Annotated in this window: 44 protein-coding genes and 3 pseudogenes (1 of these 47 only partly in view); 16 read left to right on the plus strand and 31 right to left on the minus strand. The window is 40.4% G+C overall.

The genetic code is table 11. The features are described from left to right. Window positions 1–93 precede the first annotated feature (93 nt). The 7 genes from H5187_RS01565 to H5187_RS01595 form a co-directional block, all read right to left on the minus strand. Window positions 94–1,605 (minus strand): BCCT family transporter, encoded by a 1,512-nt coding sequence (locus H5187_RS01565; RefSeq protein ID WP_310737458.1) that lies wholly within the window; start codon window positions 1,603–1,605, stop codon window positions 94–96. A 222-nt stretch (window positions 1,606–1,827) separates the two neighbouring features. After that, window positions 1,828–3,441, minus strand: a complete 1,614-nt coding sequence (locus H5187_RS01570) for an ABC-F family ATPase (RefSeq protein ID WP_145233148.1) — start codon at window positions 3,439–3,441, stop codon at window positions 1,828–1,830. A 268-nt stretch (window positions 3,442–3,709) separates the two neighbouring features. Beyond that, window positions 3,710–5,266, minus strand: coding sequence for a SulP family inorganic anion transporter (locus H5187_RS01575; RefSeq protein ID WP_182797484.1), 1,557 nt, complete (start codon window positions 5,264–5,266; stop codon window positions 3,710–3,712). Between the two features lie 123 nt (window positions 5,267–5,389). Next, the gene (locus H5187_RS01580) at window positions 5,390–5,848 is read right to left on the minus strand and encodes an Lrp/AsnC family transcriptional regulator (RefSeq protein WP_016707271.1); all 459 of its coding nucleotides are present in this window, start codon (window positions 5,846–5,848) and stop codon (window positions 5,390–5,392) included. Window positions 5,849–5,937: 89 nt separating this feature from the next. Beyond that, a complete protein-coding gene (locus tag H5187_RS01585; protein ID WP_145233146.1) occupies window positions 5,938–6,579 on the minus strand; it encodes an MBL fold metallo-hydrolase in 642 nt (213 codons plus the stop codon). A gap of 3 nt (window positions 6,580–6,582) precedes the next feature. Next, a complete protein-coding gene (locus H5187_RS01590; RefSeq protein WP_182797485.1) occupies window positions 6,583–8,385 on the minus strand; it encodes a M14 family metallopeptidase in 1,803 nt (600 codons plus the stop codon). A 185-nt stretch (window positions 8,386–8,570) separates the two neighbouring features. Next, entirely contained in the window at window positions 8,571–10,478 is a 1,908-nt protein-coding gene (locus tag H5187_RS01595) for a beta-ketoacyl synthase (protein WP_182794022.1), read from the minus strand. 126 nt (window positions 10,479–10,604) lie between these two features. Here H5187_RS01595 and H5187_RS01600 point away from each other — a divergent pair, with 126 nt between their 5' ends. Next, window positions 10,605–11,615 (plus strand): GlxA family transcriptional regulator, encoded by a 1,011-nt coding sequence (locus H5187_RS01600; RefSeq protein ID WP_182717418.1) that lies wholly within the window; start codon window positions 10,605–10,607, stop codon window positions 11,613–11,615. Between the two features lie 93 nt (window positions 11,616–11,708). Here H5187_RS01600 and H5187_RS01605 read toward each other — a convergent pair whose 3' ends face one another. After that, window positions 11,709–12,527 (minus strand): ABC transporter substrate-binding protein, encoded by an 819-nt coding sequence (locus H5187_RS01605; protein WP_182797486.1) that lies wholly within the window; start codon window positions 12,525–12,527, stop codon window positions 11,709–11,711. Window positions 12,528–12,885: 358 nt separating this feature from the next. Between H5187_RS01605 and H5187_RS01610 the strand changes: the two genes are divergently transcribed. Beyond that, the gene (locus H5187_RS01610) at window positions 12,886–14,118 is read left to right on the plus strand and encodes an EAL domain-containing protein (RefSeq protein WP_182794021.1); all 1,233 of its coding nucleotides are present in this window, start codon (window positions 12,886–12,888) and stop codon (window positions 14,116–14,118) included. A gap of 11 nt (window positions 14,119–14,129) precedes the next feature. Here H5187_RS01610 and H5187_RS01615 read toward each other — a convergent pair whose 3' ends face one another. From H5187_RS01615 to H5187_RS01640, 6 genes are all read right to left on the minus strand, one after another. Next, window positions 14,130–14,642: an MgtC/SapB family protein gene (locus H5187_RS01615; RefSeq protein ID WP_145233140.1), complete on the minus strand. Its 513-nt coding sequence runs from the start codon at window positions 14,640–14,642 to the stop codon at window positions 14,130–14,132. A 14-nt stretch (window positions 14,643–14,656) separates the two neighbouring features. Further along, the gene (gene rimI, locus H5187_RS01620) at window positions 14,657–15,763 is read right to left on the minus strand and encodes a ribosomal protein S18-alanine N-acetyltransferase (RefSeq protein ID WP_149982527.1); all 1,107 of its coding nucleotides are present in this window, start codon (window positions 15,761–15,763) and stop codon (window positions 14,657–14,659) included. Further along, complete coding sequence (locus tag H5187_RS01625; RefSeq protein WP_182767642.1) at window positions 15,763–17,157, minus strand: RimK family protein; 1,395 nt, start codon at window positions 17,155–17,157, stop codon at window positions 15,763–15,765. The genes rimI and H5187_RS01625 overlap by 1 nt, the downstream gene beginning before the upstream one ends. A 257-nt stretch (window positions 17,158–17,414) precedes the next feature. Continuing rightward, window positions 17,415–17,891 carry a GreA/GreB family elongation factor gene (locus H5187_RS01630; RefSeq protein WP_182794020.1) on the minus strand — a complete coding sequence of 159 codons (477 nt, stop codon included), beginning with the start codon at window positions 17,889–17,891 and terminating at the stop codon, window positions 17,415–17,417. Between the two features lie 205 nt (window positions 17,892–18,096). Beyond that, the gene (locus H5187_RS01635; protein WP_182717414.1) at window positions 18,097–18,765 is read right to left on the minus strand and encodes a DUF2987 domain-containing protein; all 669 of its coding nucleotides are present in this window, start codon (window positions 18,763–18,765) and stop codon (window positions 18,097–18,099) included. After that, entirely contained in the window at window positions 18,758–19,564 is an 807-nt protein-coding gene (locus tag H5187_RS01640) for a glucosaminidase domain-containing protein (protein ID WP_182760899.1), read from the minus strand. The genes H5187_RS01635 and H5187_RS01640 overlap by 8 nt, the downstream gene beginning before the upstream one ends. A 176-nt stretch (window positions 19,565–19,740) precedes the next feature. Between H5187_RS01640 and H5187_RS01645 the strand changes: the two genes are divergently transcribed. The 8 genes from H5187_RS01645 (at window position 19,741) to H5187_RS01680 (ending at window position 28,703) form a co-directional block, all read left to right on the plus strand. Then, window positions 19,741–21,030 carry an anti-phage deoxyguanosine triphosphatase gene (locus tag H5187_RS01645; RefSeq protein ID WP_182794019.1) on the plus strand — a complete coding sequence of 430 codons (1,290 nt, stop codon included), beginning with the start codon at window positions 19,741–19,743 and terminating at the stop codon, window positions 21,028–21,030. A 19-nt stretch (window positions 21,031–21,049) separates the two neighbouring features. Further along, window positions 21,050–21,361, plus strand: a complete 312-nt coding sequence (locus H5187_RS01650) for a DUF962 domain-containing protein (protein ID WP_149982533.1) — start codon at window positions 21,050–21,052, stop codon at window positions 21,359–21,361. Between the two features lie 113 nt (window positions 21,362–21,474). Further along, window positions 21,475–23,322 (plus strand): ABC transporter ATP-binding protein, encoded by a 1,848-nt coding sequence (locus H5187_RS01655; protein WP_145233131.1) that lies wholly within the window; start codon window positions 21,475–21,477, stop codon window positions 23,320–23,322. Window positions 23,323–23,898: 576 nt separating this feature from the next. Then, on the plus strand, window positions 23,899–24,999 hold the full coding sequence (gene mnmA, locus H5187_RS01660; RefSeq protein WP_182717411.1) for a tRNA 2-thiouridine(34) synthase MnmA: 1,101 nt from the start codon (window positions 23,899–23,901) through the stop codon (window positions 24,997–24,999). Then, window positions 24,999–25,601 (plus strand): high frequency lysogenization protein HflD, encoded by a 603-nt coding sequence (hflD, locus tag H5187_RS01665; protein ID WP_149982535.1) that lies wholly within the window; start codon window positions 24,999–25,001, stop codon window positions 25,599–25,601. The genes mnmA and hflD overlap by 1 nt, the downstream gene beginning before the upstream one ends. Window positions 25,602–25,633: 32 nt before the next feature. Continuing rightward, window positions 25,634–27,004 carry an adenylosuccinate lyase gene (purB, locus tag H5187_RS01670; RefSeq protein WP_145233128.1) on the plus strand — a complete coding sequence of 457 codons (1,371 nt, stop codon included), beginning with the start codon at window positions 25,634–25,636 and terminating at the stop codon, window positions 27,002–27,004. Between the two features lie 82 nt (window positions 27,005–27,086). Further along, window positions 27,087–28,232, plus strand: a complete 1,146-nt coding sequence (locus tag H5187_RS01675) for a cupin domain-containing protein (protein ID WP_182794018.1) — start codon at window positions 27,087–27,089, stop codon at window positions 28,230–28,232. Window positions 28,233–28,244: 12 nt separating this feature from the next. After that, complete coding sequence (locus H5187_RS01680) at window positions 28,245–28,703, plus strand: GNAT family N-acetyltransferase (protein ID WP_145233126.1); 459 nt, start codon at window positions 28,245–28,247, stop codon at window positions 28,701–28,703. A 177-nt stretch (window positions 28,704–28,880) separates the two neighbouring features. On the opposite strand, the gene H5187_RS01685 is transcribed toward H5187_RS01680, so the two are convergent. From H5187_RS01685 to H5187_RS01700, 4 genes are all read right to left on the minus strand, one after another. After that, window positions 28,881–29,336, minus strand: coding sequence for a DUF4826 family protein (locus tag H5187_RS01685; protein WP_220493027.1), 456 nt, complete (start codon window positions 29,334–29,336; stop codon window positions 28,881–28,883). A gap of 227 nt (window positions 29,337–29,563) precedes the next feature. Next, window positions 29,564–30,355, minus strand: coding sequence for an SDR family oxidoreductase (locus H5187_RS01690; RefSeq protein WP_182794017.1), 792 nt, complete (start codon window positions 30,353–30,355; stop codon window positions 29,564–29,566). A gap of 19 nt (window positions 30,356–30,374) precedes the next feature. Then, window positions 30,375–30,878 carry a DUF962 domain-containing protein gene (locus H5187_RS01695; protein ID WP_145233124.1) on the minus strand — a complete coding sequence of 168 codons (504 nt, stop codon included), beginning with the start codon at window positions 30,876–30,878 and terminating at the stop codon, window positions 30,375–30,377. A gap of 585 nt (window positions 30,879–31,463) precedes the next feature. Continuing rightward, window positions 31,464–32,138, minus strand: coding sequence for a Crp/Fnr family transcriptional regulator (locus H5187_RS01700; protein WP_182739623.1), 675 nt, complete (start codon window positions 32,136–32,138; stop codon window positions 31,464–31,466). A 51-nt stretch (window positions 32,139–32,189) separates the two neighbouring features. Between H5187_RS01700 and H5187_RS01705 the strand changes: the two genes are divergently transcribed. After that, window positions 32,190–33,500, plus strand: coding sequence for an amidohydrolase (locus H5187_RS01705; RefSeq protein WP_182760895.1), 1,311 nt, complete (start codon window positions 32,190–32,192; stop codon window positions 33,498–33,500). Between the two features lie 107 nt (window positions 33,501–33,607). Here H5187_RS01705 and H5187_RS01710 read toward each other — a convergent pair whose 3' ends face one another. Beyond that, a complete protein-coding gene (locus H5187_RS01710) occupies window positions 33,608–35,497 on the minus strand; it encodes a peptidase M61 (protein ID WP_310737072.1) in 1,890 nt (629 codons plus the stop codon). Window positions 35,498–35,884: 387 nt separating this feature from the next. Here H5187_RS01710 and H5187_RS01715 point away from each other — a divergent pair. Beyond that, window positions 35,885–36,513: pseudogene (locus H5187_RS01715) on the plus strand (trimeric intracellular cation channel family protein). On the opposite strand, the pseudogene H5187_RS25005 reads toward H5187_RS01715, so the two are convergent. Next, window positions 36,500–36,735: pseudogene (locus tag H5187_RS25005) on the minus strand (ClbS/DfsB family four-helix bundle protein); the annotation flags it as partial. The pseudogenes H5187_RS01715 and H5187_RS25005 overlap by 14 nt on opposite strands. Between H5187_RS25005 and H5187_RS24515 the strand changes: the two are divergent. Then, window positions 36,732–36,962: pseudogene (locus H5187_RS24515) on the plus strand (EamA family transporter); the annotation flags it as partial. The pseudogenes H5187_RS25005 and H5187_RS24515 sit on opposite strands and share 4 nt — an antisense overlap. Window positions 36,963–37,009: 47 nt before the next feature. On the opposite strand, the gene H5187_RS01725 reads toward H5187_RS24515, so the two are convergent. After that, window positions 37,010–37,429, minus strand: coding sequence for an MAPEG family protein (locus H5187_RS01725; RefSeq protein WP_182717402.1), 420 nt, complete (start codon window positions 37,427–37,429; stop codon window positions 37,010–37,012). Window positions 37,430–37,708: 279 nt separating this feature from the next. On the opposite strand from H5187_RS01725, the gene H5187_RS01730 reads away from it, so the two are divergent. Then, window positions 37,709–38,875: a DUF3103 family protein gene (locus H5187_RS01730; protein WP_182797487.1), complete on the plus strand. Its 1,167-nt coding sequence runs from the start codon at window positions 37,709–37,711 to the stop codon at window positions 38,873–38,875. 300 nt (window positions 38,876–39,175) lie between these two features. On the opposite strand, the gene H5187_RS01735 is transcribed toward H5187_RS01730, so the two are convergent. From H5187_RS01735 to H5187_RS01750, 4 genes are all read right to left on the minus strand, one after another. Then, the gene (locus tag H5187_RS01735; protein WP_182797488.1) at window positions 39,176–40,297 is read right to left on the minus strand and encodes an ABC transporter permease; all 1,122 of its coding nucleotides are present in this window, start codon (window positions 40,295–40,297) and stop codon (window positions 39,176–39,178) included. A gap of 2 nt (window positions 40,298–40,299) precedes the next feature. Beyond that, entirely contained in the window at window positions 40,300–43,089 is a 2,790-nt protein-coding gene (gene rbbA / locus H5187_RS01740) for a ribosome-associated ATPase/putative transporter RbbA (RefSeq protein ID WP_182797489.1), read from the minus strand. Continuing rightward, a complete protein-coding gene (locus tag H5187_RS01745; RefSeq protein WP_182797490.1) occupies window positions 43,089–44,093 on the minus strand; it encodes an HlyD family secretion protein in 1,005 nt (334 codons plus the stop codon). Before H5187_RS01745 ends, rbbA begins: the two co-directional genes overlap by 1 nt. Window positions 44,094–44,448: 355 nt before the next feature. Next, window positions 44,449–45,462, minus strand: a complete 1,014-nt coding sequence (locus H5187_RS01750) for an endonuclease/exonuclease/phosphatase family protein (protein ID WP_182717397.1) — start codon at window positions 45,460–45,462, stop codon at window positions 44,449–44,451. A 234-nt stretch (window positions 45,463–45,696) separates the two neighbouring features. Between H5187_RS01750 and H5187_RS01755 the strand changes: the two genes are divergently transcribed. Further along, complete coding sequence (locus H5187_RS01755) at window positions 45,697–46,959, plus strand: valine--pyruvate transaminase (RefSeq protein WP_182717396.1); 1,263 nt, start codon at window positions 45,697–45,699, stop codon at window positions 46,957–46,959. Between the two features lie 401 nt (window positions 46,960–47,360). After that, complete coding sequence (locus H5187_RS01760) at window positions 47,361–48,560, plus strand: Nramp family divalent metal transporter (RefSeq protein ID WP_013464769.1); 1,200 nt, start codon at window positions 47,361–47,363, stop codon at window positions 48,558–48,560. A 25-nt stretch (window positions 48,561–48,585) separates the two neighbouring features. On the opposite strand, the gene H5187_RS01765 is transcribed toward H5187_RS01760, so the two are convergent. The 6 genes from H5187_RS01765 to recC form a co-directional block, all read right to left on the minus strand. Further along, entirely contained in the window at window positions 48,586–48,990 is a 405-nt protein-coding gene (locus tag H5187_RS01765) for an MAPEG family protein (protein ID WP_145233112.1), read from the minus strand. A gap of 115 nt (window positions 48,991–49,105) precedes the next feature. Continuing rightward, window positions 49,106–49,969 carry a PhzF family phenazine biosynthesis protein gene (locus H5187_RS01770; protein ID WP_182760887.1) on the minus strand — a complete coding sequence of 288 codons (864 nt, stop codon included), beginning with the start codon at window positions 49,967–49,969 and terminating at the stop codon, window positions 49,106–49,108. A 164-nt stretch (window positions 49,970–50,133) separates the two neighbouring features. Beyond that, the gene (gene blaCARB / locus H5187_RS01775) at window positions 50,134–51,000 is read right to left on the minus strand and encodes a CARB/PSE/RTG family carbenicillin-hydrolyzing class A beta-lactamase (protein ID WP_145233110.1); all 867 of its coding nucleotides are present in this window, start codon (window positions 50,998–51,000) and stop codon (window positions 50,134–50,136) included. A gap of 135 nt (window positions 51,001–51,135) precedes the next feature. Beyond that, the gene (gene recD / locus H5187_RS01780; protein ID WP_182717394.1) at window positions 51,136–53,109 is read right to left on the minus strand and encodes an exodeoxyribonuclease V subunit alpha; all 1,974 of its coding nucleotides are present in this window, start codon (window positions 53,107–53,109) and stop codon (window positions 51,136–51,138) included. Further along, window positions 53,106–56,726: an exodeoxyribonuclease V subunit beta gene (gene recB, locus H5187_RS01785; protein WP_182717393.1), complete on the minus strand. Its 3,621-nt coding sequence runs from the start codon at window positions 56,724–56,726 to the stop codon at window positions 53,106–53,108. The genes recD and recB overlap by 4 nt, the downstream gene beginning before the upstream one ends. Then, a protein-coding gene (recC, locus tag H5187_RS01790; RefSeq protein ID WP_182797491.1) for an exodeoxyribonuclease V subunit gamma crosses the window boundary here: on the minus strand, window positions 56,713–57,671 show its 3' end. It continues 2,350 nt past the right edge of the window; the window shows 959 of its 3,309 coding nt (coding positions 2,351–3,309); its start codon lies off the right edge, out of view; the stop codon is at window positions 56,713–56,715. The genes recB and recC overlap by 14 nt, the downstream gene beginning before the upstream one ends.

Below are 57,671 nucleotides of genomic sequence, written 5' to 3' on the forward strand. Positions count from 1 at the left end.
CGAGTATAAAACACTGTAAAAAACTGTAAGTGAATGACAATAAAGTAATTAAACTATAAACTAGCTCGAGCATAGCAACAGTAATAGGTTTAACTACACTTGTAACTCCTTCATAAACTCTTTTACAAATCCTATCAGCTGCAAAATAAAAATAAACAAAAATGGCACTGCACCAATAATTGCAATACTTCGGTTAAGTAATTCATTATTTTGTAATAACAATACCCAGCTACTTAGAGCTAAAGTAAAAGACCACACATACAAACTAAATCGATGACTGCTTTTTGTCCCCGCTAAATTACGGATCACTAAAATTGCAGAATCTGCCGAAGTAGCAACAAAGATCAGTAATAATAATAAGCTCGACCAAATAAGCACACCTCCTTGCCAACCTAACTGCTTAAAAAATACAAATAAGCCTTGTGTATAATCAGTTTTAATAGCGGCCATAATGCCACTACTATGGCCGCTATCCCAAGCAATAGCAGATCCCGAAAAAACACTAAACCAAATTAAAGTGACGAAAGTTGGCACAATTACTACGCCAACAATGTATTGCCAAACTGGCCGACCTTGACTTATTTTAGCTAAAAAAACCCCAACAAAAGGTCCCCACGCTAGCCACCAAAAATAATAATTATACGTCCAACTATTAGCCCAAGCAGGATCATTTAGTTGACTTGATAATTGCCATGTCCCTGTCACTAATAAGTGGCTATAAAATTTAACGCCACTGATCGCCACATCTATAATCGGTTGTAGTGGTACCATCATGATGAGCCAAATAAGTACTCCAAATGCTAAAAAAACATTAAATTGACTGAGTGTTTGAATACCCTTTTTTAATCCTAAGCGCGCAGATAAGCTAAACAACAGCGCTAATAACATAATAATAATCAAACCAACTAACCAAGGCGAGTTAATGCCAAGCTCAAGCTCAATCCCTTTTCGTAGTAATAATGTTGAATTTGCAATCGTGCCAACTACACCAAAAAAAATAGCTAAAATGGCCACTAACTGGATCACGTATTTACACTTTAGCTGCCCTGCGCGACTTAAAAATGAAGTTGTTACACTCAACACCGGAGCACTTATATCTCCCGCTTTGCCACTGTTATGGCTCAAACCACATAAGACTAAGCCAAATACTGCGTAGAGTGCCCATGCATGAGCGCCCCAGTTTACTAACGTAATAGCCAATGCAGCACCTTGTCTATCAGGGTAAAGACTTTGCTTTAATGGCGGTTGCAATACGTGCATGGCAGGCTCTGCTACGCCCCAAAAAATTAAACCCGATCCCATTCCTGCAGCAAATAACATTGACAACCAACCAAAAGTTGAAAACTCGACAGATGTATGCTCTCCACCTATTTTACGTTGTCCGAGTGGGCTAATAGCCAGCACAATAACGCTTATCAATAAAAAATTAACTAACAGAAAAAATGGTCCACCCAACACTGATAATGCATTAATGATCAGTGGTTGAATATGCGCGGTGAGCATATCAGGAAATAATAGAGCCCCGCTAACAAATAGCACACACAAGGTGAGCGCTAGTTTTTCAAGATTCGACACTAATTTAGGAATACGAGCTTTAATTACCACATAGATACCTTAAAAATTATACTAATTAAATCGGTTTTATCAGCGCTAACGTTACGACGCTTTAAAGCTACACCAAAGCAACTTTTTAATTTTACATAATTTAGACACAAAAAAACCGGCCGCAGCCGGTTTTCTGATACTTAATAGCAATTATATTGATTTACAGAGCTCTTGAACTCGCTTGCATGATCATGCATTTAATAAAACTGAGATCAATAAACTTTACTTTGCAGCCAAAAGCTTCGCTTGCTCTTGTTGGCTTGCCATAAATTCGTTAAAGGTGCCGTGGAAATTAACCACTTCTTTGTCACGAATATCAATAATACGAGTTGCCAATGATGAAACAAACTCACGGTCATGGCTGACAAAAATCAGCGTACCTTCAAAGCCTTTTAATGCATTATTAAGCGCTTCAATGGCTTCCATATCCATGTGGTTTGTCGGTTCGTCCATCACCAAAACATTTACGTCTTGCATCATTAATTTGCCAAACAATAGGCGATTTTTCTCACCACCTGAGCAGTTTTTAGCTTTTTTATTCGCATCATCCGCAGTAAACAATAACCGACCTAACATGCCACGCACCATTAAATCGTTATGCTTGGCTGTACGCCACTGTGACATCCAATCAAACAAGGTTAAATCGTTATCAAAGTCTTTACTACTATCTTGCGGACAATAGCCAATCGATGCATTTTCTGACCATTTTACAACACCGTGATTAGCTTCAAGTTCACCCACTAAACAGCGAATAAAGGTTGATTTACCAACACCGTTTTCACCAATAATCGCAAGTTTTGAACCTGCTTCTAAAATCAGCTCGCCGCCTTCAAACAATACTTCACCGTCAAAACCATGGCCAAAGTCTTCTAAGATCAATGCTTGGCGGTGCATCTTTTTACCTTCATCAAAATACAATGACGGCGCCATTCGGCTTGACGACTTCACTTCATCTAAGCTGATTTTATCCATGCGTTTAGCACGTGAACTCGCTTGTTTTGCTTTTGACGCATTAGCACCAAAGCGGTTAACGAAATCTTGTAACTCTTCAATTTCAGATTGCTTTTTAGCATTACCAGCAAGTAATTGATCACGAATAAGTGTTGATGCTTCAATGTATTTTTCGTAGTTACCTGGGTAAATACGCAGCTCACCGTAGTCAATATCAGCCATATGAGTACATACCGCATTAAGAAAATAGCGGTCATGAGAAATAATGATCATGGTACATTTACGCTGGTTAAGTTCGTGCTCTAACCAGCTAATGGTATGAATATCCAAGTTATTGGTTGGCTCATCCAGTAATAAAATATCAGGGTTAGCAAACAAGGCTTGCGCAAGTAAGACGCGCAGCTTCCAGCCAGGGGCTACTTGTGACATTAGACCAAAATGAAATTCTTCTTCAATACCCGCTTTTAATAAAATATCACCCGCGCGGCTTTCTGCACTGTAACCATCCATTTCAGCAAAAACGCTTTCAAGCTCAGCGACTTTCATACCATCTTCTTCACTCATTTCTGGCAGTGAATAAATACGTTCACGTTCTTGCTTTATTTTCCATAATGCAACGTCACCCATGATCACAGTATCAACCACTGAGTATTGCTCAAATGCAAACTGATCTTGGCTTAAGTTACCGACTTTCAGTCCTGGGCCAATTGATACGTTACCTGATGTTGGCACTAATGAGCCATTGAGGATTTTCATGAAGGTTGACTTACCGCATCCATTGGCGCCAATTAAGCCATAACGATTACCGTTACTAAATTTAGCGGAGATATTTTCGAACAAGGGTTCGGCACCAAACTGCATGGTGATATTAGCGGTAGAGATCAAAATGAATTTCCTAAGCAAATACTGACAAGTACACTGTTCGCTGAATAAGGAAAAGTTAATACAGGCAATAAGACGGTATAAAGAGGCCGCGAATTATACAGGCACTAGCTGCACTAGTCGAGCTTAGTCTCAATAATTGACTCACCGAGCACTGGTTTTTATGTGACTTAAATAAATTTTAATGTCATCTGCGGTTTCAGCCAATGATTTGTTCGATAGCAACAAAAAAGCGAAGGCAGTGCCTTCGCTTTTTTATCAAACATCTCGTTTAAGCAAGCTTGTCTGAAGCAACTTTATAAGTTGGATCTTCTATTACATTAACTTCGACTAAGTCGCGCGCTTTATGTAATAACTGTGTACAGTCTGGGCTCAAGTGGCGTAAATGCAACTGCTTACCTGCCTTGGTGTATTTATCAGCTAAAGTATCAATTGCTTCAATGGCACTGTGATCTGCCACTCGGCTGTATTTAAATTCGATGATAACATCTTTAGGGTCATTTTTAACATCAAACAACTCCGCGAACTTTTTCACTGAGCCAAAAAATAATGGGCCGTGTAGTTCGTAGACTTTAGAACCTTCTTCATCAATGTAGTTTGTAGTAAAAATATGTTTAGCATGTTGCCATGCAAATACTAAGGCTGACACAATCACACCCACACATACTGCAATTGCTAAGTCAGTTATCACCGTTACACCCGATACTAATACAATGACAAAAGCATCTGATTTTGGGACGCGTTTCATCATTTTGAAACTCGCCCATTCAAAGGTGCCTAATACCACCATAAACATCACGCCAACCAATGCTGCCAGCGGCACCATTTCAATCAAACTGGCGGCAAAAATAATGAATGCTAGGAGCATTAATGCTGCTGTGATACCAGATAGACGCGAACGACCACCTGAGTTAATGTTGATCATTGATTGACCAATCATCGCGCAGCCTCCCATCGCACCAAAGAAACCACAGGTAACGTTTGCAGCGCCTTGACCAATGCATTCTTTATTGCTGTGACCACGGGTTTCTGTGATTTCATCAATCAGGCTAAGGGTTAATAGTGATTCAATTAAACCAATTGCCGCTAAAATAAGTGCATAAGGTAAAATAATTTTCAGTGTTTCAAAGGTAAATGGCACCATTGGAATGTGAAATTGTGGTAAACCACCAGCAATAGTTGCCGCACTGTCACCGGTCATATCTTTTAAGAAATCAAGTACTGTACGCGCTTCTAAATCAAATCCGATAACAATGGCGGTTACAGTAACAATAGCGACTAATGTTGATGGCACAGCTGTAGTCAACTTTGGCAAAAAGTGAATAATAGCCATCGTTAAAGCGACTAATCCTAGCATGATCATCATCGGCGTGCCTGTCATCCACTGCATGCCACCTTGACCATCGGACACCTTAAATTGACCTAGTTGCGCTAAGAAGATGACAATCGCTAAACCATTTACAAACCCAAGCATCACCGGATGCGGAACCATACGAATAAACTTACCGAGCTTAAACACCCCTGCTAGTATTTGCAGTATCCCCATCAGCAATACAGTCGCGAAGAGATACTCAACCCCATGATCTAGCACTAAACTTACCATAACAACGGCAAGTGCACCGGTTGCACCGGAGATCATACCTGGGCGGCCGCCAAAAATAGCGGTGATCAAGCCAACAATAAATGCTGCATATAAACCAACTAAAGGCTCTACATTTGCAACAAACGCAAATGCAACAGCTTCAGGAACGAGTGCTAGGGCAACCGTTATACCTGATAAGATATCGTTTTTAGCAGAGCTCGGCGCCTTGCTTAATAAGTTAAACATTGAATTCCTCTTCGGGGTGTGGGATCAAAAAAGCGCTGAATTCTAACAAATTAAGCTAAAGTTAACAATTGCAGTAAGAGGAACAAGCTAACGCCTTTATAGCGCTAGCATGATTAGATACGATTAAAGTGGCAGCGATGTACTGCGTTTGACACAAGTCATAGTGACGTTTGAGTGAACTTCTTGAACAAATTCAAGATTCAATAAATTATCACGAACAAACTGTTCATAGCCTTCAATGCCTTTAGAAATGATCCGCAACATAAAGTCCATAGTGCCAGCCATACTGTAACATTCTGTTACTTCATCATAACTTAGGATAAGTCGTTCAAACTCAGCTAAATTTGTACGGCCATGATTTGATAAACGAACATGAGCGTACACTAGCATATCAAAGCCGAGCTTTTTCTCATCCAATAAGGCAACTTTGCCTTTGATGTAACCATCTTGCTCAAGCTTAGCAATACGACGCCAACAAGGTGATTGAGATAAACCGACTTTATCAGCAATATCAGCGGTCGAAAGACTTGCATCTTGCTGTAACAGTGCCAAAATTTGGCGGTCAACATGATTTAGAGACATTTTATTTCTTATTTATTTTACTAAATTGGTTAAATTATACATTGGTTTATAGGTTGAGTCTTGTACTTTTATGCATTTATTATGCGCAACTAACCAAATTTACCACTTATAAATGGATTCGATATGCGCTCAGTCAGCACTTTAGTGTCAGGTCCATGCCCAGATAGAATTCGCGTTTCATCAGGCAGTGTCAAAATTTGATTTTTAATCGAGTCAAGTAACTGCTGGGCATCCCCTTTAGGGAAATCTGTACGCCCTACTGAGCCTTTAAAAATAACATCACCCACTATCACTAACTGATGTGTTGCTTCATAAAATACAATATGCCCAGGCGTGTGGCCCGGACAATGACGAATGTCAAATCGCAATTGACCCAATGTAAACGTATCACCATGACTTAACCAATGCTGAGGATGAAAAGGCGCAATTGGTGCAAAGCCAAACATTTGCGCTTGCATAGGTAATGCATCAAACCAAAACAATTCGTCTTTTTGTGGCCCGACAATATCAACAGAAAAATGCTCAGCAAGTACTTTTGCCGCACCGACATGATCAAGATGACCATGGGTGAGTAAAATACACTGCAAGCTTAACTGATGCTTGGCAAGCTCAGTAATGATTTTATCAGCGTCGCCACCCGGGTCGATAACCGCTGCGTGGCGTGTTTGTTTACAAATAACCACTCGGCAATTTTGTGCAAAAGCGGTCACCGGTACGGTAATTATTTCCATATGTTAATTCTTTATTTGCGGTTTAGTGTCAAATGTCATCAGCACAGGATACTTTAAATAAGCTTGATCATAAAATGGCGTATGCTCATAGAGCCAGTTTAATCGTGCTTGTGCATCTTTAGCAAAAGCGGCATCCTCACGAATTTTTTTATCAAACTCAAGTGCAAGTGCCGGTTTATCTTTGAGCATATGGCGAGCATACGGCGCTAATGCATAGTTTTCCATGTACTCAGTACGTTGAAAAATCGTATTAAACTCACCCCACGCAAAAAATGAATCCGGTGCTTTGGGGTGTAAAAGATGGGCAACTAACTCACCGAAAGGTTGAGCAGTTTCAACTTTATACCAACCGGTCAAAGACTTTTCTGGTACATCAACAAAATCAAAATCTGCGTTTACTCGAAAGCGTCCTTCAAACGGCGCTTTATCAAATTCATGCTTTGTTACTACCGCGACTTTTAAATTAGTTACCAGCTCATCACTGCTCACGTTTTCTACTGTAATACCATGTAATTTGAGTTTTTCGACAATGTCTGGATACGCAGGTGGAATATAAAATGTACTTGGTACGGTGATCACGGTTTTTGCGTCCTTCTGCCAGTAAATAGGCAACGCATCATAGTGCTGTTTTTCGCCTAAATACTTTACTTCCATCTGGCCACTCAAGGCGCTTTTACTGCGCGAATATTTGATCCCTGCAAATGCGATAGTGTTTGGCTCTTTTGCATAACTGCGTTCAACAATAAGCTGGCTTGGCACAAAAGCTCGTTCTTTTTCAACCGCTTCGGTTAATTGATGATGATGTTGCGCCAATGCTGAAATAGCCCCATCTAAAAATACATAGGTGCCAAGTACACGTTGTTTATACGGTTTTAATGAATGATTTTCGACAAGAATTGTGGGTAACGATCTTAAATCCCCCCAACCATTCGAATAACGAGGCGTGGCAACCCAGCCCGCTAAGCCTTTTTTAAACTCGCGCTTATCCATTACAAATACCAGCGGCCCAGGTATATGGCCTTGCTCTTGTAATTTTGTGTCGATGATAGGTTTAAAATAATTATTGAGCGCATCTGACACACTTGGCGATTCACTGGCAAATACGGGGTTGTACCCGTAAGTTACATCGTATTGATAATCTGCACCGTCAGTCACATGCACATCGATATATAAATCTGGGTTAAACTGCTTGATCACCTTTAATACACCACGTACTTCCGGCGTATCTAGTTTGGTGAAATCACGATTTAAATTTAAATTATTAGCATTGGTTCTAAAGCCCATTTCAACTGGCCCACGCTGGTTTATGCGATTAAACTGACTACTACGCTCATGGCCATCAACATTTAAAATAGGAATAAATAAGATGTTCACTTGGCTTAAAATATCTCGACGTTTACCGGTTGCAATATCGCGTAGCAACATAAACATCGCATCTTTACCGTCAATTTCGCCGGCATGAATTCCCGCTTGAATAAAAATAGTCGGCTTGGCGTTTTGCATTAACTGCGAAGGTGTAAATGCACCATCTTCGCTTGCTACCATCATGTTGATCGCACGGCCACTGGCACTATGTGCAATAGTTTGCACTTGGAATTGGGTAGGGTTTGCTGCAACAAGACGATCTACAAAGGCCATAGTTTGCTGATAATTTGGTGACTTTAGCCCTTCGCTTAGTTCGAAATCAGTGGTTAATGGGCCTTTTTGTTGTATCAGTGCCAAACTTTGACCTTGCCATGGCAACAATGGCGGTAAATGGCTATCTAATGTAACACTGGCACTTAACAATAATAAACTGGCGATCATAGGACTCTCAAACGTTGGCCTCTTTAATAGCTTGAAATTATAACAAGGATAAATGACAGATCGCGTAAACTGCGGTGATTCAACAAAAAAATGCAGCCAATGACAATTTAAAAATTTTATAGGGCTAATTTTCACGCATTAAAAAAGGCGCTATAAAAGCGCCTTGCCACTCAAGAATAATGTGCTTAAAACATATCTTGATAAGGATTCGTTTTACTAAATGCAATGGCTTTATCAAAACCGGGAATATGCATGTCGGTATCAGAAATGACAATTTCATCTTCATCAATCATGCCATCACCAAAGCGATAGATTAGCTCATATTGTCCTAAGTCAGCTTGTTGCTGATAATTAGTCTGAGCAGCTGTAACGGTTTGATTGCTCAATGCATATGCATCCATCACCGCACTACCATGGCGTTTTGCTAACATTTTCATGGTCACCATGGGTGACAAAACAGTGGCGGTGGCATTATTTCCGCCAAAGCCTTTTGAATTAATAAAAGCAATATCCATGTCTTCGCATTGATAATGCTCAGTACGAATATCTAAATACTGGTTATGCACATCCTTGGCCACTTTATCTATGGTGGTAATACCCGGCATAATATTATGTGCAAAGACACCCAGCGCCATCGCTAATTGGTCGCCACTAGCTGGCGCAATTGTGTGCCCTACATACGCTTTTGGTGCTGCTACTTTCCAATTATCAATGGCAAACGTTTGTGCCACCTTATGATAAATTAATGACTCTGTTACGCGGTTTTGCGGTGTGCTTGAACCATGCGCTAAAATAAAGCTACGTTGTTGTAATGCTTCTTTACCTAATAAGCTCGTGGCTAATGCCGCCGACTTCGCCATGGTTATATAATTACCCGGTCCCGGTGATGTAATTGATTTTTTAACGCCATCAGCATTTACAAATACATCCGGCACGCTGCCTAGAATGTCTGCCCCCAACTCCAGTGCTAACGCATCATCCATTAGAATCGCTACTTGTGCGCCTTCACCTAAAGTAAAGCCACAATTTTCGCCAAATGGGCGGCTACTTTTACGATAATCAGGCTCATCATCATTGCTTAAGTTATCCAAGCGTCGTAAACCTTCAATATTCGCCAGCGCACTCATATTACCAAAGCCTTCAACAACTTCAGGGGTAATTGCGCATTCAACACTTGCCACAATAGCAACACGTGTACGCCCTGCTTGTATATCGTTTACTGCAGCGCGCAAGTTATATAAAAATGTTGCACACGCGCCTGAAGTTGAAAACGTAGTGCCTACATTGCCCGTCACATAGGCATTAATAAAATCGGTCGACATTGTATTTAAGCCAAGCGCTAACTGCTTGGTGCTGACGCGATCACCTTGCTGGCGCGCTTTTACTAAACCACCTAAGCCCTTGTCATCCATTTGACCAATAACCGACGCTGAATAAGTGCCAATTTTATCAGGCTCAACACTATTCATAATGTGTTGCCAATCAAGTCCGGTTGATTTAATCGCGTCAGTAGCAGCAAAAATAGTGGCTTGTAAACCACGTGGCTGGTAGCGACTGTTGTACATAATAGATGGATCAAACCCTGTTGGTAGTTGCCCAGCCGATTTAATCGGATTATCGCGAGTAGAATCATGTTTAATATCAAACTGAGCCGCAATGGTTACTTTTACTTTTTTATTTTCAAGCTCTTCTACTTGCCAACTTGTAGGGACCGGCGAAGGTAAATCTCGACGACGTGTTTCAAACACAATGGCGCTTTCATCTGACGCGGTTAACGTCATTTTTTGCTGCCATGGTGTTGCATCGACATCAAAATGCTCTTTTTCAATTTTGCGAATTAACGTACCGGCAATAATTTGCTCACCAAAGCGTGCTTCTATGTCGCTTTGCTCAACAGTATTGCCTTTTAAATCTTGCAGTTGCCCATTCACAAGACTCACTAAATTCATTAACGTGGCGAGGCCTAAAAATGTTTCTTGCCGGGCTTGAGTATCTAAGTTATTTAACACGATACGACGATAACCTTGATGAAAAGAAGTACGGCCTGCGGCGTTAATTCCACCCATGCCGATAATAACGGGTAATGCTGTCATAATTTACCTTGAGAAAACGTGTTATAGGAGAAGCTTGCAGTTTAGATGGATTTAATTATCAACATTGTGCTTAAATAGCCAAATAATGAGCCTATGAGGCCAAATCAAACTGGTCGGAGCAATTAAATGGACAACAACTTGGTACTTAGCCCTTTGCAAATAAGTATTTTGGTATACCAGCACTTATTGATCACCAGTGTCACCTTGCCAATTGAAATGCTCAGAGCCGGTGAGGCGTACGCCAAGGGGCATCTAAACAGCAAAATTTTTCGGCCATTAACGATTAATTTAATCGCTGAGGACAGCGAACCTATCAAAAATCGCAGCGGCTTAGCAATATTACCGGATCACACTTACGGCACAGCACCTTACAGTGACTTGATTATTGTGCCCGGTATTTGGCGCAATCCTCGCCCTGTTGTCAGAGCAAACTCTGGGTTAGTTCAGTGGCTTGCCAGCAGCTGGCAAACGGGTAGCTCAATCATTGGCGTGGGTACTGGCAATTGCTTAGTCGCTGAAGCTAAGTTATTAAATGGTCACCCCGCTACCACTCATTGGCATTATGCAGAACAATTTAAACGCGACTACCCACAAGTACTGCTCAAGCCTGATTTTTTTATCACTCAATCTGAGCGCTTATACAGTGTGGCAAGTCTAAATGCCTTAGCAGATGTGATCGTGCATATTATTAGCCAATACTACGGACAGGCCGCCGCTCAGCATGTTGAGCGCAACTTTTCTCACGAAATTAGGAAACCTTACGAAGATCAGCGCTACCTTGAAGGCGCCGTTGATCGGCATCCAGATGAACTCATCGCGCAAATTCAATTTTGGTTAAAAAACAACTTAACCACAGAACAAAGTTTAACAGAGGTCGCTCAACTATTTAGTTTGAGTTACCGCTCTTTTACCCGCCGTTTTCGCATTGCGACCAACCAAAGCCCCATTGAATATTGGCAGCAATTACGCGTACAAACAGCCAAAGAGCTACTTGCATCATCTAACTTATCAATTCAGGAGGTTGCTTTAGAGGTGGGTTACAATGATCAAGGTCATTTAACCCGCGTGTTTAAGAAAGTGCTCTCGCAAACGCCTAGCGAGTATCGAAAAGTGGTTAGAAGAAAGTTATTTGGTTAATAAGTTGCGGGGGGTTATTTTTAAACAGTTAAACCTTTTAGATAGCAAAATATACAGTGCGGGTTAAACATGAGTATCGACGTTTAACGCGCATCATTTACCATCGCTGTCGATTTGAGTACGCCTTTCAAATACTAACTTCAATGCTGCGTCCATTTCTTTAATAAAGTCATCCTTAAATGGAAATTTTTCTGATGGCGCTTTCAAATAACCAATGTGAGCAGTTCGCTTGAAAATAATTCTGTCTTGCTGAAGTTGACTCAAATCAACAAATGGATGGCTTTGCTTAAGTGCTTTAATACCTGATAAGATGGCCCACTTGTCATTGATATAACAGTCGATTCTATTTTTAGCCAGCTTCAAAATATTTGATAATGTATCTTTGTTTTCCCATATTTTTATTTTGTTTTGCTCCAGGGCAGTGTTCAATGCTTGATCGAATAAGAGATACCCTGCATTGATACCAACATTAATCGGCTTTAATGGATATTCTGTGTTTTCAATCTTGAGTAAGCTTGAGTTTGGATTACAAAAAGCTTGTATTACTTCTTCATGCAGCGGCTCTGAGTAAGGCCAAATAAAACTGCGCCCTTGCACATTTTTATAAGGAGGTAGTAAGGCAAAGTCCTCTCCTCGTCTAAGTGCGTCAACACCGCGCTTCCAAGGTACTGGTTGCAACTCTATAATATATTTTTCACTGATCAAATCGGCAGCTTGACGAACTACATCAACATATAAGCCCACTAACTCACCGTCTTTAAGGTAAGAATATGGGGGATAACTATCATCGACTAATATCACAACACGATAGCTTGGTTTGGCCACTACCGGTATTGTAAAAAAGAAAGCAAACAGCAGTAATGCAATTCTTTTCGGCCCATTCCACTGTATTATTTGCCAACTCAATTCCATTAAACAACACCTAAATAAATAATCACTGGTTATTAGCGTAGTCAGATTCATATTTTTTACAAATCTTACCATCCCCAAATATTATACCTACTCAAACGCTAAAATAACAAAAGCATAAGGCTTACTCTTATTATTACGATAAGCGTACGACAAGGACTATCTAAGTGCCGGACTTTCTAGGCCATTAACGACCGATTTAATCGCGCTGGACTGTAAATCTTTAAACGAGCTAGTCCCTCGATCATAGATAGAGAAAACCGAACTAAGCAGCAAATAAAATCAAACGCTAATTAGACGTTTATATCTATATAAATTATAGTAATAGCATTAAAAGTGCTAAAAATTACATGGAGGCGCCATGACGGCAAATTTTAGCGATGTGCTTTTGGATCAAAAAGATAATTCAACAATCGATGCTAAATTGACAAATTTGCTGGGATTGGTGCGCAAACATTTAAATATGGATGTTGCTTTTATTTCAGAGTTTATTAACGATGAGCGCGTTTTCAAAGTTGTCGATAATCCATCAGCGAATAAAACGGTTAAAGTGGGCAATTCCGATCCTATTAATGAAACATATTGCCATAAAATCAGTGAGAAACAGCTTAGCCCTATTATTACCAATTCAAAAACAAATCCAATTACTCAAATAATGCCAGTAACCGACAAGTTAAACATAGGCGCTTATATTGGTGTGCCTATCAATCTTTCAAATGGTAAATTATATGGTACATTTTGTTGTTACAAATCGCATCATGATGAAAGCTTAAACGAGCGGGACTTGTCTTTTTTAAACATAATCTCTGAAATTGCAACTGGATTAATTGAAAAAAACCTGCATAACACTGCATTGCATGGCCAAACCAAATTAGCAATTGAAGAGGTTATTGCAAGCAACAATATAAGTATTTATTTTCAGCCTATTTTTAATCTATTTAGTAATAAAATTGCGGGCTTTGAATCACTGTCACGCTTTTTTACCAAACCTTATAAAACACCTGATCTCTGGTTTAAAGAGGCAACAGATGTGGGCCTAGGGGAATCTCTGGAAATGCTGGCAATAAAAAACAGCCTCGCCTATATTGCACAATTTAATGACACCACTTATATCGCCATTAATTGTTCACCATCCCATATACTTTCGGGTGCACTTGAATATACTCTGCAAGGAGCCGATTGTTCAAGGTTGGTATTAGAAATAACTGAACATTCACCAATATCAGACTATACAGTAATGCGAGCTGCATTAGCGCCACTGCGAAAAAAAGGGCTACGTTTGGCTATTGATGATGTAGGTGCTGGCTTTTCGTCGTTTCAACATATTTTAGAACTAGAAGCCGACATTATTAAATTAGATATCAGCCTTACTCAAAATATAAATAAAGACAATCGTAAGTTTTTACTGGCCAAGGCACTGTGTGGCTTTGCTAAAGCAATAGACTGTACGATTGTTGCCGAAGGCATTGAAACGCAAGCAGAGCTTAACGCATTAAGAAAATTAAATGTTGATAATGTGCAAGGTTACTTTATTGGCCGCCCTGCTCCTATTGAAGATGCATTGAGCTATCAAAGCATTACTTTATCAACATAAAAACGCCACTCTTAGTGGCGTTCTGACTCGTTAATTTCTTTTCGATAGTATCGTTTGTGATAACTTTTAACTTTAGCGTGTACACCTTTACTTAAGCTTTTAAACTTAGCTTCAAGGACATCTACACCATATAAAATACCCACCACTAAAATGGATAGTTTAATAGCTGCCAATAAATTATCGGTTGCAATCACTACACCAATAGATGCCAAAACCCAGATAGTTGCCGCCGATGTTACCCCAACCACAGCACCATCTTTAGCGAGCATAACTCCAGCACCTAAAAAGCCGATGCCAGTAATAATTTGACCAACCACGCGCGAGTGGTCAATCACATCACCATGGAGCATAAACGCCGTGGCTAAAAACAAATAAGTACCTAATATAATCAGTACTGAGGTTCTTATTCCTACTGGTTTGCCCCGTAACTGGCGTTCCATACCAATCAAAGCGCCACAAAATGCAGCACTGCCTATTGCCGACCACGAATAGGGGGCGATATCTACTAATTCAAAAAAAGTCACTCAAAATCCTAAAATTACTGCATGTGTATAGCCAGTGCCGTACTCAAACGAGAACTACCGAAACTGGCCATTTTTAAAAAATCACTCTTAGCGATGGGTACGTGTTGACAATCAATCGCCAGCTGTTTATCGCTTTCACAAAAAGGGTCATGAACATATAGACAATGCTCATCTAAATGCGTTACACACACCCAATGCGGTGACTTTTTACCATCAAAGCGATACGTACTGATCAATAGCACCACGGCCATTTTGGCTGCTAACCAGCGCTCTATGTGCTCAAGGGTTAAGTCTTGATACTTCACATCTAGTTTGTGATTAATTGCCTCAACCACAAATTGATTATGAACCGTATGTAAAATCGCTTTCTTCTTGTCACTTCTTACGCCATCAACAAACAATGTATCACGTGTATTAATAATCACATCGGCTGTAAAACCGCGTTTATTGGCAGCTAAAGCAAGTCCTAATGGATGACAACCACCATGACCAGAGGTCATAAAAATAGTGGTTGCTTCACGCCAAATATCAAGCTCATTCACTTGTGAAATAATCGCTTTTTTTATTGATGACATTGCCATTAATAATGCCGCTGGCCCGCAAGTAAATTCGGTTGTTTGTTGATACCAAGGCGTTACACGCGAAAACTCAAGCTCATTAGTTTTACGAATGTTTTTTTGCATCCGCAAGGCATCACTATGATCATCATAATAGTCACTGTATTGCCCAAATACCCGATAGCCAAGCTTTTCATAAAGTGCGATTGCAGCTTTATTATTTACCGCCACTTCAAGACGCATAAATAACCGCCCGCGTTCAGCCGTTGCTCTTTCTAGTGCTTTCAAAAGCTGCTGAGCAATGCCTTTGCCTTGTGCATTTGGTGCAACTGCTAGCGAATATAAACGTGCTAAACGAGTGCCTTTATGACACCACACTAAGCCATAGCCGAGTATCTGTTGATCTAACTCTGCAACCATTAAAATACCATGTTTGGCTGCAATCCAGCGCTTCAAGCTACGCGCACTTAATCTATCTTGATTAAAACTTTGCTGCTCTATCTCAAGTAACGCTTTTAAATCGCTATCTGTGGCAGCGCGAACTGCCACACTATGCTCGGTCATTAACTCCGGCCTCGTGCTTCGAGGCGTTGTTTAAATTCTTCCATAATGATCATATAGAGTTCATCACCTAAGTAACCATCTTCTACTTTATGGTCAATACTTGGGTTATCGTTTACTTCAAGCACATATGCACGGCCTTGGTGTTCTTTAACATCCACACCATAGAGCCCTTTGCCTACAGTTTTACATGCTTTTAATGCCGCATCTAAAACTGCTTTTGGCAACTCAAAAGTAGGCAGTGTTTCAAAACCACCAGAGAAAAACCGTTTTGCATCATGATTATAAATTTGCCAATGATTGCGAGCCATTAAATAACGGCATGCATAGATAGCACGACCATTTAGTACCCCTACTCGCCAATCGTATTCTGTGTACATATATTCTTGGGCTAGAACTAAAGCGCTAAATTCAAATAGCTCAGCCAATTTTGCTGCCAGCTCATTGCGATCAGTTACTTTGTAGACACCTTTTGAAAACGACCCTTCCGGCATTTTAAGCACTAGTGGATAAGTAAATGCCTCTTCAAGCTGACTGATGGTTTCATCACTTTGATCAGCTACTACTACGGTTTTTAAGCTCGGTACTTTTTGATAATTAAACGCATCATGCAAATACACTTTATTACAACAGCGTAAAATAGACTCAGCATCATCAATCACCACTAATCCTAGGCTCTGCGCCTTACTTGCCAGACGATAAGTTGGGTGGTCAATTGCAGTTGTTTGACGAATAAATAGCGCATCAAACTGAGCGATATTATCTATTTCGTCAAAGCTTAGCGCTTGAGCATAGATACCATGTTTAGCTGCCGCTTTGATAAAACGGGCTATTGCATCTTTATCGCTTGGTGGTACTTTTTCATTGTGATCAACTAAAATAGCCATATCCCAGCGGTAACGTTTTTGCGTACTACTTATACGCCACTGTGTTTGCGTAAACTCAGTTAATTTAGCAACAAAGTCTTGATGCTGCTGAGCATTAAGCGACGCCAATGAACCTTGCTGTAACAACCCAGCTTCATCTACAAATAAAATAGGCGCTGGGTATTGTTTAAATACCATTTTTGCCGCTTTGTTTTGTAATTCATTTACTGCGTGCCCAAAATATAAGGCATCATCAAGATGACCAACATTAAGCATTAAAGTTTGGCCACAACGTAGCGCATTAATCGTTTTTACACTTGGTAATACCTGATGTTTACGTGCCTCAGCAAGTAATGAGCAATAATAGCCTTTACTCAAGTATTGGCTTGAGTCGCATAGATTAATAATGCGCGTTTTTGGCTCATTATGCTTTGGGTAATCTCGTAAGTAAGTGTTGAAGGTAATTACGTTTTCGAATGAATGAGCAAGTGCCTGCTCGTTGTTATCAACCACAATCAAGGTTTTAAACACGACTTTTCCTAAAATAAGTCAAAATACAAATATAAGAGTGAATGTAAATAGAAACACCCATACTGCTAAGTCATTGTTGTGCTACTGGTGTACTTAACAGGATGGGTGCTTTAGATTCAGCTACTGCTTAATCTACAGGTGATTTATAAAGGGTTTTTCGCTACCTTACCAACGAGTAATTTTTAGCGTTAAGATAAGTAAATTTAATCAACCACAGTAAGGTCTAATAAAGCTGGTTAAAGCTCCTTTCAGCACCACTAACTTATTGAAACAATTTCTAATAACGTGGATTTATTTGCTATTGTAAAACTAAACTCATCACCTTGTTGCTTATCCATCAGTAATTGACCTAATGGTGACAGTGGTGTGAGAACATACACTATGGTGTCTTTTATTTTAATGCTTAAACCACCAGAAAGTGGTCCTAAAAAATACCATTTTAGATTTTCGTCTTCATCGCAGATACAGACCAGCGAACCAATGGTAACTTTACTTGATACAGCGATTTTAAATGCCTTTTCAAACTCGATAATACTCAAATGGCAGTCATTCACACGCTGTGCTTGCCCTTGTGCCAAATAGGCAGCTTCTAGGCCTAATGTATCGTATTTATTTTCAGCAATATTTTCTTCATGAGTGGCGGTGTCATGGGCTGTCTTTGCAGCAGCCTGCGCGGTAGTAAGTTGCCCTTCTAAAGCAAAACGCAGGCATTCAATCACATGGGTTTTATTCATATCTAAGGAATTATTTTAAATCTATAATGACTGTATTTTAACGTGCTTTGGGCTGCATGTAACTCAATTGCCTAAAAACATGGTTATTCATAGGCATTGATTAGTAAATATGGAAGGATATTTTTTAATTACTCTTGATTACTCTTGATTAGTAATAACATAAATCAAGCGCTGTTGTTAACAACGCTTGCTGAACTGTTTTTTACTACTTAGCTATCCATGGCGTTACTTTTAGTAATGGCACCGACACAGCAAATGCTGTTTTATCGTCTTCCCACTGCTCAGTAACTCTGACATGACAAATTGCCCCTTGGCAATCAAAAGCAGGATCGGCAATAGTGACTGGATCTGCAAAAGTCAGCACTACACCTTGTTGTTCAGGCAATAAAAAGCTCATCAGTTTGCTAACAAAAAAACCCGACAGATCCGATAATAATTCATCAAATTCATTATTAAGCTGATACAACTGGTGTTTATTCAAATTACTATTATTAAACTCACGCGCTTCAATTTGCAGTTTTAACTGGCAATCGTGATTTTCGTTCTGAGGCTCGATAACCACCACAGCTTTATTTGTATCAAGTTGTTTATCAAAAGGAAGTAAAAGCTGAGCATGCTCAGTGTAATTAAGTGGAAACTCCTCTCGCTCAGTAATAATGCGCCCGGTTTTAATTAAACATTCATCATTACTAGCAATGTCGGTGATATAAAAATTGACCTGAGCAAATTGAAAATCACCTTTATTGACGACTTTTAAACGATCATAAAAGCCATCATAGGAGACCACAAACTCTTTTGCTTGCACAGTAAATGTTGCTATTAGTACAGCGGCAGCTGCCATAATATGACTGATACTACGTACTGGGTTATTCATCAAAGTAGGCTCTATTTTGGTTGATCATTTGATTTAATTCTTCGATATACGCCTCACCACGCTCAGAGTATGAGGTTAATCCGTAGCTTAGTTTAGTCGCTGAAATTGGCTTTTCTTGTAAACGTAAATCGGCGCGGATACTACGTAAATGTTTATAGGCAGCATGAGTATTAATATTCTTAAAATAAGAAGTCACGGCTGCGCGCACAGATTTAAATGCCGCCACCTCATGATCTGCACCGGTATTACGACGATTAGGCACCATACCGCAGCCCTTGCTATAACACCACTGACCAAAAAAGTTTAAACCTATTCGAGCAAATCGAGACGTTCCCCATGCTGATTCGTTGGCCGCTTGCATCAGCGCTAACTCTTTAGGAATAATATCAACTCGGTTTAATGCCTTACGCAAAGACAAACTATCAATCGTTTCTGGTAATTTATAGCTATTTAAAATCGTTTTAACTTGCTTGGTTTGCGTGCGACTTAATGGTTCATCGTATTGCATCATCATCAATGCAATCTCCAACGTTGCCCGCTGCTGCAGAATTTTTTTATTTTCAGCCTCAACATGCGGCCGAATAAAGTTAAAAAAAGCATGTTTTTTTTCTTTAACATCACTAAAACCATCAAAGTCAGGAAGTTTAACATTATGTAATGGCTTTTCTTTCTTTTTGACTGGTGGCTTGATTGAGGTTGTTTCGTCCTCAATAACTGGATCCGATTTTTCTATAAATGGGTAACTCAATGCCCAAATAAAAAATAGGCTAACGATTAAACGAAAAAGATACTTAAGCATGTATTCTCTCAAAGAAACTAACATTTATGCATGGTATATCCACACGCATCTGACCATTCATTATACCTAAGCCCTTCAATAAAGGCGAATATACCCATTGGAAGGATTTATAATCTAAAAAAATCAGCTACAATTAAGCGCATAGAAACGCTAAAAAAGTTACCGGATACTCATTAATGGAATTAGACTGGCAAAGCCGCATAATAAATCAAAACAAGTTTCGCCCTAATGACAATCGCTCAGCGTGGCAAGTAGACCGCTCCCGGATAATCCATGCAGCTGCATTTAGACGTTTGCAAGCTAAAACTCAGATAATGGGAATTGGCCTAAATGATTTTCATCGTACACGATTAACTCATTCTTTAGAGGTATCGCAAATTGGCAGTGGTTTACTTCGTCATTTAGAGAAACAACACCCTGACTTCACACATTTTCCCGACCCTAGTTTGCTTGAGACGCTTTGTTTGGCGCATGATATAGGCCATCCTCCTTATGGCCATGGCGGTGAAATTGCCCTTAACTACATGATGCGTGAACATGGTGGTTTTGAAGGCAATGCACAAACACTGCGCATTGTTTCAAGACTCGAACCATACAGTGATGGTCATGGTATGAACTTAACGCGCCGTACTTTGCTTGGCTTTATAAAATACCCGGCTTTTATTGATGACTTATGGCACACCATCCCACATCATGATCCGCAACGTGCATTTATAAAAGCTGACGACTGGCGTCCAGCAAAAGGTTTATACAAGGATGATAAAGCGACCTTTGACTGGATTGTAGCGCCTTTATCTGACGCTGATAAACAACGCTTAGGCGATTTTAAGGCCGTCGATCAGTTTAGATCTAAAACCAGTTTTAAATCCCTTGATGCAGCAATTATGGAACTTGCCGACGATATTGCTTATGCCGTACATGACCTTGAAGACGCAATTGCAACAGAGCAAATCACCCTAAAAGAGTGGCAAAATCATGCCTTACCCGCACTTGAGCTTGTGCAATGTGAGTGGCTTGGCGACAGTAACTTAACCGAGCGGCTATTTTTAGGTAGCGAAGCACAACGTAAAGATGTGATTGGGGAATTAGTAAACTTATTTATTACTCAATCATCCATTGTGCACACAGAACTTGAGTTTGAAAATCCAATTTTAAATTACACCGTTGAACTACCCCACTGTTATCAGCATTTACTTGAGACTTTAAAGTCATTTATTTATCAACGACTCATTCGTGCTTCGCATATGCAGCAAATTGAGTTTAAAGGACAAAAGTTAATTATTGAATTATTTGAAGCATTTGCCTGCGAACCATTACGACTTTTACCTGAAACCACAGCAAATGTGTTTCGCCTAGCACAACAACAAAATGGTAATACACACAGAGTAATTTGTGATTATTTAAGTGGCATGACTGACGAGTATGCGTTTAAAACACACCAACGCCTTTTTTCAAGTAATAGCTAGCATTAACAAGATATGTGATATGAAAAGTACACCAGAATTTACTAGCTTTAAAAAGTTTTACCCATACTACTTACAAGAACATAAAAATATTACCTGCAAACGGTTACATTTTTTTGGTAGCTCTTTGGTGCTTATTATCGTTTTGTATGTGCTGTATAGCCAACAATTTATGCTGTTGTGGTTGCTACCCATTATTGGTTATGGTTTTGCCTGGGTTGGTCATTTCTTCTTTGAGAAAAACCGCCCTGCTACGTTCAAATACCCGTTTTATAGCTTATGGGCAGACTGGGTGATGTTTAAAGATATGCTGATTGGCAAAATAAAATGGTAGTCACTGTTGTTTTGTAATAACCGACAAACAAGCAAAAAGATCATTATGCAAACCTGTTTTTGTCGCTTTTCAGTGATATAGTTAACGCCATTTTTGCTATTCAAGATATTAAAATGTATCGATTATTTGAGCGGATGATCAAGCCGTTTCCCGAACAAAAGCCAACCCAGCCTCCTGCGACGCTATTTGCATTTTGTCGTCACTACACTAAAGGTATGGAAGTCTCGCTATTTTTTATGTCGCTAAGCGCTGCATTGCTCGCGATTTTAGAAGTATCACTGTTTAGCTATATGGGCCAGCTTGTTGATTGGCTAAGTATCTACACCCCTGAAACATTATTTGTTGAGCAAAAATCTGAACTCATAAAAATGGCGATAGTGCTACTTGTTGTCCTACCTATCGTGGTGTTTTTTCATTCTGCGATATTGCACCAAGCCTTGTTAGGTAATTACCCGATGTCAATTCGTTGGTTAGCACATCGCTACTTGCTTCGCCAAAGTGTGAGCTTTTACCAAAATGAATTTGCAGGGCGCATCGCCACCAAAGTAATGCAAACATCCCTCGCGGTGCGTGAAACCGTGATGAAACTACTTGATGTATTAATGTACATAGTGGTTTATTTTGGCGCTATGGTGTTTTTAGTAGCCGAAGCCGATTGGCGCTTAATGCTTCCTTTGCTTGTATGGTTAGCTCTGTATATTTTGATCCAAATGTACTATGTACCTAAGCTCAAAAAAGTGGCTAGCTCGCAAGCAGACGCTCGCTCTGAGATGACCGGCCGAATAGTTGACAGTTATACGAATATTTCGACTATTAAATTGTTCTCATATACCCAACGTGAAGAGCAGTACGCAAAAGACAGCATGGATGTATTTTTACAACCTGTGTATAAGCAAATGCGCTTAGTTACCAGTTTAAATTTTGCCATTCAAACGCTTAACTACTTCTTAGTATTTAGTGTTGCGGCATTATCTTTGTATTTATGGACTCTGAGTGCCATTAGTGCCGGCGCAATTGCAATTGCGGTAAGCTTAGCACTGCGTTTAAATGGCATGGCGCAGTGGATCATGTGGGAAATTAGTGGCTTGTTTGAAAACATCGGCACTGTCGCTGATGGTATGAAAACGTTATCAAACCCAATTGAAGTCGATGATCTGCCTGATGCCAGCACATTAAGTGTAACCACAGGTGCAATTGACTTTAATAATGTGCATTTTAACTATGGTAAGGCCGCAAACGAAACGAATCGCGGCGCTGTTATCAATGGCTTAAATCTCAACATCAAAGCCGGAGAGAAAATAGGTCTTGTTGGTCGCTCTGGCGCTGGTAAGTCAACACTCGTTAATTTGTTGCTACGTTTTTACGATATTGATAGCGGTAGTATCAACATCGACGGCCAAGATATCTCAAAAGTGAGTCAAGAAAGCCTGCGTAAGTACATTGCGATGGTTACCCAAGATACTTCTTTACTGCATCGGACAGTCAAAGAAAATATCCTTTATGGCCGCCCAGATGCCAGCGATGAAGAAATGATGAAAGCGGCTAAACAAGCCAAAGCGCTAGAGTTTATTGATGACCTTGAAGATAGCAAAGGCAACAAAGGTTTTGCAGCCCAAGTGGGTGAGCGCGGCGTAAAACTCTCTGGAGGTCAACGCCAACGTATCGCCATTGCTCGGGTGCTGCTGAAAAACGCCCCGATATTAATTTTAGATGAAGCCACCAGCGCGCTCGATTCTGAAGTTGAAGCGGCTATTCAAGCTAGTCTTGATGATTTAATGACCGGTAAAACCGTCATTGCCATCGCGCATCGACTATCCACTATTGCACAAATGGATCGGCTCATCGTACTTGATGAGGGCGGCATTGTAGAGCTAGGTAGCCATGAAGAACTGCTGGCACAAAATGGTATTTATGCCGCGTTGTGGACACACCAAACCGGCGGGTTTATTGGTGTAGAATAATTTTTACCTAGCCATAACGCCTTAGTTAAGTTTCAAAATCCAAGCGCTGTTTTTTGAAACTTAACCAGCCAAGTGTCATTACGAAAATTTTTATCGTTTTTAATACAACTTAAAAACCATACCTTCCCTGCCAATTTGGCTATGAAACTGTTCCCTACAAAACTCATATTTTGGGTGGCTTGGCCGTCTCTTTATACCCAAACCACCTCAAGATGCGAGTTTCAGTTGGAATTAAAAGCGATTTAGGCAAGGCATTGCTTGCAAGGAATAGTGGTTCTATTGTTAAAATCAATAACGCAGTATAAATCGCTTTAAACCAACCTGTTGGGAGTTTCACAGGCACTTACTCTCAGCGTTGTTACTTCTTAAAAGGGACTGCCATTGTTGCAAAGTAACGCCTTGATATTAAGCCCCTGTGAAACGCTGAATTCTGCACCTTGAGGTGGTTTGGGTATACTGCTATAATCGCGGCCTTTCATAGCCTGCGTAATTTGTCAGAGTGTCTCCTTTTAGCTCTGTAATACGCATATGCGCTAGTAGTTTAAATGACAGCAACCTGTATAAGCGAAATTATCCATGAGCGAAAATAGTCACATTAAAGTCATCGTTGGCATGTCCGGCGGTGTTGATTCTTCTGTATCAGCTTATTTATTAAAACAACAAGGCTATCAAGTTGAAGGCCTGTTTATGAAAAACTGGGAAGAAGATGATAATGATGAATATTGCGCTGCTGCCGACGATTTAAAAGACGCGCAAGCAGTCTGTGACAAGCTGGGGATTGAACTACACACAGTTAATTTTGCCGCAGAATATTGGGATAACGTATTTGAGTACTTTCTTGCTGAATATAAAGCAGGCCGTACGCCAAATCCTGACATCATGTGTAATAAAGAAATCAAATTCAAAGCTTTTTTAGAATTTGCAGCAACGGCGCTTGGCGCTGATTTTATAGCCACGGGCCATTATGTACGCCGTGAATTACGCGATGATAAATACGTTATGTGTCGTGGTCTTGATGATAACAAAGACCAAAGCTACTTTTTATACACATTAAGTCATGAACATATTGCACAAACGCTGTTCCCAGTTGGTGATATTGCCAAACCTGAAGTGCGTCGCATTGCTGAAGAGCAAGACTTAATTACCCACGATAAAAAAGACAGTACCGGTATTTGCTTTATCGGTGAGCGTAAGTTTAAAGACTTCCTACAAAAATTCTTACCTGCACAACCGGGTGTTATTGAAGACACAGACGGTAACAACGTTGGTGAGCACGAAGGCTTAATGTATCACACTCTCGGTCAACGCAAAGGTTTGCTAATTGGTGGCATGAGAGAAGGCTCTGGCGAACCATGGTATGTAGTAGATAAAGACTTAGAACGCAACGTATTGATTGTTGGTCAAGGTAAAGACCATCCGCGTCTTTACAGCAATGGACTAAATGCCAACCAATTACACTGGGTTGATCGTGTTGGGCCAAAAGGTACCACCCGCTGCACGGTAAAAACTCGCTATCGTCAAGAAGACCTAAACTGTACGCTGCTCGTTGGCGATGATGGTTTTGCCCGAGTATTATTTGATGAACCACAAAAAGCAGTAACCCCAGGACAATCTGCGGTGTTTTATGTCAACGAAATATGTTTAGGTGGCGGTATTATTGATTCGGTGATCAAATAATGAATGAACACCAAGTCATGGCATTAGCAGCCATGTGCCAAGTTGCTAAACAAGTTCAAAAAATAGCGCAGTACGGCAGTAGCAACGATTACGAATTAGAAAAACTATTAACCAGTATTGTACAAACCTCCCCTGATTCACCCAGTGATGTGTATCAAGGCACTGAGAATCTAAGAGATGGTTATAAAATCTTACTTGATCAACTCAGTGCAGGTGAAAAGAAAGATGTTGAAATCGTCAAATACGTTGGCGGTTTAATGCAACTTGAGCGTGCACTGAGCGCAAAAGCAAGTAGCTTAGCAGAGCTTGGTAAAAGCATTGATGATATCAAGCGACGTCTTGATCACTTTGCTATTACTGATGACACTGTTATTACGGCTCTTGCCGATATTTATTCAAAGGTGCTTAGCCCCCTAGGGCACCGAATTCAGGTTTATGGCAAGCCTGACTTACTAAAACAGCAATTAGTACAACACAAAATACGTGCATTATTATTAGCAGGTATTCGCAGTGCAGTATTATGGCGACAAATGGGCGGTAAACGCCGTCACTTTTTCTTTGCGAAAAGAAGAATTATCGCCATTGCTAAAAACCATATTTAATTATCGTTCAAAACTAAAATTTAGGAGTTATTATGGAGCTTTCAGCGTTAACAGCTATCTCTCCGGTGGATGGTCGCTACGGCAGCAAAACCACTGAACTACGCAGTATTTTCAGCGAATTTGGCTTGATAAAATACCGTGTAACAGTCGAAGTTCGTTGGTTACAAGCCCTTGCAGCAGCTGATGCGATCAAAGAAGTACCGGCATTTAGCGACGAAGCCAATGCTTTACTTAACGCGATTGTTGATAACTTCAGCGAAGCCGATGCGCAACGTGTAAAAGATATCGAGCGTACTACAAACCACGATGTTAAAGCCGTTGAATACTTATTAAAAGAAAAAGTAGCTGACAACGCCGAGTTACATGCAATTAATGAATTTATTCACTTTGCATGTACATCAGAAGACATCAATAACCTGTCTCACGGTTTAATGCTCACTGAAGCACGTAACGAAGTATTACTTCCTTACTGTGATCAACTACTTAATGCAATTAAAGAAAAAGCCATTGAGTACAAAGCAGTACCAATGATGACACGTACTCACGGTCAACCTGCAACACCTTCAACTATGGGCAAAGAATTTGCCAACGTATATATGCGTTTAAAGCGTCAACGTGACCAAATTGCACAAGTTGAAATGCTAGGTAAAATCAACGGTGCTGTAGGTAACTACAATGCTCACCTCAGTGCCTACCCTGATTACGATTGGCACAATCATGCTGAGCAATTTGTAACTAGCCTAGGGTTAACATTCAACCCATTTACAACGCAAATTGAACCGCATGACTACATTGCCGAGTTATTTGATGCGATTGCTCGCTTTAACACTATCTTATTAGATTTTGACCGTGATGCATGGGGCTATATAGCGCTAAATCACTTTAAACAAAAAACCATTGCGGGTGAAATTGGTTCATCAACTATGCCACATAAAGTTAACCCGATTGATTTTGAAAACTCAGAAGGTAACTTAGGTCTAGCAAATGCTATTTTCGCTCATCTAGCGCAAAAGCTGCCGGTATCTCGCTGGCAACGTGACCTTACTGACTCAACAGTACTGCGTAACTTAGGTGTTGGTATGGGTTATGCGCTAATTGCATACCAGTCAACCCTAAAAGGTGTAAGCAAGTTAGAAGTAAACGAGCAACGATTACTTGACGAGTTGGATCAGAACTGGGAACTGCTAGCAGAGCCAATTCAGACGGTAATGCGTAAATACGGCATCGAAAAACCATACGAAAAGCTAAAAGATTTAACCCGTGGTAAACGTGTAAATCAAGAGATCATGGCTGACTTCATCGATGGTTTAGAGTTACCGGAAGAAGCAAAAGTAGAAATGAAAAAACTAACACCGGCTAACTATATTGGTCGTGCTGTCGAGTTTATCGACAACCTAGTTTAAGCTTTCTGCGACAACTTATTTTATATACACTATAAAGCGAAAGGCTCTTGCCTTTCGCTTTTTTCATTTTAATGGGCGCAGCATGTATCAATTAACGATTAACGACTTATCCGAGCAAGACTTTCTAACACAGTTTTGGCAAAAAAAACCGCTCTTGATCAAGCAAGGGTTTACAGACTTTGCCGACCCGCTTGATGCTAATGAGCTTGCCGGTCTTGCCATGGAAGAGAGCATTGAATCGCGTATTATCACTAATCATGATAATGACTGGCAAGCGCATCATGGCCCATTTGAAGATTTTGAATTACTAACCGAGCAACATTCTACCCTACTCGTACAAGCAGTCGATCATTGGCATCCTAATGCTGCGCAGCTGCTGGAACCATTTCGGTTTATTCCTAATTGGCGTATTGATGACCTAATGATCAGCTTTTCAACGCCTGGGGGTGGAGTCGGTCCGCATTTAGATCAATATGACGTATTTATTATTCAAGGTGAAGGCAAGCGTCATTGGCGTGTCGGTATGCCAGATAATAAACTAAAACAATTTGCACAAAATAAAAGTTTATTACAAGTTGAACAATTTCCAGCCGTGATTGATTGCATCCTAGAACCAGGCGATATTTTATACATCCCGCCGGGCTGCCCACATGAAGGTTATGCTGTAGAAAACGCATTAAACTACTCGATCGGATTTCGTGCACCAAATCAACGCGATCTATTATCAAACTTTGCTGATCACATTATTGATAAAGAAGCGGGAAATAGCCGTTATCAAGACCCTGCAATAACACTGCGCGATTCTAAAGGTGAGATCCAAGCTTGCGAAGTCGAAAACATTAAACTATTAATGCAAGCGGCCCTAAATGACGACGCATTACTTAAATCTTGGTTAGGTAATACACTTAGTCAACCTAAGCATGAAATGGATTTAATGCCGCCAGAAGATTTATTTAATAGTGAACAAATAGCTGAGCTATTGAATGATGATGATGTGATTTTTGAGCGCCTCGGTGGCACCCGTGCATTGTATCAAGTTTTTGAAAATGAAATACTTCTGAGCGTAAATGGTGAAAACTACCCACTCCCTGTTAGTGACTTAACTGCGGTTAAATTACTGACTGACCATACTATGGTGACAGCAGAGCAACTAAATAGTTCAAAAAATAGTTTAGTTTTTATACAAACCTTTACTACACTAATTAATGAGGGGATTTGGTTTTGCTAGGAGTGTGTTTGTATGGGCTATCATATCAACAAGGTAGAATGGGATATAGGCAAGGAGTTACTACAACAGATCAGAGAGCGGGTATTTGTATGTGAACTACATATTCCCAAACATATCGAGTTTGATAATCTTGATAGATATGCTCATCATATACTGGTAACAGATGACAGCCAAGGCCCAGTTGCAACAGGCCGATTATGTAGCGATGGCCTTATTGGCCGTATTGCGGTGCTGCCAGAGCACCGTAATCGCTCCGTCTATCGTTCATTGCTGAATTATATTGTTGAGCTTGCACAACAGCAGGGTTGTGATTGCGTCAGCATTAATTGTATTTTAAATGAGGTAGAACGATTTAAACGTAATGGCTTTGAACAACAAGGTTGTGTGTTTATGGAAGCAGGTATTCCACGGCTTCGTATGCAATGCCCCATTAATAAATTCAATACGAAACCATTTACACTGGTGCATTGATAAAAATTTATTAAAAATGGCCATCCTAGCGAGTTAAAAACCACCAATTTAACGCAATGGGCATTAAAAAAGCGAACATATTAATGTGTAACTCCACATAACACGTTCGCTTTTTTAATTTTTAAAGCTGTTTTTATATTAAAATCTTTAAGTTAAAATTATAAATAAGCTTTCAGGTCAATTAACTTCGTTTGCCCACAGCTCTTCTTTTTCGTACATTTCATAAATACCATGCGCACGATTAATTAGTAGGTTTGCAAAATCAACTTTAGTTTTATCGTGTCCACCGGTTTGCATAATTTGATCTGCTTTTAACTGCCATTGCAGAGAAAAATATCGCAGCGCATCACGCGCATTTTCGGCAACTGATGCTAACGCATGATCAGTTGGTAAGCGACCGGTGATAACCCAATAACTTTTACCGTCTTGGCCTTTAAACTTCCATAGGGCACATAACGGAGCGATAAAGCGGCTTTCTTTTTCTAGCAAAGTTTTTGGCATTACGCCCTTCTCTGCTAAATGCTTTTGTGCATTTTGAAAACACTCACGTTGCCATGCAATACTTTGCTGCTTTGCTTGTTCTTGTTCTTCTGGTGTTAATTCTTTAAGTTGTTTTTGTTCCACAGTATTCATCACTCGTTTACATAATTTTAGTTACTTTAAGGGCATATAATTATCGGTGCAAGTATAAAAGACCAATTCCAGCGAGAGCATAAACGATCGCCTGTTTTTTCTACACTCTAACCCATCGTTCTACGCACAACTGTTTACTAATACAGCAGAAAAATCAATTTATAGCTAATTTATAAACTATAAATCCGTTGTTAATGCATACCAGCACGGTATTATTCATCGTTTGTTTAACGATAATTCTTTTTCGCTGTCATACGATTAAAAAAACTAGGAAAGAAACGTTTTATAGTCGGAGCCCAGCCACTGATCCCCTCGCCAACCACCACTTCATCTTTACGTCTAGCTATTGCACTGACCATTTGCTTCACAGCAGCCGTTACATCCATACCATTTTCAATGGAGTATTCAGCCTTATTTTGCGCAATACCATATTCATTAAGTGAATTATGAGCAATAGCCGTTTTTATAGAGCCTGGGCAGATAGTCAAACAATGAATGTTTTTATTGGCCACTTCAGCTCGCAAACAATCCATAAAACCAACGACTGCATATTTAGAGCCTGAGTAACCGGTTCTGAACTTAGAGCCAACTTTACCTGCGACACTGCTGATTGATACTACACAGCCGCCGCCATTTTTAACCATACTCGGTAATACCGCTTTAGTTAGCGCAATCAAACCAAAATAGTTAACTTCCATAAGTTGACGATACACAATAAAGTCATTTTCTAAAAACAAACTACGCTGCGACACGCCACCATTATTAATTAAAATATCAACGTTACCAATCGTAGCCATACTATTTGTAACATACTCAAGTACCTGCTCAGGTTGTGATAAATCAAGAGGTATTACTTTGTGTTGTCCAGCCGGTAACTCGCTACAAAGTTGATTTAGTTTATCTGCACTTCTGGCTGATAAAATAATATTAGCGCCTAAGTGTGCTAACTGTATCGCTAACTCTTTACCAATACCTGATGATGCCCCGGTGATCCACACCGTTTTATTATTAAAGTTCATGCTCTACCTATGATTATTATTAAGGCTTTGTAGGACCCGCAATGTCTGTGATCTGTTGCTCAAGTTGTTTATATAGTCCGAGTAAAAAAAGCGCCTCAACAAGCACAAATAATGGCCCAATGATAAGCCCGATTAAGTCATCAACAAAAGCTGGTTTTTTACCTTCAAAATAATGCCCAATAAACTGTAAAACCCAGCCAAAAATAAAAACACCTATACTAACAGCTAACCAGCTAGTAAAACTAAGTGAAGCTATTGGCGCAGCCGCTATACTCATTACTACTAAAATAACAGCCATTATCAAACCTAGTGAGACATTAAGCAGTAAATAATAAATCACAGTAGCTAACACAAAAACATGAGCGCCATTGATAACATGATCAGCAACCGGTAAATAAATACGCGCTAATAAACACAATACAGCGTATACAATGAGTGGAATACCAAAAAAGTGTGTGAGTACATTGCGTTTTGAACGGTGATATAAGCCATAATTGCCCAGTTGTTGTTGCAGTGTTTTCATTTTCTCTACTTTATATAATTATCTTATTATTTACTTTAGCAGTTAACACAACGCGAGAATGTCTTCTACCCGACATTTGTAAAATCCACTTATACAAATGCGCTTATGATTTTACCTTTATCGTGATCTGGAGTTTTAGATTGTAACTCACGGCCTTTTTGATATTCTTGTCCAAGCATTTTTTGTAACGATTCCATTTGTTTTGCTAATTCGTCATTCCCCCCTGCTGTTGTATTTTTTCTGTCAGCTTTTCAATCGCGGCCTTAAGTTCAGCTATTTTATCTTTATCAACACCTAATCGTTGATAAATAAGCGCTTCATTTGCTTTTTCTAAAAAGTCTTTCCATATGAAGGGTTTTTAAGGCTACTAACAGTATCAACTTGGCTATTTTTTGCCGTTTCTGGCAATTCGGTTGCCGCTTTAGAACGGCTTATGCTTTTCGCTTGCACAGGAGGTTATAAGGTTCTGTACGGTAATAGTTATTAAATGTTAGTGAGATCATTGCTTCAAATCCATTGATAGTTTTATTTTATAAAGCAAATTTAAGGCCAATGAACCCATATCAGGTAAAAATAATAACGCAGCTAATGTACAAGTAAAGCCAGCTGTTGTTTATCAAGAATTTCTATACGCTGGTAATGCAGGGAAATAAGCTTTTTTGCACTTAATAACTGCAAGATTTGATTAATAGTTTGACGAGTTAAATAGGTCATATCTGCGAGTTGTTGCTGCGATAACATAATAGTAGCGGTATTACTGGGCAGCGACATGGTTGCCATCATAACCAGCCGTTTACAGACTTTCTGCTGTGCAGTTAATAAAGCATGATCTTCTAATGAAGTGAACAGCAGCCGCATTTTTTGTGAAAGTAAAACACCAAAATCATGCCAATAAACAGGCGTGATTGTTAATAATTGTATCAGTGCCCGATGCGGTACATGTAGCAATCGAGCGGGTGTTTGTGCATAAACATCGTGGGTACGCAAACCACCATCAAATAAAGCAACTTCACCAAACCAAATAGCGGGATCTATAAAACTCAGTACCGCTTCTTTACCTTCTCCATTTACTCCACTGACTCGCATAACTCCATTAACAACAGCGTATAAACCCGCATTTTCATCTCCTCTTAAAAATAATGCTTCACCCGCATCGAGTTTAATTACTTTTGCATGTAACAATAGCTGGTGTTGAAATTCTTCCGAGCGGCTACTAAACCAATTTCCTTGGTTAATTATCGCACGGTCCTGTTCATTCATATCGGTTTACTCTACATTAGTTTTAATAATCAAATAATAAAAGGGATCACTATGTTACACAAAGTTATTTACAGCGGGTTATTGCTAAGTACGTTATCTGCACCAAGTTTTGCAGCAGCTCCTGATCAACAGATCAACAAGAATCTAAAAAAAGCTAACCACAGTGTAAGTGAAAAAGTGATCACTTGGCGACGCCATCTTCACCAATACCCAGAGCTTAGTAACCGCGAATTTGAAACGGCTAAATACATTACTAAACATTTAAAAGCACTGGGGCTCGAAGTACAAACTGGGATAGCCCATACTGGTGTAGTTGCTAAACTCAAAGGTGGTAAAAAAGGCTCTTTGGTGGCACTGCGTGCCGATATGGACGCCTTGCCTGTCACTGAGCAAGTTGATTTACCGTTTGCTTCAACTCAGACCTCAACCTACCGTGGTAATGAAGTAGGTGTTATGCACGCCTGCGGCCATGATAACCATGTCGCTATTCTAATGGCTGTAGCTGAATCTTTGGCTAAAATTCAAGATGACTTAGCGGGTGATGTATTATTTGTCTTTCAACCAGCTGAAGAAGGTGCCCCAGAAGGTGAAGAAGGCGGTGCTGAACTCATGCTAAAAGAAGGCTTATTTAAAGAAAAACCTGATGCCGTGTTTGGTTTACATGTAACCAGTTCATTAAACACAGGCCAAATTGGCTTCCGTGAAGGTCCGCTTATGGCCAGTGAAGATTCATTTACAATCAATGTACAAGGCCGCCAAACTCATGGTTCACGACCATGGAATGGTGTTGATCCGATTGTGGCATCATCACAAATAATTATGGCCACACAAACAATTTCATCTCGCCAAGTTGATGTTACTAAAGCGCCGTCAGTTATTTCGTTTGGTGCTATTAATGGCGGCGTACGTTCCAATATCATTCCCGATAGTGTCGAGTTAATTGGCACGATTCGCACCTTTGACCAAGCAATGCGCGCTGATATCAAAAAACGTTTAGTGAAAACAGCTGAAATGGTCGCTGAATCCGGTGGTGCTAAAGCTGATGTACATATCGACCACGGCTACCCTGTCACCGTAAACGATGTAAAACTCACGCAAAAAATGACGCCAACACTAACTAAAGTTGCTGGGGCTGAGAATATCATTACCACTGATTTGATCACCGGCGCTGAAGATTTCAGCTATTACGCTTTAGAAACTCCTGGATTGTTTTTCTTTTTAGGTGTTACCCCACAAGGTCAAGATGCAAAAACGGCAGCAAGTAATCATTCACCACAGTTTTTCGCTGACGAGCAAGCACTGCAATTAGGCGTGAATGCTATGACGCAGTTAGTTGTGGATTACTTTGCAATGAAAAAATAACCATAACTTCAACGTACATGCAAAATCATAATCGGTTGGCATGAAATAAATATACCCACACTCTGTGGGTATATTTAAAAGTATTGATAAACCTACGCGGATTTATTTTATCGTGCGGTTAGTAGTTGTGATAAATAGTCAGGCTTACCTTCAATACGTTCAAGGTGAGGATATTTAAGGCCATCATGATAATCGATCTGAATTTCACTGTACTGATCAAAGTTTTTCACCAAGAGCTTAATTGGCGCTTTTGAGCCTTTAGCATCCGTCACTGCATCTTTGAGTGCATCAGCACTAAACTGAGTATTATTAACGGCAACAATTTGCATACTTGGCGCAAGACCCGCATTAAATGCAGGGCTATCCCATAATACGTCACGCATTTTGCCTTCTTTATTTACCGAGAAGCCCAGAGAATAAAGTAAATCAGTCGATTTATAGCGGCTTTCAATTGCTTTAATGCCATCAGAGGCTTTATCGTTATAGGTCAATTTCCAACCTTGGTCTTCCAGTGATTTAGATAAGTTAACATGGCCTTTTAAACGCGAATTAATAAAGTCATCCCATTGATACTTTTCAATACCATTAAGCGTGTTAATCACATCATCAAATTTATAGGTCAACACATTCCAATCACCCGGGTTTACGCCAAAAAAGTTCTGGGCAAAATCATCTAATGAATGACTGTTGTTACTCAATTCACGTAATTTTGCATCAACCGCAAACCAAATTAATTCTCCACCAGAGTAATAGTCTTCGCTCATTTGATAACTACGATAAGGCAAAGATGAACGCTGAGCGATAGTTGGATCGTTGGTTGTATCTAAAATATTACGCCATGCCATGCCAGGTCGGCCTTGGTCGTAGGTTGCACCTAAACGAGCTAGCATATCCATCGCATTTTCTTGGCTCCAAAGTCCAGAACGAGCCGCAATGACTTGCCCCCAAAACTGTGTTTGCCCTTCATATACCCATAAACCATTAGCTTCTTTAACTTGGTTATAGGTCGGTGTCCATAATGCGTCAGGGCGACGATATTTACCATTCCATGAATGATTAAATTCGTGTGCTAATAAATCGCGACCGACCCATGACTTATCCCAGTCAGTAAAATAATTTTCTTTCGCGCTATTTTCACTTGAGCGATGATGTTCCATGCCGATACCGCCTAACTTATCTGTCAGGGCAAGTAAAAAGTCATAATGATCAAAGTGATGTGCACCATAAAGCGCATACATTTGTTGAATAAGCTCACGGTGTGCTGTTAACCCTTCAGCACTGATCTCAAGATCTTTTTCTTTATCGGCAAAGACATTTAAGAACACCGGAGTATCTGCATTTGGGTTTAAATCAACACGCTTATAGTGGCTACCGGCAAACATTGGCGAGTCTACAAGGTTTTCAAAATCAATTCCCTCAAAGGTAACTGTATTGCCTTTTTGCGAAGATTTTTCAAGTGCAGTAGCAAACTGCCACCCTTTTGGTAACGTTACACTCGGTTGAAATTTAATTTTACGGCTATAGTGCCCAGCAGGGTAAAGCGCTACTGTATCCCATTGTAAATTGAGCATTTCTGGCGTCATCATAACGCGCCCTTGCGCTGAACTTTGTGGTGACAAGAATTGATATTCAACATGCAACTCACGTACACCTTTAGGAACCTTAAGATTAAAAGCATATACATTGCCAGGATCTCGTTGCCATTCGATCACTTTACCTTTTGCTGACATTTTCAATCCAGCCAAATGACTTATTGGTCCAACTGGTGAGTGATGTCCAGGTATCCATTGTGGATAAAGCAAAGTCATTTCACCAGCACTAACAGGGATAGTTTCGTTTATTTTAAAAATACGATGAGCTAGATCTGTGGCATCAACCGCTATTTTTATAGTGCCGGAATATGGAGTATCAATCGGGTTTGGAACATCAGCAAACGCTGGAAGCGTAAAGCCCATAACAGAGCTGAGGGCGGCAGCAGCAAAAACATGTTTATTCACTTACTTCTCCAATTAGAGAGGCGCAAAACACGCGCATTAGATGGGTATTATCCTGGTAATTTGAGTGCAAAACACTCGGCAACCTCCTTTTTACTTTCAGAAACTTCTGAAACAACCAACATCAGTTATAACTATAACAACAGCTAATAGCAATGATTTATGGACGAACAACCATTTAATGCGTTCAATTTATTTGCGCTTTAAGTCAATTTATAGTGCCGAATTTAGCTGTATCAGCGCTTATTTGCATTCTTGTACTGAGAATATAAGAGCGCTGCAAGCACTGTTTTAAAACTTAATCATGCACAATACCTATGTTCAGGCTAAATAAATCATCAGTACGCTATCCTAATAGGCTACTTTTTTGGTAATGGTATGGAGACCACAATGGCATCTGACTATTTTCATTTGTTAAATTTGATCGGGGTAGCGTTTTTTGCCATCTCAGGTACTCTAATGGGCCATGAAAAAAACATAGGAGGTTTGGTGTTGTGGTTGTCGCGTCAGTAACAGCGCTCGGCGGTGGCACACTGCGCGACGTATTGTTAAACCAGCCAGTATTTTGGATAGCCGAACCGGATTACTTATACGCAACATACAGCGCCATATTTATCGCCGTAATATTTATTCGTCATTTACCTCACGTATCAAACTATTACATGTTGCTGGTCGATGCTTTGGGCATGGCAATTTTTAATATTGTTGGCATTGAAAAATCCTTAATCGAAGGCACTACGATGATTGTGGCTATTACTATGGGCATGACCACGGGCATCTTTGGTGGTCTAATGCGCGATGTAATATGCCGTGAAGTCCCCCTTGTCATGCGCGAAGAGCTCTACTCCACCGCGTGTCTATCTGGTGGCTTAACTTATGCCACACTGTTTCTATTAGAAGTACCTTATGTTTGGTGTATTTTAGGCGCACTCTTTATTACCGTATTTTTACGGCTCGGTTCCCTACACTGGGGATGGCAACCAAATATATTTAGAAAAAGGTCGGTTAGAAAACAATAGTTTGCTTTGTGAAGTTCCGATTAAAACGCCGAAATTTTGTACGTATCTTTTTCATCGGTGATGACGAATTAAACTGAATCTTACGTCCCAATATCCATTTTTCGTACCAGGTTACAGCATACAATTCATAGTTATTTAAGCTGAAATAAGCAAGAGTATATCGTTTGCCTTAAATTCAAGCTCCATAAGTAGATCATCGTATTTCCAGTCTCGATACTCTTGTTATTGGGTCAGGATATGCTTTTTGAAATCAGGCCGTTATAGGTGGCAATATGATACTTTTAGGCACCTTGTCTTATTTTACCCCTATTTTTTCAACTGTGTTTGCCTCTATTTACTTATCCGTTGCTTTAGCTGACTCTTTTTAACAAGGTGTTGTGCTGGTGACGATTGGTTCGTTAATTTGCTTTTGGGTTTCTCGCACAAAAAAACCTGTAGTAGATAATTAAATTTAAAAACGAGAAGCAAATAATGCTTCTCGCTTTATCAGGTTTTATTAGCTGGCTAATCTTAGCCCTAGCATCACCAGCATAACTAGATTCGCAATTACGCCAATCAAAAAGAAGTAGCTACGCGGGCTGGGGTTTTTCTCGGTGGCAATTGCGTAATACAGTGCCATATGAATTAAACGTGCAATGACGTAAACCCAAATACAGATTGCAAAAACCGAACTGTGGTAATTCATCACAAAAGCAAATAAAACCGTTCCTATAAATAACGCGCTGTTTTCTAATGTGTTATGAAAGGTGCGATGCGCTCTAAATATAAAACTCTCATGAGATAGGTCTTTATCAATTTTTCCTGGCACAGCCCCAGGCTGTTTGGCTTTACTAAACGTCGCCACTGCCCACTGTACTAACATCATAATTAAATATAAATAAAATGCTATAAACGCTGAATGTGCTATATCGGTCATTGTTTAATCCTTTGTGTTGTTATTAGAGTAGTAGTTACAGCAACTATCAAGCCAAAGATAAGCCACTGATGTATATAGCAATTACTTTTTAGTAAAATAATTTTTTGTAATAGATTCATTCTTTATATAAAACTTACTCTATCACAGCGTCTTGGTATTTTTTTAGAGTCTGAGCGCAACTTAAAACCAGTACTAATTACGTATTTTATAATTTTTATTTGATTATTTATTCTAAGTATTGTTTTATAGCGTTACTGATAACGGAACGGTAAAATAAATATGATGAATAAAATAACCAAGTGCTTAGCAACTTTAGCGCTGTTGAACTGTGTATCAGCGCCCGCTTTTTCAGCTCAATATGAAATCGAAAAAGGTGAAAACTTGTCTAAGTTGGCGCAATACAAAGACGTAACCACCATTAAACGCAATTTCGCAAAACAAATAGCGCTTAATTACAGTGTATTAAACGCTGATCTTAAACAAACGCTAAGCCAATATAAACTGGTTTTGAATGCGGACCAGCTACCGTCTTTAGGCATGCACACACAACAAAATACTCGTTTAGCAAACAGCGCGTTACAACAACTTAAAGGTTTACCACAAAACACCGGTAGTTTGTTACAAGTGCGTTTGGCAAGTGACACAATGCTTAGCGCTTGGCAGCAAGGCGAACGCCCTTTATTTGCATTTGCACCTGCTGGTGACGATTCGCAATGGAGCGAAATTGAAGCGTTCGATCAGTATGGTGACATTCATTATCTTAGTGTTGACCAAATGCCGACCCAACCTGTATTTATTGTCGAATTAGATCAACAAAAAGTACAAGATGCGGGTATTGCAGTAATGAGAGGAATTTTATCTGCTAACAAATTCAGTAAAACCACGGTTAGTCCACAAAACCAGTTAAGCAATGAACAACCCCTGCAAACCAGTGTATTGAAAAAAATACGCTTAGAAGATGACAAAGAACCTTGGATCTCAGGTGGTGCTGAAATTTATGCCATTGTAACGGGTATCGACCCGACACGAGATGAACCAATATTAGATATCGTTGATTTACCGTATTTAGATCATGATCAAACCGATTACAGCCCTAATCAGGTACTCATTCATTGGCAGCGTTATCGTTGGCAGGCGGTTGATTTACTCTTAATGGAACAAGATGACAACACCAACTATAAAACTTTAGCAATAAAATTATTAGAAATATCAGAGCAAGTGATGGCGAGCATTCCTGATTTACAAGCGCAGGGTTATGCCATTATCCCTAAGCTGACCAATGAACTGCTAAAAGCAATGCCGGATGAATGGTTTACTAATAATGACGATTATGTTGATGTTTTTTACACGCTGTTTGAAAACAAAGACTATCAAGAATATAAAGGAGCAAGCAGTAATGCGACCATTACGCTGTCTCCTTTAGAAATTAACCCAAGACTAAACTAAGTCATACCCATTCGCTTAATTATTATTGCGGATGGTATCACTCCCCCATACTTCAATAGCCACCCATTAGCGCTTTAACGTTAACGGGTGGCTTTATCACAGCCACTTTTTTGAAATTACACGTTATATTTAATACCAATCTGCTTGGATATGGGATCTATTTTAACGATAAGAAAATTGCTCTATAACTAGGCAAAATTTTTGATATCTAGTTGTTCTAAATGAAAAATTTTTAACAACGTTATAGGGTGATTTAATTCGTTAAATTGTTCAAATATTTATGCAGGTTGGTATATTACCCTAACCTTGCGCCACTGATTTACGAAAGCGCATTAATGCAACAGTAAAAAACACACTGCCAATAACAACTAACGCTAAAAAGTAAGGCCAAACTACATCCCACCCTGCCCCTCGGTATAAAATTGCTTGAGCAAATTTTACAAAATGCGTTGTTGGCGCCAATAACATTATATTTTGCACCACCTCAGGCATACTTTCTCGCGGCGTAACACCGCCAGAGAGCATTTGTAATGGTAATAAAATTAAGATCATCAATAACCCGAGTTGCGGCATAGTGCGCGCCTGCGTTCCCAACAATATACCCAGCGATGTGGTCGCAAATAAATGAATCGCAACGCCAAATAAAAATAAGCCTGGCGAGCCATGAATAGGCACTTGTAACAAACCTTCGATCACAATAAATAATGAAAACGCAGTCAGTAATAAAATCACTAAACCATTAGCCCAAATTTTCGCCATCACTATTTCAAAGGGGCTCAATGGCATCACTAATAAATGCTCTAATGTGCCGTGTTCGCGTTCACGGATCACCGCGGCGCCAGTTAAAATAATCGAAATCATTGTGATCACGTTCATCAATTCCATCACGCTACCAAACCATACACTTGTCATGTTTGGATTAAACATAATGTGCGCCGATTGCTTTATTGGCAGTGAATAAACGGTTCGATAACCTTGCACAAACTCATTTACTTCGCCGTTAATAATAGTTTGAATATAGTTATCACCAATAAATGCTTGCGACATACGCGTAGCATCTATATTTACTTGAATTGTAGGTTGCTTAGCTGCAAGTACATCACGCTCAAAATAAGGCGGGATATTAAGCACAAAAGTATAACGGCCATTATCCATAGCTGAGTCAACATCGCTTAATGAAATACTGTCTGGCGTTTTAAAGTAAGGCTCATAAAAGGCATCAATAATACGCTTAGATAATTGCGATTGGTCGTGATCAACAACTGCAATCGGCGCATTATTTAACTCTATCGACGTGGCTGAAGCCACCACATAAATCAACCCAGTAAAAGCAAAAAAAACGAATAGCAACAAGACCTTATCACGCCATAAACTACGCAACTCTTTAATACCTAAATTAATAATGTTTCCGCGACGTTGCATGGCTATTTGTCCTGCTTTGGAAGTAAAAATACACTGGCCAGAGTCAGCACGGGTATAAAAGCGAATAAAGGCAGTAGCTGGGCTGATAAATCAGAAAAATTAAGCGCTTTATTAAAGACCCCTCGACACGCTTCTAAAAAGTAGGTGGTCGGAAACAATTTGCCAATAATCGCACCAAACCCTTCCAAGGAAGAAACAGGGTCAATTAGCCCACAAAAGTTAACGGCAATCATCAACACCACCACCGTAGTGGCTGCCAGTGCTGAAATTTGTGTTTTTGTAAAAGCCGAAATTAACAGCCCCACCCCCGTAGTCGCTGTAACGTATAATAATGCAGCCAAACTAAGCGCCCAAAAGCTGCCTTTTAGCGCCACACCAAACACGGTAATAGCAAGTGCGACTAAGCCAAAAAAGCTGATCATACTCACTAAAATGTAAGGCAGCTGTTTGCCAATAATAAATTCCAGCCGATTAACCGGTGTTACATATAAGTTTATGATTGAACCCAACTCTTTTTCTCGTACTACGCCAAGCGCCATCAATATCGCAGGAATAAATACCAATAGTAGTGGAATAACTGCCGGCACCATAGCCTCAATGCTTTTAAAATCTTGGTTATAACGATAGCGAGATTCAATATTAGCTGGCACTAAATTGGGTATCTGCGCATAAGTACGCAAAGATAAGTTGGTTAAATAGCTGTAATACACGCCGCTCATATAACCATTAATCGTTTCTGCCCTAAACGGCATAGAACCATCAATCCACACTACAATTTCAGGTTTACGGCCGCGTTTAAATTGCTGAGCAAAGTTAGGTGGAATTTCAACGGCCACGCTTAACTCGCCACTGCGCATTCGTTTATCAAGTTCTTGCGGGCTTTTAATATCTGCTTTTTGAATAAAGTAACGTGAACCTGCCATATTTTGAATGTAGTTGCGGCTCTCGGGCGATTGGTCTTGATCTAGTACCGCAAAGCTTAAATCTTCAACATCAAATGTAATGCCGTAACCTAAAATAAACAGCAAAATTATCGAGCCCAGCAAAGCAAACGTTAGGCGAATAGGATCGCGCCATAACTCTAGCGTTTCGCGATGCGCATAACCAAATAACCGCAACAAACTAAATGCGGGGTTAGTGTTATTTTTACGAGTAGCCGGCGCTTTAGCCAATGCTTTGGGTTTATCCGTTATCGATGCTTGTAACGCCGAGCTTGCTCCCGCTGCATTTACCGCCTCTTCTAAATATTCAATAAAGGCAGCTTCTAGTGTGTCGGTATTACGCGCTTGGCACAGTGCAGCTGGCGTATCGCTGGCAAGTATTTTACCTGCATGCATTAACGAAATTCTATCGCAACGTGCCGCTTCATCCATAAAGTGAGTCGAAATAAAAATAGTCACGCCTTGTTCGCGCGAAAGCTCTATGAGTAGCTGCCAAAAGTCATCCCTTGCAACGGGGTCTACCCCCGATGTGGGCTCATCAAGTATGAGCATTTCAGGGCTATGTACTACCGCAACAGCAAGCGATAAACGCTGGCGAATACCTAGGGGCAAATCGGTAGGAAAATCGTCACTGTATTTTTTAAGGTTAAACCGAGTAATTAAATCTTTAACGCGCGGCTCTATTTTCTCTGCAGGTAAGTGAAATAAACGCGCATGCAATACCAAGTTTTGCTTCACTGTAAGCTCGTTATAAAGCGAAAATGCTTGTGACATAAAACCAACGCGTTTGCGGCTTTCGATGTTATTGGCATCGACCTTTTCACCAAACAATTTTGCTTCGCCACTGGTTGCCGGTTGTAACCCGGTAAGCATTTTCATTGTGGTGGTTTTTCCACAGCCATTTGAGCCTAAAAAGCCAAAAATTTCACCTTGTTCAATACTTAAACTCACATTGTTAACAGCGGTAAAATCGCCAAATGTTTTACATAATCCATTTGCTTCTATAGCGAACTGGGTTGTGTTTATGTCTTGTTTACGAGGTGGCACAACTAACCGCTGATGATCATGGCGCTTTTCTTCAGGAAGTAATGCTATAAAGGCTTCATCAAGCGATTCTTTATTAGTTTGCGCTTTCAGGTTTTGTGGGCTGCCCGTACCGATTACTTTTCCATCGTCCATAGCAACTAGCCAATCAAAATCATCGGCTTCTTCCATGTAGGCGGTCGCAACCAGTACGCTCATCTGTGTATTTTCAGCGCGAATACTGTTTATTAATTGCCAAAATTGACGACGCGATAGCGGATCAACCCCGGTAGTTGGCTCATCTAAAATTAATAATTGAGGGTCATGGATCAGTGCGCAGCACAAACCGAGTTTTTGTTTCATCCCGCCAGAGAGCTTTTCTGCGGGGCGATCGGCAAATGCCTCTAAGCCTGTACTTTTTAAAAGGTTATTAATTCGTTGTATTCGCTCGGCTTTATTTTGAGAAAATAGACGACCAAAAAAATCTATATTTTCAAACACAGAAAGTGTTGGATACACATTTTTGCCAAGCCCTTGAGGCATGTAAGCAATGCGTGGCGACACCGTATTACGAAAACCACTGCTGCGCATATTGCCGTTTAATACCTCAACCTCCCCCTCTTGAATCGCCCTTGCCCCCGCTATAAGTGCCAGCAAGCTTGATTTTCCTACGCCATCAGGGCCTATAAACCCGACCATTTTCCCGGCAGGTAATGAAATACTAATGTTGTCCAGCACGCGATTATTAGCATAGCGATGGCTCACCTTAGTAAGCGTAACCACACTTTCACTTGGTGGCTGTTGAATGTTTTTATCGTCGTTATCCATTATTCAGGCACTCGTACCTGTAATGACGTAGGCCAATTTTTTTCAGGTGCTAACAACACATAAGCAAGCCCTGGCACCCCTGTTTTTACTTGTTTGATATGTTCTTTTAATAACTGCGAGTCGAGCTTTACCTTAACCCTAAACATCAGTTTATCGCGCTCGTTTCGGGTTTCTACCGATTTAGGGGTAAATTGCGCCTGTGCAGATACAAACGTCACTTTAGCCGGCAATGTATACTCGGCAACAGCATCAATAACAATGCGCGCTTGTGAGCCTATTGTTACCTTGCCCGCTTGCGCTGTTGGTAAATATATACTCATATAAACATCGGTTAAATCCAATAACGATAAAACCTTACCACCACTACCAAGCACTTCGCCAGGCTCAGCTAATCGATACAATATGCGACCATTGATTGGTGCTGTGAGCGTGCTGTCGGCTATGTTGCTTTGTAATCGCTCAATACGTGCCTGCGCTGCTTCTATTTCAGCATCCGACTGCACAACTTTTACGTTTGCCGCGGTTAAAGCAGCTTGCGCAATAGCAGAGGTGGTTCGTTGTTGATCAACCACTTCTTTTGAAATATGGCCTTTTTCCAATAATTTTGCAGAGCGGCGCAATTCAGTTTGTGCAAAATTAAGCTCACTTTTATGCTGCTCTACAATCGCTAATGCGTATTTACGAGACTCATTAGCAACACGAAGCCCCGCCTGAGCTTCACGTAACTGTGCATTTAAATCATCAGTATCAATAACCGCTAACGTTTGACCCGCTTTGACCATATCGCCTTCTTGCACCATAACGTCAACTAAGCGGCCCGGTAATTTTGTAGCAATATCGTACTCGGTTGCTTCAATTCGGCCATTTCCATAGGCAACACTGTCAGGGAGTTGTTCAGCAAATGATGTAGGTTGCAAGGTTTGCCAAGCATACCAGCCAGCCCCGCCCACAATGACCAAAACAGCGAGTTTACTCAAAGATTTGAACGTTGATTTAATTGTCATGTGCTAAAACTCCATGTATGTAAAAAGTAATGTAAGTGAGGGTAGTCAAGGTAAAAATTTTTAGGATACAGCACGCTAATTGTTATATGAAAGCAACCCTGCTTTGTAAGTACAACAAGGGTAGTTGTACTAAGCGATTTAAACGAACTTAAAAATCCATTGTCACTAATCTACCACTATCACCGTTAATAAAGATGATGTGGATCAATATAAATTAGAGTTAATGCACTAATTATTAGTGATTTTTTAAAACAGCAGGATAAAAGAAAGGGAAAACATCAAGGCACCTACTGAGCGCCTTAATACTAATTATGTCAGCGGCAGATTAGCTTACAATTTATAGTAACAAAACCCGCTACGACCTTAATGCTAAGCTAATCAATACCACGCCATGATCTGTGCTTAAATCATCACGCTCAAATTCAGGGTTAATTAAATGACGATCGTAAGTATGGTACTGGCTCACCTCAAAAAAGCTGTCGTCGTAACTTGAGTCAAACTCGCAAGACAACAAAATGTAGTCAAGCACTGAGCTGCTCGCGCCAAAATAATGGGTAGGCTTTCGCTTTAAATCCACTGTATTTTCATTATTTTGATTAGCCAAATTTAATTGCGACCTTGCAAATAACTGCCATGCGTCGTTAAGGCAATATTTTGCAAGGTAAGTGTTACTGTCAAACGTGGGGGCAAAGCGCAGTGTATTTGTTAGTAAATGGCTTAAAACGCCATCAGCTAAGTCGTTGTTAAAATCGCCCATTAAAACCATTGGATTTTGTGTAGATTCGCGGCGCGCAATGATGTCCATCATCAGTAATGTGGCTTCACTGCCGCGCTGAATAGTTGAGCCCCAACTCCCTGCTATATCGGCTTTTAATAGCTCGATAATATTTTTTTCGGGTGTGAGGTCTTTGTTTTGCTCATCAAGCTCTATCATTGAGCGCTTAGACTTAAAATGCACCACATAACAATCCGTGTTGCCGATATGCGGTAAGGTTATTGTAGCTCTAAGCACCTTTCGGCTAAATGTAAAATCCTCAGTTAAACCAAGGGTTTTAGCAAGCTCATGGTCATGCTCAACAGTTGCCACTTCAGCAATTGGGTATTTAGCAGCAAGCGCTACTACAGGGCGTTTGTAAATAAAGTCGTCGATTACCTGGGGCTCATCTACCACGCCAAAGTACGTATAACCTTGCTCTTTAACTAATTCTTTAAGCGACTCAATACTAAATACTTCTTGAAAACCAATCACATCAGGCTGATGCTCGGTTAAGTAATTAATAAGCCAACGCTGCTTTTTAGCCCACTGCTCTGCGGTGTATATGCGTTCAAATTCATAATAGGCATTAGGCGGCTCAAGGTAATTAAACAAGTTAAAAGTGGCAATTTTAAGAATCGTATCAGTAATAACCGAATCGTCTGCTGTGGTGTTTAAAGGTGTTTTAGTGTGTGATTCAAGGTTGCTGATAAGGCTGCCCTACTTAAAATATGAAAAACGATTATAGCGGGTTATCGCTATAGTAATCTAATCGGTGAAAATTTTTCAATATCAAATTCATAGTGTTAATTTACACTAACTTATCATTTTTTAAGGCACACGGTCATTATGGATTACTCAAACTTCGGCACTAAATTTACTCAACCTAATGGTATTACACAGTTAATGGAAGATTTAGGCGATGCTAAAAACAGTAACAATCCAAATATTGTTATGCTCGGTGGTGGTAATCCGGCCCTAGTGCCTGAGGTTAATGATATTTTTATCAATGAGTTACAAAAGCTTGTTGCTAATAATACACTTTCCAACGTATTTTTACTTTACGATGGCCCTACGGGTAATGATGCATTTCGTGCAGCTCTGGCCAAGCAACTAAAAAGTGAATACTCATGGGATTTAACCCAAAATAATATAGCGCTTGGTAATGGCAGCCAAGCCAATTTTTTTGTGTTATTTAATCTGTTAGCTGGCAGTATGCCTGATGGAAGCCATAAAAAGGTTTTATTTCCGCTGGCACCTGAATATGTAGGCTATGCAGATCAAGGCTTAACTGACGATATGTTTGTAGCAATAAAGCCCGATATCGAAATTTTAAATACTGAAAGTGGCTCAAACCAATTTAAATATATCATTAATTTTAAAGCTGTTGAGCAAGTATTAGCAAGCGACAGCAGCATTAGCGCACTGTGTGTGTCTCGCCCGACTAACCCAACAGGCAATGTCATTACTGATGAAGAAGTACAGCATCTCGATTTATTGGCTAAGCAATATAATATCCCACTGATCATTGATAACGCCTACGGCGACCCATTCCCTGGGTGTATTTATACCGACGCAAACTTAACCTGGAACTCAAACATTATTTTATGCATGTCACTTTCAAAGCTTGGCCTACCGGGTTTGCGAACCGGTATTGTAGTGGCTAACAATGACATAATTAAAGCCATTGGCCGTGTGAATGGCAGTATGGTTTTGTCGCCGAATAGTTTTGGCCCAAGTTTAGTAACGCGCCTTATTAATGAAGATGAACTCCTTCCGCTGTGTAAAAATTCAGTGCTGCCTTTTTATCGAGAAAAAGCACAAACAGCAATGAACTTATTTGATGAAATATTTGCCCACCTCCCCGTTTACTTACACAAAGTAGAAGGCGCATTTTTTATGTGGCTGTGGTTTAAAGAGGCAAAAATAACCAGCGAACAACTTTACCAAAAGCTCAAAGAGCAGGATGTTTATATTATTCCCGGGCATAATTTTTTTATTGGTATTGATGATGCTTGGGCACACAAACACCAGTGTATTCGCATTAATTATGCAACCGATGCCAGCACTTTGCGAAAAGGCTTAGAGGCCATTAAAGCCGTGATGGCATGAATTGATATTTAGGGCATTCAAACCCTTTGCGTGAATACAGTGCGTGCAAAGCGTTTATAGTGCCTATAGTTATTGGCATAAACCTGTGAACAATTTAAGGTTATTCAGTCATCTTCTAAGCCGTTAAATAAGCCCTAAACTGAGGTAAGCGGTTATTACTTTTATTTGTTGATTGTATTAATTTTGTGCAAACGCGCCACACCCCCTTTAAATTTATATATAAGTTGGTATGCTACGCGACCTTTTTTAACATATGATTATCATCAAAAAAGGGTTTGCCAAGGGGCGGCTATCGCTGCAAGGCACTTAATATAAGTGGCAGCAATAATACAGGCATCGCGTTATAAAACGTTAGATGTAACTTTAAATAGCAATATACAAAAGTACTATTAAGGTCAATTATGCGATTAGGACCAGGACTACTCGTCACCGCTGCCTTCATTGGACCAGGGACTATTACGACTGCCAGCGTGGCAGGTGCAAACTTTGGTTTTGCACTAATATGGACATTACTGTTTTCAGTAATTGCCACCATATTATTACAATCTATGGCGGCGCGCCTTGGCGTAGCCACCGGGCAAGATTTAGCGCAAGCGCTAAGAGCTCACATTGAAACGCCCCTATTTAAATCTCTCGCTATATTTTTAGTGATCAGCGCCATTGGAGTAGGCAGTGCCGCCTACGAGGCTGGCAACCTTAGCGGTGCCAGTATGGGATTAATTGAAATATTCCCTCATGTTAATGCCCAGCTTTGGACGCCACTCATTGCATTTTTAAGTGCGGTGTTACTTTACAGCGGTAAACACAAAGTCGTTGAAAACGCGCTTATTTTATTAGTGATTTTAATGAGCCTAGTGTTTATCTCTACACTTGTTATGGCTGCTCCCTCGCTCAGTGATGTGTTAGCAGGGTTTATTCCTAGTATGCCTGAGGGTTCAATTACCACGGTATTGGCATTAGTGGGCACCACCATAGTGCCGTATAACTTATTTTTACACTCAGGTGTTTTAGCTGCAAGGCACGACAGCAAAAGTGATAAGCAAAAAGTCATTAAGCAAACTAATGTAGACACTGGCGTATCTATCACCTTAGGTGGCGTGATCACCCTGGCTATTTTATCAACCGCGTCAGTGGCATTTTATGGCACAGATGCAGGGCAAATTAGCGCTGCCAACATGGCGGTACAACTTGAGCCATTACTTGGCGATGCCGCCCATTACTTTTTTGCTATTGGCTTATTTGCAGCTGGTTTAACCAGTGCAATTACAGCCCCTCTTGCCGGTGCGTATGCAGTATGTGGCATGTTAGGTTGGTCAAATAAAATGGATAACACCCGCTTTAAAAGTGTCGCCATTGTTATTTTATTATTTGGTGCAGCCGTGGCGTCTCTGGGTTTAGACCCTGTTGCCGTGATAATTTTTGCCCAAGCAGCTAATGGCCTATTACTGCCTATTGTAACCACCTACCTAGTGTGGCTGGTTAACCAAAAAACAGTAATGGGCAAATACACCAACTCAATGTTGGTAAACTTACTTACTTTACCGGTGTTAGTGCTTATTTTTGGCTTAAGTGGTTACAAGCTGTTTAGTTTGATTTTTTGATACGTTTGCGAGTCTTTCCACCTTGTTAACTGCTCATTTTTTCAATGCTATACATCACCCACATTGCGAGTACTGCGATGAAGTTAATTGTAAAAACACTTCCTCGCAGCCTGATGTTTGAAGTGAATATTTGAACACCACTGTGCAACACTCGCCCAGCGATAAAGACCCAAGCTAGCAAATAATAAGCTGAACTAATTGTTGAATCAGTAGAAATTAAAAGCACACAAACCAGATGAAAAAATACCGGCCACTCGAATTGGTTGCTCAAATTAGCGCTGAGTTTTGGCTGTATAGATTGAAATGGATTAGAGCCATCCGCTCTTTTACCAAGCCCCCATACACTTGGGGCTCTGGCAATAGTGAGCAAACCATATAGCACAACACACAAAATCACGTGCGCGAACATGGGCAAAAATATAGTATTCATTTCACACTGAGTCCTTTAAAGTAATCTAACCTTCGCTAAAACAAGCTTCTTCAACATAGAATAAAAACAGTCAATTGTACGCTATTGTCAATTACTAGGCTTAAGAGAGTAGCTGTTATACGGCGACTATTACTGAGCCTATACTATTGGCAAAACCACCCACCTTTACGCTGTTTATTATTGAATTGTTAGACTCAACAGATGCTGTAATTATTGAATGGCAATTCATAGCCCTACCTTGTTCAAAAACATATTCACTCCCTAACTCAGCAAGATGCTCGGTAAGGTAACATGCTAAAGCCCCACAAGAGCTTCCTGTTGCTGACTCTTCAGAAATACCAAACAAAGGAGCAAAATTACGGCAGCTGGCTGTATGTTTACTTTGCACTTCACAAAGCTCAAAAACATGAAAGCCAACAAGGTTATGCTGTTTGCAAAAATCAGCGATACGTTCATCGTTTGGCTCTATTGCATCTAAATAGCCATGAGGAACAGCAATAATGACATCGGCTAGTCCTGTTGAGATAGCTTCAATAGGTAAGTTTGTGCTTTCAAGTATATTACTTTCAATACCTATCACATGGGCAATTTCTTGATATGAAAAACCAGCTATTTTTTCAGGTAATTGCTGCTCCATGACAACCTTACCATTTGGTTCAATACTCACAGATAACATGCCAGCCTTGGTGCGCTGAACATAAGTGCCCGCAGTAAGCATACCTTCTTGGAACATAGTAGAAAAAGTAGCTAGCGTAGCATGACCACAAAAATCAACTTCTGCTGTTGTAGTAAAAAAAGACACCTCAAAATCAGCTTCATTATCACTAGCAACAAAAGCCGTTTCTGAATACCCGACAACTTGAGCAATTTTTAATTTTTCAGCATCTGTGAGCCTGTCAGCATTAAAAACAACGCCTGCAGGGTTGCCACCTTTGCCATTTACTGTAAACGCGTTTACCAAAGCAACTTCAATATCCACCTGTACCAACTCCCTCTATAACGAGCCTTAAGAGTGACTCGTTTTATTTATCTTTTAATCCATCAACCATAGCCGAGTTGCTATTTTGATTCAATGGTTTAGCTGTTCTGGCAGGATCATCAGACTTAACTCTTTATCCATGAAAGACCTCAACGTTAGCTTTATCAACGAGACTGCGATGTATAAACTTTAAAAATGGAGTTCCCTAGTTTAGCGATCACCTCATTGCGTTCTTTCATTGAGACCTCAGTTTGCGCTATGTAGATGCTAATTATGATCGGTGATTGATGTTCACTCCATACTACAGCTGTAATGCTTCGAGCACCAAAGCCACCAGCCCCGGAACGATCGGCTATGTTCCAACCTTCAGGCAACACTGAGCGCAACAAGTTACCAGTTACTTGGTTATTGACCATCCATGTTTTTAACTTTTCTTGGCTCATTGGAGAAAGTGTTGAGCCGAATAATAGCTCATTTAAAGTGTTTGCTATTGATTTAGGAGTCGTTGTATCCCTTAAGTCTCCTGGTATTCCTTCATTTAAATCGGGCTCAAAACGGTCTAAGCGAGTTTTTTCATCCCCTGTGTGCCTTACAAAATCAGTTATGCTTTCTGTGCCCCCTACTGCATTTATGATGATGTTTGCCGCGGTATTATCACTTGTTTTCATGGTTGCAGAGCACACATCATCAAGGGTTATTGCTTGTCCTACATACTTTTCTATAACCGGAGAATACGTCACAAGATCTGTCTTTTTAATTTTGACTGTACTATTAAGATTAATATCCCCTTGCTCAGAGTCATACAATAACTTTGCACAAGCAATTGTTTTAAAAGTACTTGTCAAAGGGAAGCGTTCATCACCTTTGTAATCCCAGTATTCTCCATTTTTAGTATCAAGAACCGTTACCCCTATCCGGCCCGAAAGCGTCACTTCGATTAACCTAGCTTCTTGCTCCACTTGTTGAAATTTTGGGCTATGTGAAAATGCCACAAATGGTATTAAAAGCAAAATAACCAATAAAGAATTCATCTATTTAATCCCATGATTCTGATTAACCAGCATTTTATATCAAAGCATCTGTGACAACAAAAAAGCTAAAGCTTGACCTACATGATAAATTTAACGGGGTCAGAGCAAGCAGCTTAAAACTTAAAGCTTTCCCTTTCAAAACTCCACCAACCTCTCATACAATCCTGATGCCCTGCTGACTGATTTATTCATTGCCATTAACAACACTTTTTTATCAGCCACCAGCTCGAAAGTGTTTTTAGCACGGGTAATGCCGGTGTAGACTAACTGGCGGTTGATGCCGGCAGTTGCTTGGTTTTGTGGTGGCAGTACCATAGCCGTATAGGCAAACTCGGAGCCTTGTGATTTATGAATAGTCATTACATAAACTGTGTCATGGGCTGGTAGTCTGGCTGGTGAAAATGCCCGTTGATTGCCCTGCTCGTCAATAAATATGGCTTTGAGCTGGGCACTGTCGTCGTGCATTAAAATCCCAATATCTCCATTAAATAGTTTTAGCTGATAATCGTTTTGCGCAATCATAATCGGCATGCCCAAATAATGCCGCTGATTTGAGTTTACATTAATCAATCCTTGCTGGCTTAATTGCGTTTCAATGCGTTTATTTAAACTATGAACGCCATAATCGCCTTCGCGTACTGCGGCTAACAACTGGTAACTGGCAAAAGCTTTATGTATGTCTTGTACGCTCGCGTGTTGTTTAATTAAATTAAGATACTGAGCGTATTTACTGGCGGCGCTTTGTACTAGTTTATCAATCGGTTTACTTACAATGTCATAGTCTAAAATAACGTCTTTAAATTGGCCGCTGCTCAGCTCTTGCTCTACATAATTGAGCTTGCCGCTGTTATTGGTATTAACCGCTAATGCTAATTGACCTATGCCGCTGTCGGCTGTGAAACGGTAACTGTGCTGTAAAAACGCGATACAGTCGGCCAGTTTGAATTGACTATTACCTGCGACTAATTTGCGCTGGTTATTAAAGCATAAGCTGTTTAGTTCAGCGCAACGCGCCTCTGAATAACTTGGTGTTTGGCCAAGCACTAAACCTTGGCATAAATCGCTCATTACACTGCCGGTATCAACCGAGGCAAGCTGGTCTTTGTCACCGAGTAATATAAGTCGCGCATGCTCTGGTAAGGCCTCAATTAGTTTAGCCATCAGCGATAAATCAACCATCGACGCTTCATCAATGATCAATACATCTAAATGCAATGGATTACTGCGGTTATGCCTAAACTTATTAGTAAACGGTTTTACCCCCAGTAACCGGTGAATCGTTTGCGCGCTTTCTGGGATCAGCGGCGTAATAGCAGCGCTTATTTTATCTTTTAACTGTTGTTTTGCCCCAAGGATTGATTCACTTAATCGCGCAGCGGCTTTGCCTGTCGGTGCCACCAACTTAATACTCAGTGGGGCATTTTGATAAAGCGATTGTAAAATTGCTAGTAGCTTAGTCACGGTCGTGGTTTTACCTGTTCCTGGGCCACCGGTAATAACGCTAAAGCCTTTGGTTGCTGCCATCGCACAGGCAACCTTTTGCCAATCGAGCCCTTGCTCTGGTGCATCTTGTTCGGGGAAATAGTCACAAAGTAACTGAGTTAACTTATCGCTATCAATATCGAGCTTACGCTCACTCATTAACAACAATCTTGATGCCAGTGTTTGCTCATAACCGCTTAGACGTGCAAAATAAAGTCGTTGTTCAAGTAACTGTAACGGTTTAGTCTCCCCGACACTAGGATGGTTTTGCAAGCAATTAATTGCCTCTGCGGTGGTAAATGTGTCGTTAAACGGGCTGAGTGTGTCAGGAATTATGCCCGCTAGTTTGGTAAAATCACTTTGGCGTAAATTAAACGGATTACGCCAATCTACCTGCGCTAAATCTAAACAGCTGTGCTGACTTTGCTGCGATAAACAGAGTAATAAAAGCAGTGAATAAACGTCGTTTGGTTGTTGAGTTTGCTCACTGCTACACAGTAATTCTGCCAGTTTTATATCAACCATTCGTAGCCGGTTTTCGCTAAGTAGGTAATCAAATAATGGCACTATTTGTACGTCGTTCGTCGCTGCTGTTGCAATGGCTGTATTGGTATCTAACACGCTCATAGCATTGCTCCTTGGCTATTTTCGGTTGCCTCATCTATGCTTTGGGCAACACTGCCTTGACTAAAAAGCCCATCTAAAATAATAACTTGCTCGGCGGTCAACTTTTTAAAGTACACACCTTTTCCATCTGCCATACCACGTAAAAAGGTGTAATATACGCCACCTAAATGCTGCTCAATGCTGTAATTGTTGATCCGTTGTTTTAATAACCGATGCAATGCCACGGTGTAAATTAGATACTGTAAATGGTACTGGTGGCTACTCATAGCTTGCTCTAAATGCTCTTGCTCATAATCAGTTGGCTGGTTGCCTAAAAAGTTAGACTTATAATCCAAAATAAAATACTGCTCGTTATGACAAAATATTAAATCGACAAACCCTTTTAATAAGCCTTTTACATCATAAAAATCGAGCCTACTTTGATTAAAACCAAAGTGCTTAATCAATGTTTCATTCAAGCCTTTTGCCGTTAAACTGGTAATTGGCAGATTAAACTCCATTTCAACCAAACAATCCCGTGGCGTTAATTTACTTAAGCTTAAACCGTTTTCATTCAATGGGCAGTTTAACGCGGCAAGCACCCATTGCTCAGTTGTCTCTTGCCATTGCTCACTAATATGGTATTTGTTTAAGCTGCGCTCAACTACCACGCTTAGGTTTTGCTCATGGTTTGTGGGGTGCTGCTCTGGGCTGGTGAAATCCAATTGCTCAAAAATCTCGTGTAAACAACTACCCGGTTTTGCCCCCTTGGGAAAGCTATAAGGTGAGCGAATATCGTCCTGTTGCGTGGCAAACTCATCTTTTTGATGATCTTCGTCGCTGCGCCCAGGTTCTAAATGCTCGCTATGACTTTTAAAACTCAGCGCACTAAAACTGGTGGTGCGCCAATCACGTTCAATTTTAACTTTAACCTTATTAACACTCACACTGTGACTTTGTGTTTGGCTTGATTGCAGTGATAATGCACCCTGCTGAGATAACTCTTCGCTAGTAAACTGTTGATAGCTCATGGCTGGTTTGTCAGCACAAAACTCTTGTAAATGCGTGCGCCACACTAAACTACTGGTGATATCAAGTCCTGCAAATAATACATGCCCTAAGGAGCTACTTTGAATTGCCAACCGACTACTTTGTCCTTGGCCTAGGTTATACATACCAATTGCGCAGTAATGAACGGCGCGAGTGAGTGCAACATACAATAACCGTAGATCTTCAGCTAGGCGTTCTTGCTCCGCTTTTTGTAACGCATCATCGTTTTTACTGAGATCGTAAATCAGCTGGCCATCCTGATGATACAACGCATCTTTCGTTTCACGATAACCGCTGGCAAATGGCATAAATACCAGCGGGTATTCAAGCCCTTTTGAAGCATGCATAGTGACTATTTTTACCAAATTGGCATCACTCTCAAGGCGTACTTGCACGGTTTCACCATCTTGTTGACTTACTTGCTGCGCAAACCAACGTAATAACCGTAAAGTACCCTCTAGCTCGATTTGTTTTTGCTGTAGGATCTCGCCTAAATGACGAAAATCGGTCAGCCAACGTTCAACGTTGTAACCCAACCCTTGCCATTTCGCGCTTAATTGATTGTGACTGAGTAAGTGCTCAAGCATTGCCATTGCACCTTGTTTGTACCAAATAGAGCTCAGGTAAGCAAAAAAGTTAAGATGCTCTTGCCACTGTGCTTCATCATCAGCCAAGGCATAAATGTCATTATAACTTAAGCAAAATAGTGGCCCAGCTAACACGCCTCGCAACAATGATTCGTTGTATTGGCCATGTAAAGCCGATAAAAAATTAAGTAAATGATGGCTCAGCTCTTGGCTAAATACACTCTCACGGGATAAGTACACGCTCGCAATTTTGGCATCACTGAGGGCTTTTTTCATAATTTGCGCTTCAACCCGATCACGCACCAAAATACAAATATCTGCCGCCGTGACTGGCTTATTCGCAATACACGCACGCCCTTGCTGTGCTTGCTCAAGTAAGATCACTATTTTATTGGCAAAATAGCTAGCTAAATGTTGCTGGCCAATGCCTTTATTAGTTGGTTTATTTTTTTCATCTGCGGCGCTATCTGCAAACACACAAAACTCAAAGGCGGTGGCAGGTTGGCCATCTATTAAAAACGATTTATCGGCTTTTTTACCTTGTGCCGCCACGCGATTAAACGGGATCGCATCGTTATAAATAAAGCTGTTATCGTGTTTACTAAACAGTGCATTGACGCTTGCAACCACATCGCTACTGGAACGAAAGTTAGTACCAAGGGTAAATTGCTGCTCCTTTGCCACTTCGTGTTTAGCACCAATGTACGTAAAAATATCCGCGCCCCTAAAACCGTAAATAGCTTGTTTAGGGTCGCCTATCATGGCAAGCGTGGTGTTTTCTTGGCTATAAATTTTACTAAAAATACCGTACTGAATGGGATCAGTATCTTGAAACTCATCAATCATCGCTACCGGGAACAACTGCGCTATTTTTTCTGCCAGTGCTGCGCCTTGCTCTGTATTGAGTGCACTGTGCAAATTAGTTAATAAATCATCAGGAGTTATAACGCTTTGCTCTTGCTTGCGTTTTACAATGGCTTGTTTAACCCAACTTGCCGCATGTTGCACAATAGCGATTGCCAAGCCTTGATTAACAGTGTTAACAAGCTTAGCCATTTCATCAAACTGGCTAAGCATTACATGACTAAACAAAGGCTGATTTTTTTTATAATTAGCTTCGTCACTGAGGTTTTCAGTACTCCATATTTCATAAGAGTACTTGTTTGTACCAAACTCAAAAAATAGCTCATCACCTTTACAAAATGCCTCAAGCGCTGCAAGGCTACCTTTACGTGCAGGTGTTTTGGCACCACTTAAGCCAGAGCTTTTTACAGCTGCAATAAATTCGCTATCAAGGCAGGCTTTTTTAAAGCTCGCGACTTTACCAAGATATAGCTCGCGTGCTTGCCACACATCATCTAGTTTTATTTGCGGAGTAACCAGCGCATTGCCTTTATTAAGTATGTTGGCCACTTTACTAAATAACGCTTCAGGGGCAGCAAATACCTCTAAAATTGCATCGGTTTTTTCTTTATTGAGTGGATATACAAACACTCGCCAAAAATCTTTAATGGTTTCAAGCAAGATCTCCCGTTGATCTAAAATAAACTCCAAATTAAACGCCACACCAGACTCAAACGCATGCTGTTTTAACATTCGTTGGCAAAAACCATGAATGGTGAATATTGCTGCTTCATCCATCGATTTAGCGGCGGCATCGAGCAAATCAAATGCACGGTGTTTATCATCGATTGTGGCGATCACAGCATTGATCAGCTCATCCTCTGTTGCTTGGCCAAGCAGTGCATCACGTGCTGCTATAATACGAGTGCGCACACGGTCTTTAATTTCTTGGGTGGCGGCATCGGTAAACGTAACGACCAATATTTGTTCAACACTCAACGGAGTATTTACGGGCGATGAGTGTTGTTGCGCGATTTGCATGCCGAGTAAATAACGTAAATATAAACCTGTAATAGTATAAGTTTTACCGGTGCCTGCACTGGCTTCAATGAGACTTTGCCCAATAAGCGGCATCGTAAGTGGATTAAGCGCTTGCATGGTCACTCTCCTTTGCATGTGCAAATAACGGCGCAAGTAGCATATCGCTCCAGCGTATAAATTCCTCTTGGCACTCATTCAACGATTGCGTTGTTAAGCGAATATAGGGGTTCTCGCCCTCGCCTCGGCCAATATATTGTGGGCTAAATTTGCTCATTGCTTTGCCAATATCGCCACCACTTTTTACGTATTCATAGCCACTCACAGGAAAAAACGCTACGGGTTCTTTAAGTAGCGCGTTATATAAAGTAAACCAATCTTGCAACAGTGCTTGGGCATCTGCTTTATCCAAAGCTGCAAAAGTGATTTGTTTATCAAGCCCAAGTAATACAGTTTCTACATGTTGATCCACGCACTGCGCAACAAGGTGATATATAAAGCCCTTGATGAGATCTTTTGCCTTGATACTGGCACTGCGATAAAACACTTGTTTGTGCTGATAAAGATGATTTAACCAGCCTTCAAGCTCAGTACTGTTGTTATCACTGTGAAGTGTTAGCGCAACTTCAATCGGTTCATTTTTGCCGCCCTTGATGTGCTCTTTAACTTGCCCTGCCAGTGCATCAACCCGGTGCTGCATTTTCTCAAAGATCAAATCTCCAACATGCGCCTGCGGTAACTCGCCTCGTTGCAGTATTTGCTCACGACTAAGGGGCTGCTCAAAAATAGCCGCTTCGAGTATTTCGTCGAGATAAAAATAACGCTGCAGTGCGTCTAAACTAAATGGCTCTTCATCTTTAGCTACTTCGTTAAATTGTGCTAAACGCAACCCTAAACTTTGCTGATAAAAACTCTCTTGTGCATTGCATACGCTGCGGATAAACATATCCAGCTCAAGATGTTCAGGTGCGCTGACCTCAAGCGCCGTCAGTGGCTCTGGGATTATCGCCTGAGCGGGTAACCAAATTGGATTATAACTGTGATTGGATTGCAGCGTATTAGTGG

Origin of the sequence: Pseudoalteromonas sp. SG44-1, from assembly GCF_014164315.1 — a bacterium.
Taxonomy (GTDB): domain Bacteria; phylum Pseudomonadota; class Gammaproteobacteria; order Enterobacterales; family Alteromonadaceae; genus Pseudoalteromonas; species Pseudoalteromonas rhizosphaerae.

What these genes read in the sequence shown, in the direction of transcription:
- H5187_RS01575 (WP_182797484.1), bottom strand. Translation starts at nt 5,266, where the DNA reads ATGTTTAACTTATTAAGCAAGGCGCCGAGCTCTGCTAAAAACGATATC.
- H5187_RS01580 (WP_016707271.1), bottom strand. Translation starts at nt 5,848, where the DNA reads ATGTCTCTAAATCATGTTGACCGCCAAATTTTGGCACTGTTACAGCAA.
- H5187_RS01585 (WP_145233146.1), bottom strand. Translation starts at nt 6,579, where the DNA reads ATGGAAATAATTACCGTACCGGTGACCGCTTTTGCACAAAATTGCCGA.
- H5187_RS01590 (WP_182797485.1), bottom strand. Translation starts at nt 8,385, where the DNA reads ATGATCGCCAGTTTATTATTGTTAAGTGCCAGTGTTACATTAGATAGC.
- H5187_RS01595 (WP_182794022.1), bottom strand. Translation starts at nt 10,478, where the DNA reads ATGACAGCATTACCCGTTATTATCGGCATGGGTGGAATTAACGCCGCA.
- H5187_RS01600 (WP_182717418.1), top strand. Translation starts at nt 10,605, where the DNA reads ATGGACAACAACTTGGTACTTAGCCCTTTGCAAATAAGTATTTTGGTA.
- H5187_RS01605 (WP_182797486.1), bottom strand. Translation starts at nt 12,527, where the DNA reads ATGGAATTGAGTTGGCAAATAATACAGTGGAATGGGCCGAAAAGAATT.
- H5187_RS01610 (WP_182794021.1), top strand. Translation starts at nt 12,886, where the DNA reads ATGACGGCAAATTTTAGCGATGTGCTTTTGGATCAAAAAGATAATTCA.
- rimI (WP_149982527.1), bottom strand. Translation starts at nt 15,763, where the DNA reads ATGACCGAGCATAGTGTGGCAGTTCGCGCTGCCACAGATAGCGATTTA.
- H5187_RS01630 (WP_182794020.1), bottom strand. Translation starts at nt 17,891, where the DNA reads ATGAATAAAACCCATGTGATTGAATGCCTGCGTTTTGCTTTAGAAGGG.
- H5187_RS01635 (WP_182717414.1), bottom strand. Translation starts at nt 18,765, where the DNA reads ATGAATAACCCAGTACGTAGTATCAGTCATATTATGGCAGCTGCCGCT.
- H5187_RS01640 (WP_182760899.1), bottom strand. Translation starts at nt 19,564, where the DNA reads ATGCTTAAGTATCTTTTTCGTTTAATCGTTAGCCTATTTTTTATTTGG.
- H5187_RS01645 (WP_182794019.1), top strand. Translation starts at nt 19,741, where the DNA reads ATGGAATTAGACTGGCAAAGCCGCATAATAAATCAAAACAAGTTTCGC.
- H5187_RS01650 (WP_149982533.1), top strand. Translation starts at nt 21,050, where the DNA reads ATGAAAAGTACACCAGAATTTACTAGCTTTAAAAAGTTTTACCCATAC.
- H5187_RS01655 (WP_145233131.1), top strand. Translation starts at nt 21,475, where the DNA reads ATGTATCGATTATTTGAGCGGATGATCAAGCCGTTTCCCGAACAAAAG.
- mnmA (WP_182717411.1), top strand. Translation starts at nt 23,899, where the DNA reads ATGAGCGAAAATAGTCACATTAAAGTCATCGTTGGCATGTCCGGCGGT.
- hflD (WP_149982535.1), top strand. Translation starts at nt 24,999, where the DNA reads ATGAATGAACACCAAGTCATGGCATTAGCAGCCATGTGCCAAGTTGCT.
- purB (WP_145233128.1), top strand. Translation starts at nt 25,634, where the DNA reads ATGGAGCTTTCAGCGTTAACAGCTATCTCTCCGGTGGATGGTCGCTAC.
- H5187_RS01675 (WP_182794018.1), top strand. Translation starts at nt 27,087, where the DNA reads ATGTATCAATTAACGATTAACGACTTATCCGAGCAAGACTTTCTAACA.
- H5187_RS01680 (WP_145233126.1), top strand. Translation starts at nt 28,245, where the DNA reads ATGGGCTATCATATCAACAAGGTAGAATGGGATATAGGCAAGGAGTTA.
- H5187_RS01685 (WP_220493027.1), bottom strand. Translation starts at nt 29,336, where the DNA reads ATGAATACTGTGGAACAAAAACAACTTAAAGAATTAACACCAGAAGAA.
- H5187_RS01690 (WP_182794017.1), bottom strand. Translation starts at nt 30,355, where the DNA reads ATGAACTTTAATAATAAAACGGTGTGGATCACCGGGGCATCATCAGGT.
- H5187_RS01695 (WP_145233124.1), bottom strand. Translation starts at nt 30,878, where the DNA reads ATGAAAACACTGCAACAACAACTGGGCAATTATGGCTTATATCACCGT.
- H5187_RS01700 (WP_182739623.1), bottom strand. Translation starts at nt 32,138, where the DNA reads ATGAATGAACAGGACCGTGCGATAATTAACCAAGGAAATTGGTTTAGT.
- H5187_RS01705 (WP_182760895.1), top strand. Translation starts at nt 32,190, where the DNA reads ATGTTACACAAAGTTATTTACAGCGGGTTATTGCTAAGTACGTTATCT.
- H5187_RS01725 (WP_182717402.1), bottom strand. Translation starts at nt 37,429, where the DNA reads ATGACCGATATAGCACATTCAGCGTTTATAGCATTTTATTTATATTTA.
- H5187_RS01730 (WP_182797487.1), top strand. Translation starts at nt 37,709, where the DNA reads ATGATGAATAAAATAACCAAGTGCTTAGCAACTTTAGCGCTGTTGAAC.
- H5187_RS01735 (WP_182797488.1), bottom strand. Translation starts at nt 40,297, where the DNA reads ATGCAACGTCGCGGAAACATTATTAATTTAGGTATTAAAGAGTTGCGT.
- rbbA (WP_182797489.1), bottom strand. Translation starts at nt 43,089, where the DNA reads ATGGATAACGACGATAAAAACATTCAACAGCCACCAAGTGAAAGTGTG.
- H5187_RS01745 (WP_182797490.1), bottom strand. Translation starts at nt 44,093, where the DNA reads ATGACAATTAAATCAACGTTCAAATCTTTGAGTAAACTCGCTGTTTTG.
- H5187_RS01755 (WP_182717396.1), top strand. Translation starts at nt 45,697, where the DNA reads ATGGATTACTCAAACTTCGGCACTAAATTTACTCAACCTAATGGTATT.
- H5187_RS01760 (WP_013464769.1), top strand. Translation starts at nt 47,361, where the DNA reads ATGCGATTAGGACCAGGACTACTCGTCACCGCTGCCTTCATTGGACCA.
- H5187_RS01765 (WP_145233112.1), bottom strand. Translation starts at nt 48,990, where the DNA reads ATGAATACTATATTTTTGCCCATGTTCGCGCACGTGATTTTGTGTGTT.
- blaCARB (WP_145233110.1), bottom strand. Translation starts at nt 51,000, where the DNA reads ATGAATTCTTTATTGGTTATTTTGCTTTTAATACCATTTGTGGCATTT.
- recD (WP_182717394.1), bottom strand. Translation starts at nt 53,109, where the DNA reads ATGAGCGTGTTAGATACCAATACAGCCATTGCAACAGCAGCGACGAAC.
- recB (WP_182717393.1), bottom strand. Translation starts at nt 56,726, where the DNA reads ATGCAAGCGCTTAATCCACTTACGATGCCGCTTATTGGGCAAAGTCTC.